The sequence below is a fragment of the Pseudomonas sp. NPDC089534 genome, from assembly GCF_044749305.1.
Lineage (GTDB): Bacteria > Pseudomonadota > Gammaproteobacteria > Pseudomonadales > Pseudomonadaceae > Aquipseudomonas > Aquipseudomonas ekonensis.
The window spans coordinates 1-57671 of the sequence record NZ_JBIVHR010000007.1; the positions used below are offsets into that span (position 1 = coordinate 1).

The following is a 57671-nucleotide window of genomic DNA, read 5'->3' on the forward strand; positions in this document are numbered from 1 at the left end:
CTTGCAGGCAAGCTCCCACAGGTTTTGTGGTGTGCCTGGATCTTGCGGACACCGGTGATACCTGTGGGAGCCAGCCTGCTGGCGATGGGGCCCGGGGGGTCAGCCGGCCAGTTCGGCCTCGCGCACCCGTGCCCAGTCCTCCACCAGCCGGGCCGGGGTGCAGCAGGTCTTGCGCTTGAGCACGAAGTTGCGGCACTTCTCGGCGAACTGGTTGCGGTTGTACAGCATGTCTTCCTGCATCTCTTGCAGCTCGGTCTCGCGGCAGCGGCGGATCAGTTCATGGTCGGTGCGCAGTTTGCGCTCGCGCACGGCCGCATAGGTCGGGTCGGTCAACGCGCCGTGGGCCCGTTGCAGCAGCCACAGGCCGAACTCGTCCGGGCAGCGCGGGCCGATCTCCTGCACCATGCCCAGTTGCTGGGCCTGGACGGCGCTGACCGGCAGGCAGGCCTGGGTCAGTTGCTCGGCCATGGCCGGGCCGACGGCGCGGGGCAGGCTGTAGGTCCAGTATTCCGAGCCGTACAGGCCCATGCTCTTGTAGTGCGGGTTGAGCACGATGTCGGCGCGGGCGAACACGATGTCGGCGGCCAGCGCCAGCATCACGCCGCCGGCGCCGGCATTGCCGGTCACGCCGCTGACCACCAGTTGCCGCGCATCGAGCAGTTCGGCGCAGACATCGTCGATGGCCTGGATGTTCGCCCAGGCTTCGGCACCCGGATCCTGCGCGGCCTGAATCACGTTCAGGTGCACGCCGTTGGAGAAACTGCCGCGCCCGCCCTTGATCAGCAGCACCTGGGTGTCGCGGGACTTGGCCCAGCGCAGCGCCTGAACCATGCGCCCGCACTGTTCGGTGCTCATGGCGCCGTTGTAGAACTCGAACGTCAGCTCGCCGACCTTGCCGGACTCGCGGTAGCGGATCGGCTGGTAGGCCTCGTCGGTGAACGGCGCATCGGCGATCGACCAGTCGAGCACCGGCACCTTCGACAGTTGCCCGGCCAGCACATGCCGGGCCGGCCGCTTGAAGGTTTCCTCGCCCGGCTGCGGCTTGAGCCGCAGCGAGCCGATCCACAGGCTCTGGTCGCCGGTGGCCACCAGCACGGCGTCGTCATGCACCGCGAGGATTTCGCCGGGCCGGCCGGTGCGGCTGTCCAGGTGGGCGTCGTACACGTAGTACTGCCCGCCGGCCAGGCTGGCCAACACGCCGGGCTGGCCGTCCGCGGCATCGATGCAGCGCTTGATGAACCGCGCGCAGTCGTGCCAGCTGAACGTGCGGTCGGCCTGCTTCATGTTCGGTTGCAGGCTGCCGCGCACCTTGGGGTCGTGGTAGTCCAGCGGCACCGGCTCGAACCCGGCGATGAACTTCTCCACGACCTCGCGGATGCAGCGGATCGCCGCATCGCTGACCCGGCCGTTGTACAGCTCGGACTTGCGCAGGCCCGCCGGCAGGTTGAATTCGCAGGTGGCCCAGACGGGACCGGCGTCCATTTCCTCCACCGCTTGCAGGGCGGTGACGCCCCAGGTCGGCAGTTCGTTGGTGATGGCCCAGTCCAGGGCACTGGCGCCGCGGTCGCCGACGATGCCGGGGTGGATGATCACCACGGGGCGTTGCGCATCGCTCCACAGCGACTGCGGCACGCGGTCTTTCAGGAACGGGCAGATCACCAGGTCCGCGCCGCTGTTTTCGATCTGTTCGCACACGGAGGCTTCGTCGGTGAACAGCACCACGCTTGGCGAATGGCCGGCCTGGCGCAGTTCCAGCCAGGCGCGTTGGGTCAGGCCGTTGAACGCCGACGACAGCAGAATGATGTTGAGTGATCGCATGGTTGTTCTTCCTTGAATGGGTCGGCCGCGGGCTCCCGATGAGCCGTCCGTGGCTGTCGATGGAGGCGCAAGGTTAGAGATTGGCGCGGCGGGCGCCAGTGACCGAAGTCAACGTTCTGTGAGGGGAGGTTTCCGTGGCGACGAACTGCCTTATTCTCAAAGGTTTTAGGATGCTGATTTTTTATTACTTCAAATGTCTCCAGCGCTATTGCACAGTCGCTCCCCTGATCACCGCCGGACGATGCCGGCAGAACCAAGGATTTTCGCAGCGGGTGGAGCCCGTTTCAGGGAGCAAGGCATGGGTGGCAGTCTCAACCCGCATCACCAGGCCGTGGGCCGGATGTTCCAACAGGATTACCGCTGGCTGTGCACGGCGGTGGGCCGCACCCTCGGGTGCCCGCACAGTGCGCAGGACATCGCGTCGGAAACCTTCCTGCGGATACTGGCGCTGCCCGACCCGCTGGCCATCCGCGAGCCCCGCGCACTGCTGACCACCATCGCCAGGCGGCTGGTGTACGAAGGCTGGCGCCGGCAGGATCTGGAGCGTGCCTACCTGCAAAGCCTGGCGCTGGCGCCGGAGCCGGTGCACCCGTCGCCGGAGGAGCGGGCACTGGTGATCGAGGCGCTGCTGGCGGTGGACCGCCTGCTCAACGGCCTGTCCGCCAAGGCCAAGGCGGCGTTTCTCTACCATCAGCTCGACGGCCTGACGTACAGCCAGATCGGCGAACGGCTGGGCGTGTCCACCAGCCGCGTGCAGCAGTACATGGTCGAGGCGTTCAAGCGCTGCTATCAGGCGATGCAGGCATGAGGCCCGACGAGACCCTGATCGACGAGGCGGCGCAGTGGATGGCGCTGCTGCAATCTGGCGACGTGAGCCTCAAGGAGCGTGCCGCCTTCGACGCCTGGCGTGCGGCCGACCCGCGGCACGGGCAGATCATCGAACAGATGGGCGGCGGCCTGAACCTGCTGCGCAACCCCAACCTGCGCGGCATGCCCCGCGACAGTCTGCTGCACAGCCTCAATGCGCCGTCCAGCCGCCGACGGTTCGTCAGCGGCAGCCTGAGCGTGCTGGGCGTTGCGCTGCTGGCCGGGCTGCTCGGCCGGCGCTACGGTTGGCTGCCCGAGGCCGGGGAACTGGCGACCGGCACCGGCGAGCGGCGCGGGTTCACCCTCGCCGACGGCAGCGCACTGACCCTCAATGCCCGCAGCCGCGCGGTGCCGCGGTTCGATGCGGCCGAGCGCCTGCTGGCCCTGCGCAGCGGTGAGCTGCTGGTGGATGTGGCCGCCCGCCAGCCCCGGCCCTTTGTGGTCGAGACCGAGCATGGCCGCCTGCGCGCCTTGGGCACGACGTTCATGGTGCAGCGCACCGATGATTCGACGCGGCTGGTGATGCTGCATTCCCAGGTCGAGGTGGTCACCGCCGGCGGCGTCCGGCAAGTGGTGGAGGCGGGCGAGAGCCTGCTGTTCAACGACCGGGAGATCCTCGCCCTAGAACGCAGCAAGGGCTACGAAACCGCCTGGGTGCAAGGCCGGCTGGAGGTGCGCGACCGGCCCTTGGGCGAAGTCATCGACAGCCTGCGCAGCTACCGGCGCGGCGTCCTGAGCCTGAGCCCGGACGTGGCCGGGTTGCGCCTCAGCGGCCTGTATCCGCTGGACGACAGCGACCGCACCCTGCAATTGCTCGAACGGTCCCTGCCGATCCGCGTCACTTGGCACAACCCGTACTGGGTCAGCATCGGCGCGCGGTTATAGCGCCATAACTTCCCGGTCTACCCAGCCCCTATAAAAACCGCCGGCCCGCTGCTCATTCCCTGCAGATGCCTTCAACAGGGAAGCCCTTCGATGTACTCATTCAAACGACAACTGCCTCGACTGACGCTGGCCGCCGCCTTGGCGATGGGGATCGTGCCGTTGCCGGCCGTGTCCGCGGAAGCGGCCGCCCAAGTGTTCACCTTCGACATCGCCGCCGGCCCGCTCGATGAAGTGCTGCTGGACATCTCGCGCCAGTCCGGCGTGCCGATTTCCTTCAGCCAGAACCTGGTGCAGGGCAAGCGCAGCGGCGTCGTGCGCGGTGCGTTCGGCGGCCGTCAGGCGGTGGAGAGGGCGCTGCTGGGCAGCGGACTGCAAGTGGAGCAGAGCGCGCAGGGGCTGACGGTGCGGGAAGCCGACGCGCCGGTCGCCGCACCGGTCAAGGCGGTCTCTGCGGCGCCTGCCGCCAGCGCCGACTACCGCCTGGAGAAGGTCACGGTCACCGGCTCGCGGATCGCCCGGGCGCAGTCCGACGGCGCCACGCCGGTCAACGTCATCACCCACGAAGAGATGGAAGCGCGGGGCTACAAGAACGTCTACGACGCCCTGGCCACCCAGACGCAGAACACCGGCATGACCCAGGGCGAGGACTACGGCAACACCTGGCAACCGGCGGCCAGCGCCCTCAACCTGCGGGGCCTTGGGCCCAACCACACGCTGGTGCTGATCAACGGCCGGCGGGTGGCCGACTACCCGACGCCGTACGACGGCAAGGTCAACTTCACCAACCTTGCGAACATTCCGTCGGCGGTGATCGAACGCATCGAGATCCTCAGCAGCGGCGCTTCGGCGATCTACGGTTCCGATGCGATCGCCGGGGTGGTGAACATCATCCTCAAGGACAAGATCGACGGCGTCGACGTCAACCTCAAGGGCGGCACCAGCGAGCGCGGCGGCGGCGACAACCAGCGCCTGCAGATCAGCGGCGGCGGCAGCTGGGGCGACTACGACGGGCTGTTCGGCCTCGAACTGACGAACCGCGACCCGATCTGGGCCGACGACCGCGGCTTCATGCAGAGCGGCCCGCTGGCGGATGTCGGCTATCGGCGCGACCTGGGCAGCGGCCGTTACCTGGGGCCGGGTTGCGGCGCCTATCAGGGCGTGTTCGACAACAAGCTGCTCAACAACGCCGGCCGCTGCCGCACCGACCAGATGTACAACGATTACTGGACGATCCAGACCCAAAAGGAAAACTACGACGGCTACACCCGCGGCACCTGGCATTTCAGCGACAGCGGTCAGGTGTTCGCCGACCTGATGTACGGCCTCGACCACATCCAGAACAACACCCGGGGCCCGACCTTCACCTCGCCGGACTTCATCAACCAAAACACCGGCAACCTAGAGCGTTGGTATCGGCGTTTCGGCGAAGAGGAAATCGGCGGGCGCACCAGCAACAACAGCAAGTGGCGCGACACGTCCTGGACCGGCACCCTGGGCCTGTCCGACAAGATCGCCGACACCGGCTGGCGCTACGACCTGGCGGCCAACCGTTCCGAATACAAGAGCGTGCGCACCACCCGCTACACGCCACGCGCGTCGATCCAGGACTTCTACCTGGGCCCGCAGTTGGGCACCCAGGGCGGCTACCCGGTGTTCGCGCCGGACGCCTCGCGGCTCGACCGGCCGCTGACGCCCCAGGAATGGGAGCAGTTTCGCGGCAACCTGACCCAGAGCAGCAAGTCGGTGTCGACCAGCTACAACGCTTCGGTCAACGGCGAGCTGTTCGACCTGCCCGCCGGCCCCGTCGGGTTCGCCGGCGTGCTGGAGGCGGGCAAGCAGGAATACCGCATCGACCCGGACGACAGCCTCAACGACGGCAGCTTCTACAACACCACCCCGAGCCAGAGTTCCGGCGGCTCGCGCAAGCGCTATGCGGCGGGCGGCGAGTTCAGCATCCCGGTCACCGACACCGTGCTGGCGACGGCGGCAGGGCGTTGGGACCAATACAAGTTCAGCGGCCGCACCGAGCAGCAGAAGACCTACAACCTGGGCCTGGAATGGCGCCCGGTCACCAGCCTGCTGCTGCGCGGCAGCTACGGCACCAGTTTCCGCGCGCCGGACCTGAACTACATCTACCAGTCCGACAGCAACGGTTACTACCCGGCGCAGATCGACTACTACGGGTGCAGCCAGGGCGTGGAGGGCGCCTGCGACCGCGGGCGGGTCGACTACACCCAGAGCGGCACGGCGGACCTGGCGTCCGAGCGCGGCAAGTCGTGGACCTACGGGTTCGTCTGGTCGCCGTCGCGCAACTTCGATTTCTCCACGGATTTCTGGCGGGTGGAGATCGACGACCTGCTGACCACGGTGGACGAGAACCGCCTGCTGCAGGAAGAGAACGAATGCCGCAACGGCACCCAGGACATCAACTCGGCCAACTGCCAATCGACGCTGGCACGCATCGACCGCAATCCGGGCAATGCGGCCATCGACCCCAACCAGTTGCAGCGGGTGAGGGTGAACGCGATCAACGCCGCCAGCGAGCGGGTCAGCGGCCTGGACTTCAAGAGCAACATCCGCTGGGGCGCGGGGCAGTACGGCGCGTTCAGCTCGGCGCTGGGCTACACCCTGGTGCTGTCGCACTACTACAAGGAATCGGACGAAGCCCCGACCCAGGACTGGCGCACCTCGCGCACCAACTACGACTGGCGCAGCAAGGTCAACGCCAGCCTGACCTGGGACTACCAAAAGGCCACGGCGACGCTGATGGGCATCCGTTACGGCTCGGTCACCAACGGCGCAGGCGACGGCCGTCTCTCACCCTGGACCGTGTTCAACGCCAGCGCCCGCTACCGGCTCAACGACCGGGCGAGCGTGGGGCTGACCGTGAACAACCTGCTCAACCAGGTCAAGCACGACGACTCGGCGGGCTGGCCGTACTACCCCACCGGCAACTATGACCCGTATGGGCGGCAGTGGTGGCTGGATGTGAGTTATCACTTCGGTAGTTGATGGTGATGTCGGCAGTGCCGGCCTCACCGCTCGCAAGCCAGCTCCCACAGGGTTTTGTGGTGTACCTGGATCCTGCAAACACCCGGGATACCTGTGGGAGCCAGCCTGCTGGCGATGGCGGTGGATCAGGCAACAAAGATGTCGGCAGTGCCGGCCTCATCGCTTGCAGGCAAGCTCCTACAGGTTTTGTGGTCGGGCACTGTCCCTGTGGGAGCTGGCTCGCCAGCGATGACGGTATATCAGGCAACAGAGATGTCGGCTGAACTGGCCTCATCGCTTGCAGGCAAGCTCCTACAGGTTTTGCGGCGTGCCTGGATTTTGCGGGCGCCGGGGATCCTCTGTGGGAGCCAGCCTGCTGGCGATTGGCGGCGGGGCAGGCGCCATCGAAACAGGCATAACCTCATCACCCATCGGTCTAACCCGCCCCCTATAAAACCCCGCCCCCCATCACACATCCCTGCATAAACCAAAACGCAGGGATGGCTGTTCATGATCCAGTTTTCACCCGTCAAATCCCCCTTGAGCCTGGCCTTGCTGCTGGCGATCCATACGTTGCCGGCGGTGGCCGCCGACAGCGCGGAATCCGCACCGACTCCGGTGCTTCAACGGGTCGAGGTCACCGGCACGGCGATCCGCCGGGTCGATGCCGAAACCGCCGTGCCGGTCACGGTCCTGCGGGCCGAAACGCTGCGCGAGCAGGGCGTCACCACCACCGAGGAGCTGGTCAACCGCATCTCCGCCAACCAGTCCTCGGTCGGCTCCGGACGTTCGGTGGGCTCCAGCAGCGGCGGAGCGTCCTATGCGGACTTGCGCGGCATCGGCCCGAACAAGACGCTGGTGCTGCTCAACGGCCGGCGCCTGAGCAACAACGCCACCAGTTCGATCAACGGTTCCGGCGTCGACCTCAACACGATCCCGTTCGCCGCCATCGACCGGGTGGAAGTGCTGCGCGACGGCGCCTCGGCGCTGTACGGCACCGACGCCATCGGCGGGGTGATCAACTTCATCACCAAGAGCAGCCTGACCGAAGGCCAGATCAGCACCAGCTACGACACCCCCACCCACGCCGGCGGCGGCGAGAGCCGCAACGTCAGCGGCAGTTGGGGCTTCGGCGACCTGCAGGAAGACCGCTTCAACGTCTTTGGCGTGGTGAGCCACGACAAGCAGGAGCGCCTGGCCGCCAAGGACCGCAGCTACACCTACAACTACCAGCCCGGCCGGGGCCTGGATTACACCTCCGGCACCGCCTCGCCGGCCAACTGGAGCCAGGGCAGCAACGCCACCAACCCGTTGGCCGGCTCCGGCTGCAACGCGCCGGGGCTGCTGGCGCGCAACGGCATCTGCCGCCAGAGCCTGTGGAATTATCTGGATCTGGTGCCGGAGACCGAAAAGACCTCGGCCTTCGCCAAGGCCACCGGCAAGCTGGGGGACGAGCACAACGTCAGCCTCGAATACTTCTGGGCGCGCAACGAGAACCGCACGCAGATCGGCCCCGGCACCCTGATGGGCAATCAGGTCAACCCCGGCACCGCGTTCTACCCGGGCAACGGCATCACGCCGGGGCCCACAGGCTTCGCCCTCGACCCGACCCAGGCGGTGGACGTCAACTGGCGCGAGACCGCCGTCGGCGCGCGCCGGCACGAGGACGACAACACCGGCCAGCGCCTGCTGCTGAGCTTCGACGGCAACCTGGTCGGCTGGGACTACAACCTCGGCGCCTCGTACAACCAGAACAAAGTGGTCAACACCATCCGCAGCGGCTACGTGAACGACCGCGCCGTGAGCCAAGGCATCGCCGACGGCGTGATCAACCCGTTCGGCCCGCAGACCGCCGCCGGTGCCGCGCTGCTGGCGGCCAACGCGGTGGACGGCGACTACGGCACCGCCGTGGGACGGGTGAAGGCCGTCGACGGGCGGGTCAGCCGCGAGATCGGCGACTGGTTCGGCGCCGGCCCCTCGGCGCTGGCGCTGGGCGGCGAGTACCGCAAGGAAGATTTCCACCAGGACTTCGCCCCGTTCGCCGGCGATGTGCAGAGCCTGGGCGTGGACCCGAACGGCAGCGTGGCGGGCGACCGCAGCGTCTCGGCGCAGTACGCCGAGATCAACGTGCCGGTGCTCGACAGCCTGGAACTGTCCGCCGCTGTGCGGCACGACAAGTACAGCGACTTCGGCAGCACCACCAACCCCAAGTATTCGTTCCGCTTCCAGCCGTTCAAGGAACTGGTGGTGCGCGGCGCCTACAGCGAAGGGTTCCGCGCGCCGTCGCTGTATGAGCTGTACAACCCGACCTTCACCTCGTTCACCAACGCCAACTACAACGACCCGCGCCTGTGCGCCGGCGGCACGCCGAGCAACGGCGGGATCGCCAACCGCGACTGCGCCCAGCAGTTTTTCCGCACCTCCGGCGGCAACACCGACCTGAACCCGGAAACCGCGCGCAACGTCACCCTGGGCTTCGTCTACCAGCCGTTCGACCGCCTGACCACGGGGCTGGACTTCTGGTGGATCGACATCGCCAACCAGATCGCCGAATTCCCGGAATCGGCCGTGTTCGAGAACCCGGAACTGTACCCGGACCGCTTGATCCGCAAGCCCGACGGCTCCATCGACCATGTCGTCACGGGCCTGGCCAACCTCGGCAAGATCAAGACCAACGGCGTCGACGTCAGCTTCGACTACCGCCTGCCGAGCACTCCGTTCGGCGAGTTCGGCATCGGTCTGCAAGGCACCTACGTCAGCCGCTACGACTACCAGCAGCAGCTCAAGGGCGACTACATCGACAAGCTCGGCGACTTTCGCGGCGGCGATTTCGCCTCGGCCGGCGCCGTGGCCCGTTGGCGCCACAGCCTGACCGGCACGTGGAACTACGGCCCGTTCGGCGCCAGCCTGACCAACCGCTACACCAGCGGCTACCACGACTCGGACCGCGAGGCCCACGACTACGTCGGCTCGTACAACGTGTGGGATCTGGCCGGCACCTACACCTGGCGCAAGACCCTGGGCGTGACCCTCGGGGTGAAGAACCTGTTCGACCGCGAGCCGCCGTTCAGCAACCAGACCTACACGTTCCAGAGCGGGTACGACCCGAAGTACGGCGATCCGTTCGGGCGCACGCTGTATACGCGGCTCAGCTACAGGTTTTGAGAATGACAGGAGAGGGCGGGTTTTAGTGACGATTCGTTCTAAGGCCAGCCCTATAAAAAGTGCCTGCCTGTTGCACATCACAGGCAGGCGGGATGTGCGGTGACTGTTCGGGCCTCATCGCTTGCAGGCAAGCTCCCACAGGGTTTCGGGGTGGTTCCGGATTTCCTGTGAGGGCGGGCTTGCCCGCGATGCGGCCGGGACAGCCAATCCGCCGACAAGGATCTGCCCCATGCTTTCCAGACACCGCATCCTGGCGCTCGGCCTGCTGCTGAGCCCCGTGACCTGGGCCGCCCCGCAGCACGCCCTCACGGTCTACGGCGAGCCGCCCAAGTACGCCGAAGACTTCAGCCACCTGGCCTACGCCAACCCCGACGCGCCCAAGGGCGGCTCGTTGCGCCGCTCTTCGCTGGAGAGCGGCCCGTTCGACCACCTGGTGCCCTATGTCGACAAGGGCACCGGCGTCGCCGACGTCGACGGCTGGCTGTATGCGCCGCTGGCCTACCGCAGCAAGGACGAGCCCTACAGCGTCTACGGTCTGGTGGCGCAGCGCATGGAGCTGGACGCCGACCGCCGTTGGCTGCGCTTCTACCTGAACCCCAAGGCCCGCTTCGACGACGGCAGTCCGATCACCGCCGAGGACGTGCGCTACACCTACGAGCTGTTCACCACCCAGGGCAGCCTCAAATACCGCCAGCAGTTCCGTGACGTCGCCGAGGTCGTGGTCGAGTCCCCGACCCAGGTGCGGTTCGTGTTCCGCAACAACGAAAGCCGCACCTTGCCGCTGGATCTGGCGACGTCGCCGGTGCTGCCGGAACACTGGTGGCGTACCCGCGACTTCGCCGACGGCGGCGGTTTCGAGATTCCGCCGGGCAGCGGCCCGTACCGGGTCAGCGCGGTGGATGCCGGGCGCAGTGTGACGTTCGAACGGGTCAAGGACTGGTGGGGCCAGGACTTGCCGATCACCCGCGGGCTCTACAATTTCGACCGGCTGAGCGTGGAGTTCTTCGCCGACACCGATGTGTCGCGCCAGGTGCTCAAGGCCGGCGGATTCGATTACAACCGCGAGTTCTCGGCCACCAGTTACACCATCGGCTATGCCGGCGCCGCGCTGGATCAGGGCAGGCTGTTGCGCGAGCACCTGGCGCCGGGCGCCGCCCAAGGGGCCCAGGGTTTTGTGTTCAACCTGCAGAAGCCGGTGTTCCAGGATCGCCGGGTGCGCCAGGCCATCGCCATGCTCTGGGACTTCGAGTGGAGCAACCGGCAGATGATGCGCAGCCTGTACCTGCGCCAGCGCAGTTTCTTTTCCCACAGCGCACTGTCGGCCACGGAACTGCCGGACGCCGAAGAGTTGAAGCTCCTCGAACCCTGGCGCGGCAAGATCCCCGACGAGGTCTTCACCCAGGTGTTCCAGGCCCCGCGCACTGACGGCAGCGGCAACGTCCGCGCCCAGCAGCTGCAGGCCCTGAAACTGCTGGAGGCCGCCGGCTGGACACCCCGTGGCGACCAACTGGTGAACGCCGCCGGCGAGCCGCTGCGCTTCACCTTCCTCAACGGCCAGAAGGGCTTCGAGCGGCTGCTGCTGCCGTTCAAGCGCAACCTGGCGCAGATCGGCATCGGTTTCGACATCCGCCAGGTGGACACCGCGCAATACACCAACCGCGTGCGCAGCCGCGACTACGACATGATCGTCGCCGGCTACCCGGTGAGCCAGGCGCCGGGCCGGGAGATGTTCAACTACTTCGGCTCCGACGGCGCCGACGATCCCGGCTCCAACAACTACATGGTGCTGCGCGACCCGGCGGTGGACGCGCTGCTCGAAGGCGTGGTGCAGGCCGACAGCCGCGCCAGCCTGCTGCGCCACGCCCATGCGCTGGACCGGGTGCTGCAGTGGGGTTTCTACTGGATCCCCAACTATTACCCGCCGGGGATCTCCACGGTGTGGTGGAACCGTTTCGGCCGCCCGGCGGTGGCGCCGCTGTACGACGCCGGCCTCGACACCTGGTGGGAAATCAGCCCGACCGCGCTCACCGCCGCGCAAATGAAGCAACAGCAAAAGGAGTACGCCCATGTGGGGTTATAGCCTGCGGCGCCTGCTGCTGATCGTGCCGACCTTGTTGGCGATCCTGTTGGTCAATTTCGTCATCGTGCAGGCCGCACCCGGCGGCCCGGTGGAGCAGGCCATCGCCCGCTTGCAGGGGATCGGTGCCGGTGGTGCGGTGGGGGGCGGCCATGTGGAGACCGTCGGCGGCGAGTCCCGCGCCACCCGTGGGCTCGACCCGAAACTGGTGGCCGACATCGAGCGCCAGTACGGTTTCGACAAGCCCGCCGGCGAGCGCCTGTGGCTGATGCTCAAAAGCTACGCGCAGCTGGATTTCGGCAAGAGTTTCTTCCGCGGCGCCACGGTCACCGACCTGATCCTGCAGAAGCTGCCGGTGACCCTTTCCCTCGGCCTGTGGGCGACGCTGATCACCTATCTCGTGTCGATCCCGCTGGGCATCCGCAAGGCCGTGCGCAACGGTTCGGCGTTCGACACCTGGAGCAGCGTGGCGATCATCGTCGGCTACGCGATGCCGGGCTTCCTGTTCGCCCTGCTGCTGATCGTGGTGTTCGCCGGCGGCACGGTGCTGGACTGGTTCCCGGTGCGCGGGCTGGTCTCGGACAACTTCGCCGGGCTGACGCCGTGGGGCAAGGTCGCCGACTACTTCTGGCACCTGGTGCTGCCGGTGACGGCACTGGTGATCGGCGGCTTCGCCACATTGACGATCCTGACCAAGAACAGCTTCCTCAACGAGATCGCGCGGCTGTACGTGGTCACCGCACGCGCCAAGGGCCTGAGCGAGCGGCAGGTGCTCTACGGCCATGTGTTTCGCAACGCGATGCTGCTGGTGGTGGCCGGGCTGCCCCAGGCGCTGGTGACGGTGTTCTTCGGCGGTTCGCTGCTGATCGAGGTGATCTTCTCCCTCGACGGGCTCGGGCGCCTGAGCTACGAGGCGGCGGTGTCCAGGGACTATCCGGTGGTGTTCGGTTCGCTGTTCATCTTCACCCTGTTCGGCCTGCTGATAAAACTGGCGGGCGACCTGTGCTACACGCTGGTCGACCCGCGCATCGACTTCAACGCGAGGGCCGCCTGATGCTGACGCTATCTCCCATCGGAAAGCGCCGCTGGGCGCGGTTCAAGGCCCACCGGCGCGGCTGGTGGTCGTTGTGGCTGTTCCTGGCGCTGTTCGGCCTGAGCCTGGGCGGCGAGCTGATCGCCAACGACAAGCCGCTGGCGGTCTCGTTTCAGGGGCGGTGGTTCTTCCCCGCGTTCGAGCGCTACACCGAGCAGGACTTCGGCGGCGAGCTGCCGTTCCAGCCCGACTACCGCAGCGCCCAGGTGCGCGGCCTGATCGAGGGGCAGGGCGGGCGCCTGTGGTTCGCGCCGATCCCGTTCGGCTTCGACACGGTCAACTACGACCTCACCGAACCTGCGCCGAGCCCGCCGACCACGGACAACTGGCTGGGCACCGACGACCAGGCGCGGGACGTGCTGGCCCGGGTGATCTTCGGCACGCGGGTGTCGCTGCTGTTCGCGTTGGCGCTGACGGCGGCCAGTGCGCTGATCGGCATCGCCGCCGGGGCCCTGCAGGGTTACTACGGCGGCTGGACCGATCTGTTCGGGCAGCGTTTGCTGGAGGTCTGGTCGGGGCTGCCGGTGTTGTACCTGCTGATCATCCTGTCGGGGTTCGTCGAACCCGGTTTCTGGTGGCTGTTGGGGATCATGGCGCTGTTCTCCTGGCTCAGCCTGGTGGACGTGGTGCGCGCCGAGTTCCTGCGCAGCCGGGGGCTGGAGTACGTGAAGGCGGCGCGGGCGCTGGGCGTGGGCGACGGACAGGTGATGCTGCGGCACATCCTGCCCAACGCCATGGGCGCGACCCTGACCTACCTGCCGTTCATCCTCACCGGGGCCATCGCGACCTTGTCCGCGCTGGACTTCCTCGGCTTCGGCATGCCGGCCGGCAGCGCGTCGCTGGGCGAGCTGATCGGGCAGGGCAAAAACAACTTGCAGGCGCCCTGGCTGGGGCTGACGGCGTTCTTCGCGTTGGCCCTGATCCTGTCGCTGCTGGTGTTCATCGGCGAGGCCTGCCGCGACGCGTTTGACCCGCGATCATGAATCAAGGAGCTGACATGGGTGACAACCTGATTGAAATGCGCGGCCTGCGGGTGGCGTTCAACGACCGGGAGGTGGTGCACGGCATCGACCTCGACATCCGTTCGGGGGAGTGCCTGGCGCTGGTGGGCGAATCCGGCTCCGGCAAGTCGGTGACCGCCCACAGCATCCTGCAATTGCTGGACCCTTCGACCACGCAGGTGCGCGGCAGCATCCGCTATCAAGGCGAAGAGTTGCTTGGCGTTCATGAGCGCTACCTGCGCCAGTTGCGCGGCAACCGCATCGCCATGATCTTCCAGGAGCCGATGAGCTCGCTCAATCCGCTGCACACCGTCGAGCGGCAACTGGGCGAGAGCCTGGCGCTGCACAAGGGGCTGGCGGGGGCGGCGGCGCGCCGACGGATCGTGGAGTTGCTGGAGCTGGTGGGCATCCAGCACCCGCGCGAGCGCTTGAAGGCCTATCCGCACCAACTGTCCGGCGGGCAGCGGCAGCGGGTGATGATCGCCATGGCGCTGGCCTGCGAGCCGCAGCTGCTGATCGCCGACGAGCCGACCACCGCGCTGGATGTCACCGTGCAGCGCAAGATCCTCTTGTTGCTCAAGGAACTTCAGCAACGGTTGGGCATGGCGCTGCTGATCATCAGCCACGACCTGAATCTGGTGCGTTCCCTTGCCCAGCGGGTGGCGGTGATGCGCAGCGGCGCGATCGTCGAGCAGGCCGCGTGCGAGCAGTTGTTCCGCGCGCCGCAGCATCCCTACAGCGTCGAACTGCTCAACGCCGAACCCGGTGGTGCGGCGTTGTGCCGGGACTCGACGGAGGACCTGCTGCAAGTGCGTGGCCTGAACGTGCGTTTCAGGCTCGGGGGCGGGTGGCTGCAGCCCAAATCGTACCTGCACGCGGTCAACGGCATCAGCCTGAACCTGCAACGGGGCAAGACCCTGGGCATCGTCGGCGAGTCCGGCTCGGGCAAGTCCACCCTCGGCCAGGCGATCCTGCGGCTGATCGACGCCGAGGGCAGCATCCGTTTCGAGGGCGAGGCCTTGGAGGCCCTGAGCGGCAAACGGCTGCGGCCCTTGCGCAAGCGCCTGCAAGCGGTGTTTCAGGATCCGTTCGGCAGCCTCAGCCCGCGCCTGTGCGTCGAGCAGATCATCGCCGAGGGCCTGCTGGTGCACACCACCTTGAACGTGCGCGAGCGCGAGCGGGCGGTGATCGACGTGCTGCGGGAGGTCGGCCTGGATCCGGCCGTGCGCCACCGCTATCCCCACGAGTTCTCCGGCGGGCAGCGCCAGCGCATCGCGATCGCAAGGGCGCTGGTGCTCAAGCCGGATCTGATCCTGCTGGACGAACCGACTTCGGCGCTGGACCGCACGGTGCAGAAGCAGATCGTCGCGCTGCTGCGCCGCTTGCAGGAGGAGCATGGGCTGACCTACCTGTTCATCAGCCACGACCTGGCGGTGGTGCGGGCGCTGGCCCATGACCTGATCGTGATGAAGGACGGCGAGGTGGTGGAGCGGGGGGAGACCGCCGAGCTGTTTCGCTCGGCGCGGCATCCGTATACGCGGGAGTTGCTGGTAGCCTCCCGCATTGATCCATGACTGTCGCTCAGGTGGGCATGGCTCAGTAGTAACCGATATGCGGCTTCAGATACCTTTCGATGTTCGACCGTATGCGGTTTCTCTCGAACACAGAGGCGGATTTTGCTGTGCGTTCAAGATGCAGCGTGAGTTTTTTCAACCATTCCTTTTCACCACTGAGCTCTGCACTGTAGTTGGTAAAGGTATAGCGCGATGAAAGGGCGTTCAGCACCGGGCGCTGTTTTGCAGGGTGCAGCTCAAGGAGCCTCTTCGAAAATGCCTCGGGATCCATCTCCAGGAGTATTTCAGCGTTTATGTGAGAGGGGGTGTCGAAGCTTTTTCGGGAGATTCGATGACAGAACGTTTCTGGTGCATCAGTCATTTCGGCCATCATCGATTCTACGATCGAAGGATAAAGATCCTGGCGTGCTTTTTCGTTCAGTGAAAGAAAGGTATCCAGAAAATGTTTGGGCTCGAGGGGTCGTGACTTGAATGAAAAGTCAAAGTACTTGCCGTTGAATTCGGCGTAGTCTCTTCCCTCAAATCTGTCTCTTTCGACAATCGGGAACTGTCCGGTCTCGTAGAGGTGTTCAAGGTACTGGTCACCTTGCTCAGAGACCTTTTCCAGCGAGACATTCAGAAGCTTGTTTTCAGACAGCCAGCGACGCCTGGAGAAGGAGAGGAATATGTCTTCTGGTGTCCTGAATTCATGATTCTGGTATTCGCTTTCAAATTGCGCACGGACTTGTTTGAACTCGGTTTCGTCGAGATCGTATACGTACATGAGCTTGTCCAGTGCACGCTCGTCCTGTGCCTCTCGGAAGAAATGGCTTTGGGTTACCGATTTCTGAATATGCTCAGCATTTACGATGCCGTGAAAGATGATGTCCGCAAGCGTGTCGTTGGACAGTATCGGGTCGCGTAAATCGATATCGGTGTAAGACGACTCGATCTTGCAGAAGTCTTTCTCTTGCTCGTTCTTCTCTCCGAACTTCTTGAACAGCTCGGTCATCTGCTGCGGTCGGGCCTCGAGTATGGCCGGTGTCATGCGACGGGATCTGACCTCCAAGGAGAATGTGAATATGAGCTTTGCCAGGAAAAGCACACCCTCTATGTTTTCAAATTGTTCCCGATTTAAAGCGTTCAGGGGACGCTCAATGTCACGAAGTGCCTGTTGAAGCACTCTCAGGTTTTTCGATTCGGACTGTCTGAACAAGCTGGAAAAAGTTTCCGGGTTGTCCTGAATCAGCTTCATCGCCGGTGAGTTGTTTAATTGTTTTAGAAAGTTCTCGACGGCTTCTTCAATGGGGGGTTCTATGCGAAACGTCTTGCCGACCAGCTTCTCTTGAGTCGTTGTGAAATCTTTCGTGTCGGGAATTTCATCGGTGTTGGCGACAAGGATGACGTTCCGTTCTCCGTGCTCAATGAACTGATTGATGTAGCCTAGCAGTTGTTTAATTGGTATTTCACAACGTTCGATATCATCGAATATGTAAGTTTTTTTGTGGAATTTCGAAATGAAATCGCGGGCTGAAAGGTCAGGGATCAGCTTTGCATATTGCAGAGTGCTCAGAAACGGCTTGATGATGCCGCCGAGGATCTTGCTGGATTTCAGACCGAGTCCGGGAATAGCCGACGCGATGATTCGTGCGCTGATGTCTTCATCTGATTTGAGGCCGTACAGGCTTATATAGATATAGTTGCTTGCTGACCTTTCCTGCGCCTTGTCGTTAAAGTAACGATTCATCCCGGGTGTGATCAGGTACTTGAGGATCCTCTTTGCAATTGACCTTGATCTGGACGGGGGTGAACTGAAATGGTTGTCCAGAAAGGACTGGATCAGGTGGGTCTTTCCCGAACCCCACGGGCCGTTGAGCAGAACCGCGTAACGAGGCGCTTCCAGTTCAACGTAGTACTTCAAGTAATCGATAATTTGTCCGTTGGGTTGTGTTTCGTTACGTTGAACCATTGACGCAGAATCCATTGCCGACCTGATGGGGCGTCAGATTAACGGTTCTCATGGATGAAATCATGCTTACCGGTTCTTTCGTCTTTGACGCAGATACACGAATCCCGCCACAGGGGCGGGATTCGAGGGTAATCCGTCAGGTTCCGCGCTTGCGGAACCAGAGTCTTACGCCGGGAACAGCTCGGACAGTTTCATCGACAGCATCATGTCGCCTTCAACGCGCAGCTTGCCGCCCATGAAGGCCTGCATGCCGTCGGTTTCGCCCGAAACGATGCCTTTGAGGGTGTCGCTGTCCAGCACCAGGGTGCAGTTGGCGTCGGCGTTTTCGCCTTCCTGGATTTCGCAGGTGCCATCCTTGACGATCAGCGCGTAGTGCTTGTCTTCGTCAGTGATGTTGAAACCGAAGACCAGATCCAGACCGGCGGCAGCGGCTGGGTTGAACTTGGCTTTCATTGCTTCGACAGCTTTTGCTACATCGCTCATGGTGTGTTCCTTGATCAAGTGATTTCAGTGACCGCTCAGGTCACGACGATCCGGTGCTCATCGGAAGGTGATGAGTTCCGGAGTCTTCAACAGTTGCAGGTGCGCATGGTTGTTGAAGGAAGCCAACGCCACCTCTCGACCGCGGAACTTCAGCTGGTTGAGCGAGGTGTTGACGATTTGCCAGTTCAACTCAAAGGCCTGCTTGGCAGGCATTTGCGTAATGAGATGGAGCAGGGCCGTGATGGTGCCGCCGGAGGTGAACACGGCGATCTTCTGCTTGCTGTCCGCCTGCTCCAGGATCCGCTGCAGGCCGGCCTGGACCCTGTCGACGAACGCGAGCCAGCTTTCCAGGCCCGGCGTGTCGTAGGTGCCGGTCAGCCAGCGTTCGATGATCAGGGCGAAGATGCGCTGGAACTCGCCGCGGTTCTGCGCGGCGTTGCGCAGGATGTCCAGGGCCTCGGGCTCCTCCGGCAGCATGGCCGGGAGCAGGGCGCGGATCACCGCGTCGGCGTCGAATTCGTTGAAGGCGGGGTCGATTTCCAGCGTCGGCACCGGCAGGCCGGCGGAGGCGAACTGCTCCAGCGCGCTGCTGGCCGTGTGCTGTTGGCGGCGCAGGTCGCCGGACAGGCAGCGGTCGAAGCTGACGCCCAGCCCGGCGAGGTGCCGGCCGAGGATTTCTGCCTGGCGCACGCCGGTCGGCGAGAGGACGTCGTAGTCGTCTGCACCGAAGGAGGCCTGGCCATGTCGTATCAGGTAGATGCTGCCCACGTCCGCTGTCATCCCGGCACGTTGAAGGTTGTGGCGAGGTTATGAGGATGATCGGGTGCTGTCAATGAAAAAACATACGCTTGTTTGAAATGCCCGTTACAGGCCTGTTGCCGGAGGTTTCACGGCTGGCCGTAGGAGCGGTGCATGGGTATGCTGGAGCCATCCCGCGCGCGTCGTTTGAAGCCGCGCCTTGTTTTAAGGAGCCTCCGTGGAGTTTTTCACCGAATACGCCAGCTTCCTGGCCAAGACCGTGACCCTGGTGGTCGCCATTCTGGTGGTGCTGGCCAGTTTCGCCGCATTGCGCAGCAAAGGGCGGCGCAAGTCGGCCGGTCAGTTGCAGGTCAACAAGCTCAATGACTTCTACAAAGGCCTGCGCGAGCGCCTGGAGCAGAGCCTGCTCGACAAGGATCAGCTCAAGGCCCTCCGCAAGGGCCAGGCCAAGACCGAGAAGAAGCAGAAGAAACAGCACGAGACCAAGCCACGGGTGTTCGTGCTGGATTTCGACGGTGACATCAAGGCGTCGGCCACCGAGAGCCTGCGTCACGAAATCACCGCGTTGCTGACCCTGGCCACGCCCAAGGACGAAGTGGTGCTGCGCCTGGAGAGCGGCGGTGGCATGGTGCACAGCTACGGACTGGCGTCGTCGCAGCTGGCGCGCATCCGCGAGGCCGGCATTCCGCTGACCGTGTGCATCGACAAGGTCGCCGCCAGCGGCGGCTACATGATGGCGTGCATCGGCCAGAAGGTGATCAGCGCGCCGTTCGCGATCCTCGGCTCCATCGGTGTGGTCGCGCAGTTGCCGAACGTCAACCGCCTGCTGAAGAAGCACGACATCGACTACGAGGTGCTCACCGCCGGCGAGTACAAGCGCACCCTGACGGTGTTCGGCGAAAACACCGAGAAGGGCCGGGAGAAGTTCCAGCAGGACCTGGACATCACCCATCAACTGTTCAAGAACTTCGTGGCCCGCTACCGTCCGCAGTTGGCCATCGACGAAGTGGCCACCGGCGAGATCTGGCTGGGCATGGCCGCGCTGGACAAGCAACTGGTGGACGAGCTCAAGACCAGCGACGAGTACCTGGCCGAGCGGGCCAAGCAATCCGAGCTGTATCACCTGCACTATGCCGAACGCAAAAGCCTGCAGGAACGCATCGGCATGGCGGCCAGCGGTTCGGTTGACCGTGTGTTGCTGAGCTGGTGGAGCCGGCTGACCCAGCAGCGGTTCTGGTAAGTCCGTCGGGCGTCCTGTCTGCATTGCTGCAAGCAGGGCGCCCGGCACATTCAAGTCTTGAATGTGCGGTGCATATCTACTTTAAAGTTTCATATTGTTGTTGCCTGACTCGGTTTAACGATCAGGTATTTACGCTTTTTCCATGAAAACTTAAACCTTAGGCTGTTTGTTCAAAATGGCATGAAAGGTTGTTCTACATGGAAGTTGAAGAGACCCCTACCACCCCTCCGCAAATGACCCCTGCCCAGCAGGGCGTATTCTTTGACCTGCTGAAGAAACAGGTACCGGCCTGGATACTGGATTCATCGCAAGACTCCAGGACAGCGCTGTATGAAAGCCTGAAATCCAGCTTTCGCTCCAGGGCCGCAGTGCTTGAGGACCTGAGCGCCTTCAAGTCGCCGGAACAGTTCTGTGCGCCATTGCTGGCCGCTGCATTGTCGGCAAAGCTGGCCGAGCCCGTTCAGGTCGAAGGCGTGGTTTTTCAGCATGTTCGCTCCACCTCAAGCCTGCTTGGGCTGAGAAGGAAGCTGGTGCTGCCGATCGACCGTGATCTGCTGGGCGCCGCCTGCGAAAACTTCGAACTCAGCGAGACGCGTGCAGACAATTATCACGAGAGATCGTTGATCTATATTCCGAATCGCATCACTGGACACACCCATAAGATTCTCCCGATCCAGCCCCACGAGTTTGCGCAACTGTGCCGTGTGCTGGATCTGGGCAAGAGCTATCAGGCCCATGTGTCTGAGTTCTTTGGAGACAAAACGCAACTTGGCAGCCTGCGAAAGAACGCTGTTACTTGCCTGAAAGACCGGTTCGACGTTGAACGGCATCTTGCTTATATGCAAAGGCATATAGGAAAGGATGTGTATGAAATGTTGAAGTCCGTCGTCGAGCGCAAGCCGTCGATCACCTTGGGCAAGAATGCCTTGGGGTATCAGCAACTGAAGATGCTCGACACGAAACTCAATGGCCCGATGTTCATCGGCCCCGTCAGTGAACATGCGGATGATGACTACCGCTGTGTCGTGTACGTGCCGGGAGATCCATTGCACCCGTTGAAGGAATATGCTTCGTTCTCCCAGTTCGAGGCGGAACTGAGCCGTCGCTTGAGGTCACCCGCCTATCGCCAGTTCTTCATGCGCTTCATCAAGCTGGGAGACCGAGCCGAATTTCTTTCAAGCCTGGATAAGAGCCTTTCGGTCAAAGTGACCTTCTGGAGCACGAACTACGTGCAGGTCGATGGATTCGACCTGGACGCCGAGAGCAACAACGACCTGTTTCTGGCGATCTATCGACAGCATGCCGAACAAGTGTTGGCCGACGCCCGTCTGCTCGTTGTTCCGACCGACGACGAGGACGAGAAGAGCCGTCTGGCGAGGCTCGAAACGTACAAGGCCATCGGCCTCAATGCACTGCTGTTCATGGGAGCACTCGTTCCGATGGTGGGCGAGGCCTTGTTCGCCGTCGCCGGCATCCAATTGCTGGCGACGGTTTATGAGGGCGTTGCCGCTTGGGCCGCCGGTGAGCAAGAACTGGCGGCGGACTACCTGTTCGACACCATTGAGAACCTGATCGTGATGGCGGCGTTGGGGGCGGTCGGCATGGTGGGAAGCGGCATCTTCAAAACCGTGGGCGGGAGCGATTTCGTCTCGCGTTTGCGCAAGGTGCCGATCTCGCCCCAGGGCATGCGCCTATGGAAGGCGGACCTTGCGGCCTACCGCGCGCAGCAAAGTCTTCCGCAAGGGCTTGAGGTGAGCGGGCAAGGGCTGGTCACGCTTGACCGCAACCAATACTTGAACATCGGTTCGGACTACTTTGCGGTTGAGCCGAAGCAGAACACGAATGTTTGGCAGGTGCGCCCGCCGCAGTCCGGACGCTATCTGCCGGTGCTCGAAACCAACGGCGCCGGGGCATGGCGGCACGATTCCGAGCTGCTCCAGGAATGGAGCCTGCTGACCCTGTTTCGGCGTCTCGGCTACCGCGCAGATCGTGTGCCGGATGCGCAGGCCTCGCAGATTCTGGCTTCCGTCGGCGCGGATGAATTTCAGCTGCGCCGCTTGTTCACCGAGCGCCGCCGGCCGATGGCGACACTGGCCGACACGGTCAGGCGATTTCGCGCGGATGCCGCCGTCAACCGGTTCATGCAGCAGATGGGCAGACCGGCCTCCGCCGCGGCTGCCGATGCCGACCTGCAACTGTTCCTGCTGACATCCTCCGACAACTGGCCAAACGACACGGTCGTGAGCGTGGTCGACTCCCTTGGCAACGAACTCAAGCGCTACGGTCCGGCGACCGCGGTGCAGCAACTGAAACTCGCTCAAGAGCTGTTGCAGAAGGGCACGTTCTACCCATCGCTGTTGGCGGGCCTCAAGAACCCGCAACGAATGCTGTTGCTGGGCACTCCCACCCAAGACCCGGTCAGCCAGATTGCCGCTCTCGTGGAATTGCTCGCCAGTCGTGCCGAAGGTTCGCGGTCGGCGTTGTTTGAACGATTGGATTCGCGTACCGACATTGCCGGTGAACCGCTGGCGGCTCCGGTGATCGCGGCGTTTCCCGGATTGCCGGGTGCGGTCGCCGATGAGTTGGCGCTCTACGCCGATGCCAGCGAGTGGGAGCAGCTCAAGGCCGGCAAGCTGCCGTTGCGCATCGGGGAAGAGGCGCGGCGCTATCAGCAGGTGGTGAGCCTTAACCGCGCGTATGAGGGGCTCTACCTGGATGCTCCGCGTGACTTGAACACTGACCTGATCGTGCTCGACACGTTGGCCAGGCTGCCGGGCTGGCCGGAGGATGTGTTCATCGAAATCACGGAGCAGAACGCGGCTTCCGGGGACAGGGCCCAGACAGGCCCGGCCGATGCCCGGCACAAAGTATCGCTCAAGGCGCTTGCGGCGCGTTACCGGGCGGTCGATGCCAATGGGCGGTTGCTGGCAGAGTCCGCTTCGAACACCCGCGCGCATTATTTCCAGACCTTGTGGCTGAGCCTGCCTGTCCATGCGAGAAAGGCGCTGGGCGTCGAGGCGGATGTTTCGGGGGTGACGTTGCGCCAGAAAATCACCGCATCGGCGCTGCAGCGGCGCGATGAGATCGCCCGATTGGTGGCCAGGCAGTCGTGGCGCTCAGGTTATCGCTCGCCGATGGGATTGGCTGACCCTCGCGGTGAGCCTGTGGTGGAGTTCAAGCAGTTGGCCCCCGTTCTCCCGATCGCCAAGGCGGCGGCACTGCGGCAACGGGCCCGAGAACTGTACCCCTTGCATTCGCTCGCGCGGATCGAGAGTTTTCTGATGACGTTGGGCGATGACGAGGTTCTGGCGATTCGCTCCCTCGAAGAGCTCAGGCAGCAATACCTGACGATGCGCAACACCCTTGAACAATGGATAAACAGCCAGACCCATTACCAGAAGCCGGACGGCACCCGCCTCACGGTCCCCCGACGCAGCAAGTCTCTGGCCGCGCAGGCGATTTTGCGGGCATGGCGCAAAGAGTCGGAAACCGTCGGACACCCCTCTGAAATACTCGACAGTCTGACCTTCGATGCGCAGCCGCTGGGGTTGCTGCCGACGATCATCGGAGATTTCAGGCACATCGGCGCACTGGAAATGAACGGTGTCGGGGACAGTGCGGGGCTGAATGCGTTTCTGAAAAACTTTCCGAACCTGCACGTGTTGAACCTGACCGGCAACGGCCTGACCCGAGTGCCTGCGGCGATCAATGAAATGCCGCGCCTGACCCACCTGGATCTGAGCGACAACCAGATCTCCCTGACGGCAGAGGCCACGTCCACCTTGGCAGCCAAGGATCATCTGCAATCGTTGAACCTCAGCTTCAACCCCGGCCTTGGGCAACTGCCGTCATTTGCCGCGATGCGCAACCTGCAGCATCTTGCCGTTCGCGGCAGCGGAGTCGGCGAATGGCCGGCCGGCCTTGATGCGCACCCGGCGTTACGCACCGTTGACCTGCGGGACAACCAGATCAAGGTGCTGGCGGACGCCATCTTCAAGGCCCGCGTGGAGCTGAACCGCGGCACCAACGTCGACGGCAACCCGCTTTCGGCCAAGACGCTGGAGGATATTGCCCGCTACCAGCAAACCACAGGTGTCAATCTTGGCGTGACCACCGCGGAGTACGTCCATCCGCCCGTTGGTGCGTTGCCTGACAGCGCTCCTGGAGCCCATTGGTTGAACGGACTGGAGCAGGAGGACGTGCCGCGGATGCAGGCGGCGTGGACGTCGTTATCGGCCTACCCGTATTCCCGGGATTTCTTCCTGGTGCTCGATCAGATGCGCAGTTCGGCCGATGACTCGCGTCAGCACGCGCAACTGGCTGCGCGCGTCTGGAACCTGCTGCAGGCGGCGGCGGAGGATGACGGCTTGCGCAGCGAACTGTTTCGCATGGCGCGAATCGGGCGGGTCAGTGCGAACGGGCCGGAGGGGTTGTTCAGCGATCTGGAGATCCGGGTGCTGTGCTATCGGGCCATGAGGGCGGCGCGCACCGGCGAACGGTCGCTGGAAGGCGAACTGGTGCGCCTGCTGCGAGGCCTGTTTCGCCTGCAGGAACTGCAGAAGCAGGCCCTTATCGATATCGGCAACCGCCTGCGCAACAACTCGATCAGCCGCCAGCAGGCGTTGGAGCTGGGCCTGGTCTACCGGGTCAGGCTGGCGAATCGCCTGGAGCTGCCGGCCCAGCCGACGGCGGTCAACGCAGGGTTCGACGTCGAAGTGACCGGGCCGCAGTTGAACAAGGCTTACGCGGAAGTGGTGAAGGCGGAAAACTCATCCGCGCTGCTCGATATGATCAATGTCCAGTCATTCTGGACGCAGTATCTGCGTACAACCTATCAAGGGCTGTTCCTCGGCGTGCAGGAGCGCACGGCCCGAGCGTTTGCCGAGCTGGAAACGCAAAACGGTCTGTCGCGTGCAGCGGCGACGCAGAAGATGATGGCGATCATGGACAACTACAGAAACGAAACCCGGGATCTGTACCGGAACCTGACGCAGCAGGCGTTGGCTCGCCATCCGGGCTTGGCAATGCCTGAGTTGGCGACGGCCGGGCGTTGAGAAACGTTCCGGCCATCGCTGAAGCCTGTAGAGGCCGTGGCCCTGCCACGGCTTTTTTCTGCCCGGCGTTTACCGGCTACAGATGAGAAAAGTCCGTTCGGCGCCGCTGACCGTTCCTACTTCCAAATGAAGTCCGTCGGGTTACGTTGCGGTATCTCCCGCACCGCAAAGGATTGCATTGCGATCATGACCGACAGAAAAGACGAACCCCGTTCCCTGAATCCTTCCGACCCGGACATGCGCTCGGCGCTGGACGCCACGGTGGCGTCAGCGCTTCCCCTGACGCCGCAAGCCTACGGCATTGCCCGGATCCGCTCTCGGTGGGGCGCAGACATCGACCCGCAGACCACCCGCATGGTCACGCTCGACTACGACCGTGACACGGACGTAGGCAAGAACGGCGTGCATCACGGCAAGGTGACGCGCTCGCGCACGCTGATCCGGGCCTTGCTGGACAATTACCAGACGGTGGCGGACGGCGCGTTCGGCGAAGATCTGTTCGGCCTGTACACGCCGCCGGACATCGGCCCGACCATCGTTGTCCAGGACTCAGGCGCAGGTGATACCGCGAACGAGCCGGGTTACCTGCGCAACTATGAAGGCATTTACCGCCAGACGTCGCCTCAGGTCTACGGCCCCTCCACGCAATTGGCGATCCGTGCGGCGGATTTCAAGCGATGGGTCTGGAACCTGGAGCTGCGTTCGCTGTACCGGGCCTATCTGGATGACTTTTGGCCTGCGGACGAGACCCTGCTGTCCGACGCCCCTTATCCCTTGAGAACGGCCGTGAAAGCCGCCTTCATCATGAGTGCGTATCTGCAGCGCGGGGAGCGCAGCCTGACCCCCGAGGGGTTGGCGCTGGCGTTGCGGAGTGCAGGCCTGCCGGCGGATCTGCAATGGAAGGATCTGACCTTTGCCCAATTGCAGGCCGCCACCCGAATGCCGGAGGGCATCGAGTTCGGCCGCTTGGCCATCTACCGTTACACGGCCAAGGACATCGGGTACTTCCTTGACCGGGTCAGCCACCGGGTGCTTCTGCACATTCCCGGCAATTCATCGCCGCTGCACGAATTCAAGGACACCGGCCAGATGGCGCAATGGTTCGCGGCCCAGGGCCGGGCCGAAGGGAGCCGGCGAGCGCTGGCGGCGCACTTCGCCGCGCAGGACATCGAGGACGGCCTGTTCCACGCCGGCGTCCTGACCGCACTGGACGGCATGGGGCTGTATCCGAAGGAACACTGGCTGGGCCGGACGGCCGGGTTCTTCAACAACGATGGCTACTGGAATCCCGACGACTATGTCGAACTGCGGCCGGCCGAGCGGTGCGATCCGTTCGCCCAAGGGGTGCTGACGATGAAACAGGCGGCGCTCGCCGGTGTCGACGGTATCCGCGACGATGCCCAGGTCAATCGCGATGAGCTCAGCGCCGTGGTCGAACCGGTCGTGCAATGGATCAACCGCTACGCGCCGCTGGCCCTGTTTGTGCCCGGCGGCGAGGGCGTGCTGGCGCTGGCGGGGCTGATCGATGCGGGCTATGGCCTCGATGCCGCGGTCAACGGCAGCGACGCGCAGACTCAGTCCGAAGGGCTGACGCGTACCGTGTTCGGTCTGCTCAACGCGTTGCCGATGGCCGGGGAACTCACGGCGCTGAAGAACGAAGCCCGGGCCTTGCGGGCCTCGGAGGAGGGGGCGCCGGCCCTGCTGCCGGCCGGCAAGGTGTCCGGCGGTACGCGGGAGGCGGCAACCGTGCGCCCGGCCGCGCTGCGCGCACTGGGTGAATCCGTCGCGTCCTTCACCGATGAGGCGCTGAGGCAGATTGAGCGGGTCGTCACCTGGGGCAATGAAGAGCGGCAATTGACCGGCGACGGTCGGACGCCGTTTCCTTTGCTGGCGGACGCCATCAACCGGTTCAGGCTTGAGCAGGCGATTGATCCGGCGCTGGATCCCGCCGTTCGCGCGGAGCAGTTCAGCAGACGCTACCTGGCGCTTCAGCGCTCGGAGAACGGATGGGTGCGGTTGTTTCAGGAGCAGTATCCGGGGTTGCCCAAAGAGGCCATCGAACAGCTGTTCGAACGCGCGGACATCGATGCCGGACGTGCTTTCGACCCGAAGCAGGCCCGGCGTGCGCTCAGGACGCTGGACGGCAAGGCCCGTCATTACCAGGCCCATGCCCGTCTGGATCAGGCCTATGCGGGGCTCTACCTGCGCGCCATGAACAATCCGGACACGGACAGGCTCGTGCTGCATACCCTGAGGCACTTGCCGGGCTGGCCGTCGGGGGTGGCCGTCCAGGTGCTGGACAGCTCGATCAGCGGTCGTGTGCTGGAGCGTGCCGGGGCGCCGGGCGCCCAAGACATCCGCCGGTTGATCAAGGTGGGCAGCCGTTATCGGGCCAGCGGCGGGGCGCCGGACGAGGCCGTTGATCTGTTCCGGGCCTTGCCTGCCGCGCTGACGGAGCAGGAGCGGTCGTCGTTGGGCCTGGCATCGTCGGATCCCGCCGGCGCTTTGCGTCTGAAGGTGGGCGAGCATGCGTTGCCCCGCGGCGAACTGCAGCAGGGGCTGCAGCGAACGGACGCGGGCCTGGCGTTCGAGTCCTGGAGCCGGCTGGCGGGGGGCGGGTTTCCCCCAACCCTGGGCGGGCAGGGCTTGACGGTCGAGATGGATCGCCTGCAGGTCAAGGAGCTCTATCCGGAGTTCGACAATGCCCAGGCGGATGCCTGGCTGCACCGGGCCGGCCTGCAGGCGCAGTCGACGCTGGCGGCGTTGCGCCTGGAGCTGGATCAGCTGAACCTCGACCTGAACGGTTGGATCGGACTGTCCGCGACCGATATCGACGAAATGGACATCGACTTCCTGGAGCCGGACGACGCCGAGGCGGCGCAGATGACGCCGGCGCAGTTGGCCGGGCACAACCGCAACCTGCTGGAGGAGGCCATCGCCCAGGAGCGTGCGATGCGCACTGAGCTTGCCCATGAACTGATGGCCATCTGGCAGAAGCGGCCTCCCAGGATCAATCGTGTCGTGGCCGGTGAACAGAGGGAGGTGTATCGCCTCGATCTGGCCTTCGAGGACTATTTCCGCCTGCCGGTCACCCGGATCCGTTTCGAAGACGTGTTCGAACTGTCGATGCGCGGGGTGCACGTGGTCGAGCGGGAGAGCCTGGACGGATTCCTTGAGAGCTTCCCGAACCTGCTCACCTTGAATCTGGAAAGCGCGGACCTGCGTCGCCTGAACGGCAACGGCGCATTGGAGGGGGCGTTGCCGCCTTCGATCCTGAGGATGCGTCATCTGACCCGGCTGAACCTGCGCTCGACCTTCCTGGAACTCGAGGAGTCCACGGCATCGCAGTTCCGGGAGCTGACCCACCTGCAAGAGCTCGACCTGAGCGACAACCCGCTGTCGGAGGCGCCGGTGGTGCTGGGCATGGGTGAACTGCGCGTCCTTAACCTGAGGAACACCGGAATCACCCGCTGCCCCATCGGGATCCCGGAGCAACCCTGCATGACGCTGCTGAACCTGGCCGGCAACCGGATCGAACGGGTGCCCCCGGCGGTGTTCAGCCAGGCCATTTCGCGCGAGCGCGTACTGCTGTGGGGCAACCCCTTGTCTGATGAAGGCACGCTGGAAAGGGTGGTCTCGCATCGCCGGCACACCGGCATCAACCTGTGGCTCAACCCATCGCAGTCGGATGTCAGTGTCCAGTCGTGGTTGCGTGAGGGCGGTGAGGCCTTGAAACAGGCGCGAAGGTCGGCATGGACGCGGGTGGCGGCGAAACCGTCGGGCGGCGCATTGCTGCGAATGGTGAGTGGCTTGAGCCTGACCGCAGATTTTTTGGTGGGTTATGTGGATCTGCAGGCACGCGTATGGACGCTGCTGTTGCAGGCCGATGCCATCGACGAACTGTGGGGGTTCCTGAGCCGATGGCTGGAAGGCGCGTTCGGCGACGCCGAAAACCCGTTTGTGGCGTTCGGTGAGCTGGAGAACCGGGTGCGGTTCTACAGGGACTGGGTGGCGTTGGGGCGGCCGGTGCCGATGAACGGCTGAGCCTTGGGTGTGTCGCTGTCCTGCCCGCCTTGATCAAAGCGGGCAGGACACTGACAGTCAGCGGCGACGGAACAGCGGCAGCGGTTCGTCGGTGGCGGCCTGGTAGGTCACCGAGAAGTCCTTGAGGCTTTCCAGGGCTTCGTACGGATCCTTGTCGGCGCGCAGGGCGTAGGCATCGAATCCGCAGCGGTGCATGTAGAACAGCTGGTCGCGCAACACGTCGCCGATCGCCCGCAGCTCGCCCTTGAAGCCGTAGCGGTCACGCAGCAGGCGGGCATTGGAGTAGTTGCGGCCGTCGGTGAAGGCCGGGAAGTTCAGGGCAATGACCTGGAACTGGTCCACGTCGTCGCCGATCTCCTCGGCTTCTTCGTCGGCGTCCAGCCAGACGCCCAGGCCGCCGTCGCGGGCCTTGAGCGCATGGCCGTGGTCGCGCCACAGGGCCAGCGGCACGATCAGGTCGTCGCAGTTGGAGATGCCGTCGAGGGTCGAATCCTTGGGCAGCAGGTGCCAGGTTTCGTCGATGACCTCGTTGTTCTTAATGATTCGCTGCATAGACGCGTTCCTTGAAGAGGTCGATGCCGATACGCTGGTAGGTGTCGATGAAGCGCTCGTCTTCGGTGCGCTGCTCCACGTAGACGTCGATCAGCTTGGAGATCACGTCGGGCATGTCTTCCTGGGCGAAGGACGGGCCGAGGATCTTGCCCAGGCTGGCGTCGCGGCTGGCGCTGCCGCCGAGGGACACCTGATAGAACTCCTCGCCTTTCTTGTCCACCCCGAGGATGCCGATGTGGCCGACGTGGTGGTGGCCGCAGGCGTTCATGCAGCCGGAGATGTTCAGGTCCAGCTCGCCGATGTCGAACAGGTAGTCCAAGTCGTCGAAGCGGCGTTGGATCGATTCGGCGATCGGGATCGACTTGGCGTTGGCCAGGGAGCAGAAGTCGCCGCCCGGGCAGCAGATGATGTCGGTCAGCAGGCCGATGTTCGGCGTGGCGAACCCTTGCTCGCGCAGCTCGCCCCACAGGGTGAACAGCTGGCTTTGCTCGACGTCGGCCAGAATGATGTTCTGCTCGTGGGAGGTGCGCAGTTGGCCGTAGCTGTAGCGCTCGGCCAGGTCGGCGACGGCGTCGAGTTGCTTGTCGGTGATGTCGCCCGGCGCGACGCCGGTCGGTTTCAGCGACAGGGTGACGGCCACATAGCCCGGCTTCTTGTGGGCCAGGGTGTTGCGGGTGCGCCAGCGGGCGAAGCCCGGGTGTTCCTTGTCGAGCGCGGCCAGTTCGGCGGCCTGGTTGTCCAGGGCCTTGTAGTCCGGATCGACGAAGTGTTTGGCGACGCGGTGCACTTCGGCTTCGGTCAGGGTGGTCTGGCCGCCGCGCAGGTGCTGCATTTCGGCGTCGACCTTCTCGGCGAAGACCTCAGGGGTCAGCGCCTTGACGAGGATCTTGATCCGCGCCTTGTATTTGTTGTCGCGACGGCCGTAGCGGTTGTAGACCCGCAGGATGGCGTCGAGGTAGCTCAGCAGGTCCTGCCACGGCAGGAACTCGTTGATGAACGCCCCGACCACCGGGGTGCGGCCCAGGCCGCCGCCCACCAGCACGCGGAAGCCCAGCTCGCCGGCGGCGTTGTGCACCGGCTCAAGGCCGATGTCGTGGACTTCGATGGCGGCGCGGTCGGAGGTCGAACCGTTGACGGCGATCTTGAACTTGCGCGGCAGGTAGGCGAATTCCGGGTGGAACGTGGTCCACTGACGGACGATCTCGCACCACGGGCGCGGGTCGATCAGTTCGTCGAACGCGACGCCGGCGAACTGGTCGGTGGTGACGTTGCGCAGGCAGTTGCCGCTGGTCTGGATCGCGTGCATCTGCACGGTGGCCAGCTCGGCGAGGATGTCCGGGATGTCTTCCACCGCCGGCCAGTTGAACTGCACGTTCTGCCGGGTGCTGATGTGGGCGTAGCCCTTGTCGTAGTCGCGGGCGATCTTGGCCATCATGCGCACCTGACGCGAGGTCAGCTGGCCGTAGGGCACCGCCACCCGCAGCATCGGGGCGAAACGCTGGATGTACAGGCCGTTCTGCAGGCGCAGCGGCCGGAATTCCTCTTCGCTCAGCTCACCTGCCAGATAGCGTCGGGTCTGATCACGGAACTGCTTGACGCGGTCCTCGATGATCCGCTGATCGTATTCGTCGTATACGTACATATAAGTCCTGTTCTCAGGCTTGGGCCACTCGGAAAACGCTGCTTTTTTCGCTTGCTGGAGACCGAGGGATGCTCTGCAATTCTGCGCGCACGGCCGCGCACTCCCAACGGAGCCGGGGCAATATACCCGTTTGCGTTTATGCGCAAAAGTGATGTTTGAGTATATGTAAAGAACCAAATCGCCTAATGAGAACGGGTATCCGCTAACCCACATTTGTCGTGCGGACAATCATCGTCTTAACTGTGGTCGAGTCTTTCTGCAATCACCGACAAAACCGACAAGAGGCGATGCAATGAGCAACCCAACCAAAGCAAGGAAGAGCGACAGCACCGTCGATGCCTGGGCCATTCTGTTCCTGATCATTCTGGTCGTGGGCACGGCGGTGTTCTGGGTCAGTCATCAATAAACGACCTGTCCGGGCCCGGTTCCGACGATTGTCGGACAAAATGCAGGATCACGCGCCTGTGGCCGGTTGAACGAAGGCTATAATGCGCGGCCATTTTTCCTTGGGCCCGGATGTTTCATGTTGAAGTTTCTCCACCTCAGCCTGCTGCTGTTCGGCGCGCTCTTCGGATCCTGCGCGCGGGCGGAGTCGGTGCTTTTCCTCAATCCGGGCACGGAGCAGGAAGCGTTCTGGGTCAGCTATTCGCAGTTCATGCAGGCCGCCGCCCGGGACCTGGGCATCGACCTTGAGATCGTCTATTCCCAACGCCGTCCCGAAGTGACCCTGGCCCAGGCCCGGCAGGCGCTGCAAGGCCCCGGCCGGCCGGACTACCTGGTGTTCGCCAATGAGCAGTACGTGGCGCCGCAGATTCTGCGCATGGCCTACAACAGCGGCGTGAAACTGTTCATGGTCAATGCCGCGCTGACCCCCAATCAGCAGAGCCTGGTGGGCGAGCGCGCCGACCGGATCGGCAGCCTGGTGCCCAATGACGAGGAGGGCGGCTACCTGATGATGAAGGAGCTGATCCGCCTGCACCCGCCGGCGGCGCCCGGCGAGGACATCGAGCTGCTGGCGTTCTCGGGCCTCAAGATCACGCCGTCGGCGCAGTTGCGTGAGAAGGGCATGCAGCGGGCGCTGGCCGAGCATCCCCAGGTGCGCCTGCGCCAGCTGGTCTACAGCGGCTGGACACGGCAGCGCGCCTACGAACAGGCCAAGCAGCTGCAGGCGCGCTACCCGAAGGTCTCGCTGGTGTGGTCAGCCAACGACGAGATGGCGTTCGGGGCGATGCAGGCCTTTTCCGAAGCGGGCAAGGTGCCGGGCAAGGATGTGCTGTTCAGTGCGGTCAACACGTCGCCGGCGGCCTTGCAGGCGCTGGTCGACGGGCGCTTGAGCGCGTTGCTCGGCGGGCACTTCACCTTGGGCGGCTGGGCGCTGGTGGAACTGCACGATCATGCGCAGGGCGTCGATCTGGATCGGTACGGTGGCCGCGACCGGCAGATTCAATTGATGCAACTGATCGACAAGGGGCATGCCCGGCAGATGCTGGCCATGGGCAATTTCCCTGACTACGGTGTGCAGTTCCGCAAGCTGTCGGCCAAGGGGCGGCCGGCTTCCTACCGTTACCCGTTCAGCCTGCAGACGCTGATGCACTGACGCGAATCAGACACCCGCCAGATGCACCACCAGCTTGACGATGGCGAACAGCGTCAGGGCGAACAGCGCCGTGAACGCAATGCCCAGGATCACGAAATGGCTGGGCTTGCCATGGGTGAAGTCCCTGGCGCGGTTCTTTCCGCTCTGCACCCCGAACGCAGCGGCCATGACGCTGTGCACCATCTGCCAGAAGGTCGGCGGCTTGTTGTCGACTGGATCGTCCATAAATCCCCCGTCTGAATGTTTGCCCATTGAGCATAGCCAATCCTGCCCCCGTTGCCCGGCGCCGCGCGCTGAAAAGCCTTCTAACGTATTCCTCGGCCGTCCGATAACCGGCTACCGCAACGCGGCCGTTGCCGGGTGATGTGCTTGTGCTCCCGTTTTCCGGAGCCGAACCATGTCCAGCCGATCCCCGTCCGACCCGCAGTCCCCCCCGCACCTGCACGTCACTCGCAGCATTCACGCGCCGTTGCTGGAACAGTCCGTGCCCGATTGGCTCATGCAGGCCACCCCGCAGCAGTTTGCGGCGTTGAGGGCCGCCGATGCGCCGCTGCCGACCTGGTACGGCAAGGCCACGAAGCGGGAGCGCCAGGCTTTCGATGACAGCCTGGCCGCCCATTGGCGGGCGCAGAGCCGGCTCGGCAAGGCCATGGCCGGCCTGCTGGACATTCACGATTTCGCCAGGCCGCTGTTGACCAGGCACCTGAAGGACCGGTTCAACGTGGAACTGGATGTCGACAAGACTTTCCTGCGGCTGACCTTGGCGGTCGAGACCGCAGTGCTTTCTGTGGAAAAGGGCTTCTTTGAGGCGTCATGCAGGACATTGCTGCAGGCCGCGTTGCACAACTTCGAGGAGGCCGAGTGCGAACCGGACGCCTTTCACCGGTCGTCGGGCTTCTTTGTCATGCGTCGCAAGGGCCGACGGCGCCGGGTGAAGACGCACCTGACCGTCCGACAGTTCGTTCAGGCGTGTCGAACGCTGGACATCGGCACGCGGTATCGGCAGCACCTCAAGCGCTTTCTGTACCCGGCTCGCCCCGCGGCGCAGCATGCGCTTCGCCAGCAGTTCGCCGCGGCACAGAAAGCCGCGTTGCGCGCAGCGGCCGAGCGGGCCAGGTTGCAGCACGATATCGGGCCCGAGGATCACGCTTTGCTCCTGTGGTTGACCCACGCCGGACCACGCCCCCCGTTGGGCGACAAGAAGGTCTGGCTGTTCGATCTGACCCTGATGAGGCTGCGGTTGGCCGGGTGCATGGTCTTCGCGGTCGGCGAACCGGACGAGCCGATCGATGAGTTGTTGGTTTACATCCCCGACGACCCCCGGCATCCCTTGAAGCGGCTCAATTTCTGGGAGATGGGCGGCGCGCTGAAACAACGCTTCACCGAGCATGCGCCGGCCGATGGATCCCCTTCGGCCTATCAGGCGTTTTTCAGCCGGTTCGTGCCGTATGCCGAACGTGCGCATTACTTCAGCCAGTTCAGGAAGGATGCGCCGGACACGGGAGCCGGAAACCTGTGGGCCGCGATCGGCGACTTCACCGACTCGTCCTTGCGCAGTCTGCTGTTCACGCGTGTGCCGCCTGCGCCGGCCGTGGCGCAAGTGCCTGAAGACGACCCCTTTCTCGCGGTGAACATCCGTCATCCGGAGCAACCGACTTCGCAGAGCGGCGGATTCTGGGGTTACCTGTTCGAGCGCCACCGCAGGCAAGCGATCGAAGACGCACGCAGCTATGCGGTGCCGACGGCCGATGTTGACGCCAGGGCGCGGGAGGAGCGCTTCGCCGGACTGTTCGGCATCGGCATGCTGGCGCTCAACGCGGTCTCGATGTTCGTGCCGGTGCTGGGCGAGGTGATGATGGGGGTGATGGCTTGCCAACTGCTGGAGGCGTCCATCGAAGGCGTCGTTGAATGGGGCGAAGGCGACCGTAAGGCGGCCAAGGCACACTTGCTGGATGTCGGGCAGAACCTGTTGCTGGCCGGGGCCTTCGCCGTTGCCGGCAAAGCGCTGTCCGGGCTGGCGAGGGTGGCGCCGGAACCGGTGATCGAAAACCTGCACCCGGTCACGCTGCCCAATGGCGACCGGCGCCTGATCAGGGCCGGCCTCGATGGCTACGAGGCCCCTGTCGAGATCCGGGGCACGCCCGATGACCAAGGGCGCTACGCGCTCGACGGCAAGGCATATGTCCGCATCGACGGCAAAGCCTACGAACAGTTCTACGATCGCGCCATCAGGCGCTGGCGGATCAGGCATCCCCGCGAGCCGCAGGCCTGGCAGCCGGTGCTGACCCACAACGGCGCCGGTGCCTGGCGTCATGCATTGGAAAACCCGCTGGCCTGGGATCGGCGCACGCTGTTGCGGCGTGTGGGGCACATCGGCGATGCCTATTCGGATGAGCAGTTGCTCAGGATCGCCGACATCGGCGGCGTCAGCGACGACGCCTTGCGCAAGATGCACTTGGACAAACTGCCGCCGGTGGCGGAACTGGCCGACGCGATACGCCTGTTTGACGTCGACCGTGAGGTGACGCAGGTGATCGATCAGGTACACAACGGGCACAGCATCGATGAACGTTACCTGCATGCGTTGAGTCTGCTGACCCGGTCGCCGCACTGGCCCGCCGGCAGAAAGCTCGAGGTGTTCGCCGACCCGCGCCGGACAGGCATTCCCGTCGTCTACGGCGGTGAGCGTGCACCGTCTGCCGAGCCGGCGAAGGGGCCGATCCGGGTGAGCCTCCAGAACATCCTGGCCGGTGAATTGCCCATGCGCATCCTTGCGGAGCTGGATGAGGCCGAGATCGCCGGACTGTTGGGGGACGAAGCCGCGCAGAAACGGGTCTGGCGTCCCCAGACGTTGCGCGACGGGTTGGCCGCCCATCTCCGGGCCCGTCGGGTCGAACTGTTCGAGCGCATTGACCGCAGCGGCGCCTCGGCGGATCCCGAGGTCGAGGCGTTGCGGCGGGCCTGGCCGAGGCTCCGTGATGCCGCTGCGCAGGAAGTGCTCGCGGACGCCGACAGCGATGCCTTCGCCGGCTTCAGGGCGACCGGCCAGGTGCGGGGCAAGATGCTGGCGCAAACGCGTTGGCATGCGCGGCGTGGGCGCCTGACCAGGGCGCTGTCCGGGCTGCACATGGACAATATGATGACCACGGATGCCCGGCGGCTGGCCTTGCACGCGTTGGCGCGGTTGCCGGGTTGGCCCGTTGACCTGCGGCTGGAGATCCATGAAGGGCAGTTCGCAGGACGGCTGGTCGATGGCCTCGGCAGCGAATCGGCCGTCCTGCGCAGCCATGTGGTGAAAAGAGGCCCGGTGTACCTGGCGCTCGATGGGCAAGGCCGAAGCCTGTCTCAACCCTTCGATTCGTCCGGCGATTTTTTCGCGGCTGTCGCGCAGGCCTTGCCGGTGCAGGTTCGCCAGGCCCTGGGCCTGTCCGTTGCGCAGCAGGGCGCGGAACTGCGGCGCGCCATCGGCAACTACGCCGTCGGGCACATCGATGAGTGCGTGCAGGTGTTGGCGACGCGTGGCGCGACACGCCGCCGGTTCAGGCCGGCGCAGAGAGTCGGTCGGTATCGTGTGGGTTATCCCGCCAGCGGCGAAGGGGCGCTCGGCAATGCCGGCCTGAACGCCAGGTTGCTCGGGCAACTGCTTTGCCTTTATCCGGACATGACGATCGCAGAGGCCAATGGCGCCCTGCTCGAAAGGCTCAGGGCAGGGCTGGACGACGCCCGGATTCAGCGTTGGCTTGAAGGCCTTTGGGAGGAATGGACCGGGCTGGAAAGGGATCTGGAGGCGTGGGCCGGCCTGCGCGAGGACCACCCGATACGTCATCGCATGGCCAAGGACCTGGAGCGAAGCTGGCGCTCGACGCCTTTTGTCAAAGAGAGCCCGGCCTTTGGCCGGCTCGATCTGCTCAGTGACGGAACGCTGCCGGCATTGTCGACCGCGTTCACTCATGTGACCGAGCTGCGGTTGCGCGCCGTTACGGCCGCCGACCCCGCCATTCAACGGTTCCTGCGCCAGTTCCCGGCGCTGGAAAGCCTGGAATTGCCTGGGGCCCAGCTGCTTCGCCTGGATGTCTCCGCCATGCCGCGCCTGCGGCGCCTGATGCTCAACGGCTCGCGCCTGCTCCAGGCTTGGCCGCAGGGGGCCGAGGGGCTGCGCCATCTGAGTTGGGTAGACCTGCGCGATACCGCCATCGGCGAGCTGCCTGCGCAAGTGCTGGCGCGCGATGACCTGCTGCTCAACACCAACCTGAGCGGAGCGGCGCTGTCCGCGCAGGGACGGATGCAACTGCAAGGGGCGCACGAACGCTGCGAACTCGCACTCGGCCTGCCCCGCGGCGTGCTCAAGAGGTTCTTTCTGGAACCCGTTCCCGAACCGGATGCGCGCCCCTTCGAAAACGGCACGTTGCTCGCCGGCAGGCTGCTGCCGTGGCCGGCTCCGTTGCCGGCCGGCGAGGGTGAACCGTCCTTTGTCGCACGCCTGCGCAGGATCGACGCCGCCTTGAGCGAGGATGAGGCGGCGGTGCGGGTACAGGGACTGCGTGCCGGCGCTACGGACGAACAGGTCGGTCTGGTTCTCAATGAATGGGAGCTGCACTTCGAATCGCTGACGCGTGAACTCAACGGCTGGATCTTTTCCCGGCGCACCGGCAGTGCGTTGCAGCACGGGCGATGGACCTCGTCGCAGGGGCGCGCAGAGGCCGCCAAGGCGATCATCGCGTGCTGGACGGAGGGACTGGCCGGCGTCGGGGCTGAGGGAGGCCCACGTCTGGATCTCTCACCTTTTCGCGGGCTGGGGGTGCTGCCCCGGCTGCCTGCCGGTTTCGCCCACGTCCGGAGCCTGCATTTGCGCGAGCTCGGCCTGAACGAAGCGGATCTGCAAGGGTTCCTTGCGCCGTTCAGCGGACTGCGCTCGCTGGAGCTGGGCCTCAATGAGCTGCGGCGCTTGCCGACGGCCGTCGCCGCAATGACGGCGCTGGAGTCGCTGGGGTTGTCCGGCAATCGTCTCGACGATCTCCAGGGCGTCATCCAGGATCTGGGGGCTGCGCACCGGCTGACCACGCTCACATTGAGCTATAACCGACTCCGGTCCGTCGACGGCGACGTCCTGCAGGCTTTGCGGAGGCTGGAACAACTGGACCTGAGCTACAACCAGCTGAGGCGTTTCGACGGCTCGCTTCCTGAGTCGCTGAGCAGCTTGCGGCTCAACGGCAACGACCTGCGGCAATGGCCCGACAGCGTTTTGGCTGCACCGCGTCTGGAGGCGTTGAGTCTGGTCGGAAACCCCATCAGGGAGATTCCCGCCAAGGCATTCGACGGCAGCCATGACCGCTTGCTGGCAGGGACACGAATCTACGGAGCCGTGCGCACGCTGTCGACCGAGAGCCTGCTGCGCATTCGGGCTTACATGGAAAGGACCGGTGCCTCCAGCGCGCTCGGGATGTCCCGTGAGCGGCTGGAAGACTGGATCGAGGATCAGGAGGGAACGTCAGACGAGTCGTCCGGCGACAGTTCCGGCCTGGAGGAATGAAGGCGGGCGGGGCGGAACCGGGCAGGGCGGCCCTTGTGCCGTGTGCGGGCACAAGGGCCGACGCGGGCCTCAGTCGTCGTAGCCCAGGTTCGGCGCCAGCCAGCGTTCGGTGACGCTCAGTTCCTGGCCCTTGCGCGAGGTGTAGCTCTGCACCTGGTCCTTGTCGACCTTGCCCACGGCGAAGTACTGCGCCTGCGGGTGGGCGAAGTACCAGCCGCTGACCGCCGCCGCCGGGAACATCGCGTAGTGCTCGGTGAGGAACACGCCGCTGCGGCCGGCACGCATCTCGCTGGACTCGGGGTCGAGCAGGGCGAACAGCGTGGCTTTCTCGGTGTGGTCCGGGCAGGCCGGGTAGCCCGGCGCCGGACGGATGCCGGAGTACTGCTCCTTGATCAGCGCTTCGTTGTCCAGGGCTTCGTCCTTGGCGTAGCCCCAGTGCTCCTTGCGCACCTGTTCGTGGAGCCACTCGGCGCAGGCCTCGGCCAGGCGGTCGGCCAGGGCCTTGACCATGATCGAGTTGTAGTCGTCGCCGGCGTCCTGGTAGGCCTTGGCCACTTCCTCGGCGCCGATGCCGGCGGTGGTGATGAAGCCGCCCACGTAGTCGGTGACTTCGCTGTCCTTCGGCGCGACGAAGTCGGCCAGGGAGAAGTTCGGCTTGCCGTCGGTCTTGATGGTCTGCTGACGCAGGTGGTGCAGGCGGGCCAGCGGCTTGCCGTCGTCGCCGTACAGTTCGATGTCGTCGTCATGCACCTGGTTGGCCGGCCAGAAGCCGAACACCGCGCGGGCGCTGATCAGCTTCTCGTCGATCAGTTTGCTCAGCATCTCCCGGGCGTCCTTGTACAGCACGGTGGCGGCTTCGCCGACCACTTCGTCCTCGAGGATGCGCGGGAACTTGCCGGCCAGGTCCCAGGAGATGAAGAACGGCGTCCAGTCGATGTACTCGGCCAGCACGTTCAGGTCGATGTCGTCCAGCACCCGGGTGCCGGTGAAGGTCGGCTTGACCGGCGCGTAGGCGGCCCAGTCGAACTGCGGCTTCTTGGCGATGGCCGCCGCGTAGCTCAGGCGTTCGGTGCGGGCGCTGCGGTTGGCGGTGCGCTCGCGCACGTCGACGTATTCGGCGCGGGTCTTCTCGACGAAACCGGCCTTCAGCTCCTTGGACAGCAGTTGGGTCGCGACGCCCACCGCGCGGGAGGCGTCGGTGACGTAGACCACCGCATCGTTGCTGTACTTGGGCTCGATCTTCACGGCGGTGTGCGCCTTGGACGTGGTCGCGCCACCGATCATCAGCGGCAGGTGGAAGTCCTGGCGCTGCATCTCGCGGGCCACGTGCACCATTTCGTCCAGCGACGGGGTGATCAGGCCGGACAGGCCGATGATGTCGCACTTCTCGTCGCGGGCCACCTGGAGGATCTTCTCCGCCGGCACCATCACGCCCAGGTCGACGATGTCGTAACCGTTGCAGCCCAGCACCACGCCGACGATGTTCTTGCCGATGTCATGGACGTCGCCTTTCACGGTGGCCATCAGGATCTTGCCCTTGGCCTCCGGCTTGTCGCCTTTTTCCAGTTCGATGAACGGGATCAGGTGGGCCACGGCCTGTTTCATCACGCGGGCGGACTTCACCACCTGCGGCAGGAACATTTTGCCGGCGCCGAACAGGTCGCCGACGATGTTCATGCCCGCCATCAACGGGCCTTCGATGACTTCGATCGGGCGGGCGAACGACAGGCGCGACTCTTCGGTGTCTTCGACGATGTGGGTGGTGATGCCCTTGACCAGCGCATGCTCCAGACGCTTGTTGACGTCCCAGCTGCGCCACTCTTCGGTTTCGGCTTCCTTGACGCTGCCGTCGCCCTTGAACTTGTCGGCGATGGCGAGGAGGGCGTCGGTGGCGTCCCCGTTGCGGTTGAGGATCACGTCCTCGACGGCGTCGCGCAGCTCCTGCGGGATCTGGTCGTAGATCTCCAGCTGGCCGGCGTTGACGATGCCCATGGTGAGGCCGGCGCGGATCGCGTACAGCAGGAACACCGAGTGGATGGCTTCGCGCACCGGGTTGTTGCCGCGGAACGAGAACGACACGTTGGACACGCCGCCGGAGCTCAGGGCGTACGGCAGCTCATCGCGGATGTAGGCGCAGGCGTTGATGAAATCGACGGCGTAGTTGTTGTGCTCTTCGATGCCGGTGGCGACGGCGAAGATGTTCGGGTCGAAGATGATGTCTTCCGGCGGGAAGCCGACTTCGTTGACCAGGATGTCGTAGGAGCGCTTGCAGATTTCCTTCTTGCGCGCCTCGGTGTCCGCCTGGCCGACCTCGTCGAACGCCATCACCACCACGGCGGCGCCGTAGCGCTTGCACAGCTTGGCGTGGTGGATGAACTGCTCGACGCCTTCTTTCATGCTGATCGAGTTGACGATGCCCTTGCCCTGGATGCACTTGAGGCCGGCTTCGATCACGTCCCACTTGGAGGAGTCGATCATGATCGGGACGCGGGAGATGTCCGGCTCGCCGGCGATCAGATTGAGGAAGGTCACCATGGCCTTCTTCGAATCGAGCATGCCCTCGTCCATGTTGATGTCGATCACCTGGGCGCCGGCCTCGACCTGCTGCAGGGCGACTTCCAGGGCCTCGGTGTAGTTGTCCTCGCGGATCAGGCGGGCGAACTTGGCGGAGCCGGTGATGTTGGTGCGCTCGCCCACGTTGACGAACAGCGAGCTGCGGTCGATGGTGAACGGCTCCAGGCCCGACAGGCGGCAGGCCTTGGGGATGTCCGGGATCTGCCGCGGCGCGTAGCCGGCCACGGCCTTGGCGATGGCTTCGATGTGCCCCGGCGTGGTGCCGCAGCAGCCGCCGACGATGTTGAGGAAGCCGCTCTGGGCGAATTCTTCGATGACTTTGGCGGTGTCCGCCGGCAGCTCGTCGTACTCGCCGAATTCGTTCGGCAGGCCGGCGTTCGGGTGCGCCGAGACGTGGGTGCTGGCCTTGTCCGACAGCTCTTCCAGGTACGGGCGCAGCTCGCGGGCGCCGAGGGCGCAGTTCAGGCCGACGGAAATCGGCTTGGCGTGGGCCACGGAGTTCCAGAACGCTTCGGTGGTCTGGCCCGACAGGGTGCGGCCGGAGGCGTCGGTGATGGTGCCGGAGATCATGATCGGCAATTCGAGGTTCAGCTCCTCGAACACCCCTTGCACGGCGAAGATCGCGGCCTTGGCGTTGAGGGTGTCGAAGATGGTCTCGATCAGGATCAGGTCGGCGCCGCCCTCGATCAGGCCTTTGGTGGCCTCGGTGTAGTTCTCCACCAGCTCGTCGAAGGTGACGTTGCGGTAGCCGGGGTTGTTCACGTCGGGCGACAGCGAGCAGGTGCGGCTGGTCGGGCCGAGGACGCCGGCGACGAAGCGCGGCTTGTCCGGGTTCTCCAGGGTTTTCGCGTCGGCCACCTTGCGGGCCAGGCGGGCGCCTTCTACGTTGAGTTCGTAGACCAGCTCTTCCATGCCGTAGTCGGCCATGGAGATCCGGGTGGCGTTGAAGGTGTTGGTCTCCAGGATGTCGGCGCCGGCGTCCAGGTAGGCCTTTTCGATGCCGCCGATCACGTCCGGACGGGTCAGCACCAGCAGGTCGTTGTTGCCCTTGACGTCGCTCGGCCAGTCGGCGAAGCGCTTGCCGCGGTAATCCTGCTCCTCGAGCTTGTAGCTCTGGATCATCGTGCCCATGCCGCCGTCAAGTATCAGGATGCGCTCTTTGAGTGCTTGCTTGAGGGCCTGGAGGCGGACGCTGCGATCGGACATTGGGACTACTCGAAAAGACCATGACGAAGGGCCGGAATCATAACAAACCTGCGCGGATTTAGAGCATGCGGCGCATTTGCATGAATATCGCTCATGTTGGAGCGGGCGTGCCGGCGGTAGAATCGCGCGGTTTTCTACAGGATCGGGATCAGGGACATGTCGTACCGCGTCATCAGCATCGTGTTGCTGTTTTTGAGCTTTGGCGCGGCGGCGCAGGGGACGGCCATTTCCTACACCCGCGACATCCAGCCGATCTTCACCGAGAAGTGCGTGGCCTGCCACGCCTGCTACGACTCCGCCTGCCAGCTGAACCTGGGCAGCGGCGAGGGCGCGGCCCGCGGCGCCAGCAAGATGCCGGTCTACGACGGCGAACGCACCCAGGCCGCGCCGACCACACGGCTGTTCTATGACGCCTTCGGCAAACGGCAATGGCAGGAGAAGGGCTTCTATTCGGTGCTCGACGCCCAGGGCAGCCAGGCCGCGCTGATGGCGCGCATGCTGGAGCTGGGCCACAGGACGCCCCTGCAACCCAACGCCAAACTCCCTGAAGACATCGTGCTCGGCCTGCAGCGCGAGAACCTATGCGCCATGCCGGCCGAGTTCGACGGCTATGCCGCCAGCCATCCGAAGGAAGGCATGCCGCTGGCCGTGACCGGCCTGACCCAGCAGCAGTACCAGACCCTGCAGCGCTGGCTGGCGTCCGGCGCGCCCATCGACGAGCAAGGGCTGGCGCCGAGCGCCAAGGAGGCGATGCAGATCGTGCAGTGGGAAAACCTGCTCAACACCCCCGGCGCCCGGCAGAGCCTGGTGGGACGCTGGTTGTTCGAACACTGGTTCCTGGCGCACATCTACTTCAAGGACGGCGAGCCGGGGCATTTCTTCCAGTGGGTGCGTTCGCGCACGCCGACCGGCCAGCCGATCGACCTGATCAACACCCGCCGCCCCAACGACGATCCGGGCACCCAGGTGTACTACCGCCTGTGGCCGGTGCAGGGGGTGATCGTGCACAAGACCCACATCACCTATCCGCTGAGCGCGGCCAAGCTGGCCCGGGTCAAGAGCCTGTTCTACAACGGCAAGTGGCAGGTGCACGCCTTGCCGGGCTACGGGCCCCAGAGCCGGGCCAACCCGTTCGCCACCTTCGAGGCGATCCCGGCCCAGGCGCGCTACCAGTTCATGCTCGACAACGCCGAATACTTCGTGCGCACCTTCATCCGCGGGCCGGTGTGCCGCGGGCAGATCGCGACCGACGTGATCCGCGACAACTTCTGGGCGCTGTTCCAGGCCCCGGAGCACGACCTGTACATCACCGACCCGAACTACCGCGGCCAGGCCACGCCGCTACTGGCGATGCCGGGGCAGAACGACGACGTCGGCAGCGTGCTGAGCCTGTGGCACGACTACCGCAACAAGCGCAACCAGTACGAAGCCCTGCGCCGCGACAGCTACGCCGAGCTGCCCGCACCGAGCTGGTCGACGCTGTGGGCCGGCAACGACAACGCGCTGCTGAGCATTTTCCGCCACTTCGACAGCGCCTCGGTCACCAAGGGCCTGATCGGCGAGGTGCCGCAGACGATGTGGCTGTTCGACTTCCCGCTGCTGGAGCGCACCTATTACCAGTTGGCGGTCAACTTCGATGTGTTCGGCAACGTCTCCCACCAGGCGCAGACGCGCCTGTACTTCGATTTGATCCGCAACGGCGCCGAGCAGAACTTCCTGCGCCTGATGCCCGCCGACTCCCGTGAAGGCTATCTGGACGATTGGTATCAGAGCAGCGGCCAGTTCAAGATGTGGCTCGACTACGAGGCCATCGACGACGACAAGCCGACCGCGCTGAAGCTCGACGCCAAGGACCCGAAACGCGATTTCGCCCGGCAGTTGCTGGCCCGCTACGGCGAACTGAATGCGCGGCCCGACCCGATCAACCGTTGCGAGGACGCCTATTGCTCGCGGCCGAACATCGACCCGGCCCTGCAGAACGCCGAGCAGGCCCTGAGCCGCCTGGCGTCGCGCCCGGCCGCCGGGCTCAAGGTGATCGACCAGTTGCCGGAGGCGACCCTGCTGCGCGTCGAGACCGCCAGCGGCAAGCGCGAGGTCTACAGCCTGCTGCGCAACCGCGCCCACAGCAACGTGGCGTTCCTGCTCGGCGAGTCGCTGCGCTACCAGCCGGGGCTCGACACGCTGACGATCTATCCGGGCGTGCTCACCAGCTATCCGAACTTCATGTTCAATCTTCCGGCGGATCAGGTGTCGGCGTTCGTCGATGCGATGGAAAACGCGAAGGATCAGGAACAGTTCGAGAACATCGTTGAACGCTGGGGCATCCGCCGCAGCCATCCGCAATTCTGGTTCTATTTCCACGACCTGAGCCGTTACATCCACGACACCGATCCGGTGGAAGAGGGCGTGCTGGACATGAACCGCTACGAGAACCTCTGAACCGGCTGTGCCGCAACCCGAACGGTGGGGGCCAGCCTGCTGGCGATGACGCCGGTGGCGGCTCCTGCAGGGTGAGGGCGGCCCCCCGGCGATTTGCGAACTATTCCTACGTAAATACTAGGACTTTGTCCCGGGCTCCGATTGGCGTAAACTCCGCCCAAGCCTGCGAGGAGTTTCCATGACCGCTATCACCATCACCGACGCCGCCCACGATTATCTGGCTGATCTGCTTTCCAAGCAGAACACCCCGGGCATCGGCATCCGCATCTTCATCACCCAGCCTGGCACCCAGTACGCCGAAACCTGCATTGCCTACTGCAAGCCGGGCGAAGAGAAACCCGAAGACAAGGCGCTGGGGCTCAAGAGCTTCACCGCCTACATCGATTCGTTCAGCGAAGCGTTCCTCGACGATGCCGTCGTCGACTACGCGACCGACCGCATGGGCGGCCAGCTGACCATCAAGGCACCGAACGCCAAGGTGCCGATGGTCAACGAAGACAGCCCGATCAACGAACGCATCAACTACTACCTGCAAACCGAGATCAATCCGGGTCTGGCCAGCCACGGCGGCCAGGTCAGCCTGATCGACGTGGTCGACGACGGCATCGCCGTGCTGCAGTTCGGCGGCGGCTGCCAGGGCTGCGGCCAGGCGGACGTGACCTTGAAGGAAGGCATCGAGCGCACCCTGCTCGAGCGCATTCCGGAGCTCAAGGGCGTTCGCGACGTGACCGACCACACGCAGAAAGAAAACGCCTACTACTGAGTCAGGCTACGCCCCCTGTGGCGAGGGAGCTTGCTCCCGCTCGGCTGCGAAGCAGCCGCAACCCGGCCAGCGCATTTTACCGTGATGAATGCGCTGGCCGGTGTTGGGATCGCTGTGCGATCCAGCGGGAGCAAGCTCCCTCGCCACAGTCGTTTCAGGGTCTGTAGAGGTGCGCATGCCCTGCACGGTACAGCGACGATTCGCTGAAGTGGTCGCTGCCCAGCACCCGCCCCACGATGATCAGCGCCGTGCGCCGAAAGCCCTTGGCGGCCACTTTGACGGCGATGTCCTCCAGCGTCCCCACCACCCAGTCCTGATCCGGCCAGCTCGCCCGGTGAACCACGGCGATCGGGCAGTCCTTGCCGTAATGCGGCAGCAGTTCGCCGACGATCTTTTCCAGATGGTTGACCCCCAGATGGATGGCCATGGTCGCGCCGTGCTGCGCCAGGCTGCCCAGTTCCTCTCCGGCCGGCATTGCGGTCTTGTCCGCGTAGCGGGTCAGGATCACGCTCTGCGACACGTCCGGCAGGGTCAACTCGGCCTCCAGCAGTGCGGCGCACGCCGCGGTGGCGGTCACGCCGGGCACGATCTCGAACGGAATGTTCAGCTCGCGCAGCCAGCGGATCTGTTCGCCGATGGCGCCGTACAGGCTCGGGTCGCCGGAATGCACCCGGGCGACGTCCTGGCCGTTGGCGTGGGCGGTCTTGATCAGGTCGATGATCTGTTCCAGGTGCAGTTCGGCGCTGTTGACCACGCTGTCGGCCCGATGCCCCTCCAGCACCGCCGCCGGCACGAGCGAGCCTGCGTAGATGATCACCGGGCAGCTGCGGATCAGCCGTTGGCCCTTGACGGTGATCAGTTCCGGATCGCCGGGGCCGGCGCCGATGAAGTAGACGGTCATTGTTCCATCCTGAAAAAAGGAGCGGTGCGGGGCGTCACGAGCGTCCCGCATGAACGGCGCTCATGATCGAAAGCGGGGATTATCGGGAATTCAGGCCGCGCCGGCCAATGCCAGTGTGGCCTGGGCGTACTTCTGCCGCGGAATCAGCAGTTTCGCCGGTGCCTGGTTCAACTGTTCGGCCAGCGCCAGCGCTGCGCTTTCCGCCACGCCGTAGCAGCCGGTGCGCTCGAAGGCGATCTGCGAGTGATGGCTCAGGCGCGGCCGGTAGCCGGCCAGTTCCTCGCTGCTGAAGTACAGCAAGGGCAGCGCCAGTTGCGTGGCCAGTTCCCGCAGGCCGGGTTCGTCGCGCTTGAGGTCGATGCTGGCCAGCGCCTTGACCGCCGCCAGCTCGATGCGATGGGCCTGCAAGGCCTGTTCGAGCAGCGCGAGCAGCGTCTCGGCCGGGCAGCCGCGCTGGCAGCCCAGGCCGACCACGAGGGTCGGCGCTGCGCCGTCGGCGGTCATGCGTGGTACTGGCCTTCGCTCTTGCGGCGGAACAACCAGGCGCTGATCAGGCCCAGGGCCAGCCAGAACGCGACGTTGGTCAGCTGCGAAGCGATCTTGAATTGCGCCTCAAGCGCCTCGGGGGCGAGCATCGAGTGCACCTCCGGTTGCGGTGCGCCGATCACATGGGGCACGGCCAGGATGGCGGCGCCGAGGATCTTCATCAGCCAGTGGCGGCTGAAGGCGATCAGGGCCAGGCCGACGGCGGTGGAGGCTGCGGTGCCGATCCACCACATCTGCCGCGAGGCCAGGTCCGCGGCGGCGGTGCCGGGCAGTTCGGGCGGCAGGCCCAGGGTCGGCGCCAGCACGAAGGTGGCGTAGCCGGCCAGGCCCCAGAGCAGACCCTGGGAGGTCTTGGTCGGTGTGCGCAGGGTGTAGAGGCCGGCCAGCATCAGGGCGAAGCCCACGGCCACCACCAGGTTGCCGCCGGTGGTCGACAGCACGCGCTGCCAGCCGTCTTCCGGCTCCCAGGCTTCGGCGTCATGGGTGTGGGCCGGGGTGCCGGCGGCGTGTTCGTGGACTTCGGCGACCGGTTCGGCCTTCTCGTAGGTCTCGGCCTGCAGAATCAGCGGGGAGACCCAAAAGCTTTGCAGCAGGGTGAGCAGCAGGGCGGCCAGCAGGCCGGTGAACCCGGCGGTCCGGGCAATGCGCTTGATCATGTCGGCAGGTCTCAGTGGCACGGGAACGCGGCGCTGTGGCGGGTATCGTGGGCGGCGTTGTGCACCGCTTCGATGTGCGAGAACCCGGCGAAGTAGACGAGGCAGGCCCCCAGGATCGACGCGCAGACGGCGGCGGTCAGGCGTTGGCTCAGGGTGGTGGTGCCGGCGGGGCTCTTGTCAGTGCTGCCGGTGCTGGTGATGATCGACATGGCGCTTCCCTCTGTGGTGTCAGCGGGTGAATAGAGCGCATGGAAACCCTGCGGGACGGGCACGCAGGGTTCGAACAGCGCCCGCCCACCGCGGGTTTGTTATGTTCAGCGGCGCAGGTGCGCGCTGTGCGTTGCGGGCCGGTCTCCGGGCTCGCGAGGGGTTGGCGTCGGCCGACCTGCAAGCGTCACCTTCCCATGCCGCAGGCACAGTGGATCTGACGCTTCGCTCGCTTACCGTTGCGGGGGCAGCACCGGACTGACATGGCCTTAGAGTAAAGCACATGATTCACCGGTTTCCCGTTTCACCCTGTGAAGGGCACCCGTAACAAGTTGTGTAGGAGAGCATGGGCGCACGATCCGAGTCAATCGACGGCTAACGCAGGGCCAGCAGAACGTAGGCGCCCAGCGCGATCAGAAAGGCGTAGTAGGACTTCATGCGCGTCAGGCCCAGCAGCCAGGCCAGCGCCACGGGCCCGATCCACAGGTGCGCCGACGGCTGCTGGCCGGCCAACGGCTGCAGCGAGCCGGCCAGCAGGCTGATCAGCATCGCGACGGAGGTGTATTTGCCCAACCGGTCGATGAACGCCCGGGCTCCGCCGGACAAACGTTCGACCTCCACCGCCAGCGGCAACAGCCGGCAGGCGGCCGACACCAGCGCGCAAATCAGCACGTACAGCCAGAAAACACTAGGTTCGGTCATAGGCGTAACTCGTCAGGACAGTGACCGCGAGCACCGCCATCAGGCTGATGTCGCCCAGCCACAGCAGGCTGGCCGCGGCGGCGAGCCCGGCGATCCATTGCGCGTGCAGGCTGTGCCGGTCGCGGGCCATCTTGCCCAGCGAAGCGCTGATGAAAATGGCGATCACCACGCTGACATGCTCCATCAGCCCGTTGTCGGCCAGGCTGGCGAAGCCGTAGCCGGCGGCGGTGCCGAGCAGGGCGGCGGCGTACAGCGCAAAGCACACGGTATTGGCGTAGGGGCGGCTGACCGGCCCTTGTTCCTTGCGGATCGACATCAGGGTGAAGGCCGCGTTGGCCATCACCGCCAAGGCAGGGACAAAGGACCTGACGGAGCCTTTGAGGCTGGATTTGAGGCTCAGGGTGAAGACCAGAAAGCGCAGGTTGATGCTCAGCGCCGAGACCAGCACCCCGAATGCGTTCAGCAGGTGCGCCGGCGTCTCCAGCAACGTCAGTTGCAACGGCGAGGCCATCACCGTGCCGCTGAACACCACCATCGACGGCAGGTCCAGGCCGTGGCGCCGGCCGAGCATGCCGATCAGGGTGAAGGTCAGCAGCAGCGAGAACACGAACGGCAACGCATCGCGCAGGCCGGTCGTGATCTCGCTGTGGGCTGCCGGTTCCGCCAGCGCGGACTCAGCGGGCATGGGCGCTCCGCCGTGCGCCCGCCAGCAGGTCCTCGACGCCGTCCTTGTAGGCCAGCGCCTTCTCCAGGTAGTACTCGGTGGAGAAGCGCGGGATGAACTCCTCGACCACTGCCACGCCGCGGTAACCGTTGACGGCAAAGCGGTTGAGCACATCGCTCAGGCGCAGGTTGCCTTCACCGATGGGCAGGTGCTGGTGGTGGGTGTCGTTGAGGTCGGCGATGTGCAGGTGGCGGGTCACCGGGGCCAGCTCGGCGATGGCCTGGAACAGGCTTTCGCCGTAGGGCATCAGCGAGCACAGGTGCGTCACGTCGATGGTCACGAAGCAGCCGGTCTCGCGATTGAAGCGCAAGTGCTCGCCGACGCTGAACACCGGGAACTTCGGCCGCTGGCCGCCCATGTTCTCCAGGCACAGGTCGATGCCGCGGGTGTCGACGCGCTGTTTGACTTCGTTGATCGCCACGATCAGGTTGTCCAGCAGTTCGGTGTTCTCCAACTGGTCCTTGTAGCCCGGATGGAACGTCACGCTGGTGGCGCCGGCCAGGCGCGAGAAGTCCACGGCGGCGCTCAGGCAGTCCACCGCCTGGCCCCGTTCGACCGGATCGGGCGAGCACAGGTTGTACTGGCGGCCCCACCAGCCGGCATGCACCGTCAGGGTGATGCCGTTCTGCTCGGTGAAGGCGCGAACCTGCCGTGCCAGTTCGTTGCGCGCCTGAACGCTCAGCGACCAGAACACGGTTTCGGCGTCCTCGCCGATCTCGAACTCCACGGCCCTGAAATGCCTGGACAGATCGGTGATCGACCCGAGGATGTCCGCCGGGTTGTCGTACACGTTGGTGGAGAAGGAGATCAGCGGGAAGTTCGGGCTGATCGGGCCGTCGATGTGGAACAGGGTCTCTTGGGTGCTCATTGCGCCAGTCCTTGGGTGGTGAAACGAGGGTGGGAGATCGCGGCGCCGAAGACGTTCGGGTCGTCCTCGGCGGCGCAGGCCAGCAGCACGTAGCCGTGCCGGTCGGCGGAGCGGCGGATGGGCCGGCCGAACTTGCCCTGGTCGAGCGTTGCGCGCAGGGCGAAGGGGTGGCGCAGCAGTTGATCGCGCAGGCGTTCGGGGTCGGTCGTGCCGTCGGTTTCGATGTAGCGGATCGCCATTTGCACGAACGCCTGCTCCGGGGCCGGCAGGTCGGTGCCGGTCATCGCCGCGAGGGTGCTGGCCGCCAGGTGCACGCCGGTGGTCTTCCAGACCATCTCCCAGATCTGGTCGCCGCCGAAGCGGGTCTGGGTTTCGATGAAGTGCAGGCGCGTGCCGTCGAGCTTGACCTCGGTGTGCGCCGGCCCCCAGCGGTTGCCCATGCGTTCGAGCAGCCACAGCACCGCGTCTTCGATCAGCGTGCGGCTGGCCTCGTCCAGCGCGGCAGGAAAGTCATGGCCGGTCTCGACATAACCCGGTGCGCCGCTGGTGTGCTTGCGGGTGATGCCGAGGATCCGGTGGCGGCCGTCGAGGCTCAGGGATTCCACGCTGTATTCGTCGCCGCCGGCGAACGCTTCGATCAGGTTGTGCCCTTGCAGCGGCAGGTCGTCGACGTCTTCGGGCCGGCTGACCGCGTAGACCCCCTGGCTGCCCGAGCCGCTGACCGGTTTGACGATCGACGCGCCGTGGCGCTCGACGAAGGCGCGCACGTCCTCGCGGCTGTCCGCCGCTGCGCAGTGCAGTTCGTACGGGCTGCCTTGCAGGAGCCTTCGGAACAGCAGCTTGTCGCGGCTGACCTCGACGCTGCGCACGCTGTTGTGCGGGATGCCCAGCCGTTCGCCCAGCAGCGAGGCCGGCAGCAGGCCCAGTTCGGAGAACGACACCACGGCGTCGAACGGCCGTTGACGGTGCAGGCGCTCGACCGTGTCGCCGTAGCCGGCCAGGTCCGCGATGTTGGGCGTCAGCACCAGCGCCGCATGCTCGCGCTGATAGTCCGACAACTGGTCGGGTTGCTGCACCAGGGTGAAATGGAAGCGGTGCGCGGTGTCCCAGTCCAGTCCCGAATCCCGCCCGCCGATCAGCAGGACACGTTTGGCAGGCTCCAGGTCGGCGCGCTCGCCATAGACATCGATGTCGGTGACCGCCAGCAGCGATTCGCGCAGCCGGGCCGTGTCGGGCTGGCGGAACTCGACGTACAGGTAGTTCTGGAACCCGTTGCTGGCCGGGCCGATGGCGTCGCCCGGCGCGGCGTAGGCGTACCAGCGCTGGAAGCCCGGCAGGCTACGCAGGCGCTGGGCGTGATGGAGGCCGTCGTAGGTGCGGATCGTCCGGGCGAAGGGCGTGGCGATTCCGAACGGTTGCGGGACGTCGCTGGGCTGAGGCAGTGCTTCGCCGGACAGGGCACGGTGATAGCAGACATCCAGCGGCAGTTGCCACGCCTGGCGGATCACGTGGATCCGGCTGCCGCCGGGCCGCGCGCCGACCTCCAGGATCCTCGGTCCGCGTGCGGTGAGGATGAACTCGACATGGGCGAACGTGCCCTTGAGGCCGAGGGCCTGCACGGCGTCGTGGGCCAAGCGGTGGCATCGCGCTTTGAGCGACGCATCCGGTTCGAGGGTCGAGGGCGTGTAGCGGGCGAAGTGGTGGAAGTCGTCCCGGCCGATGTCGACCCCGGCGATCACATCAACGATGGGAAAGCTGCTGATGTTGCCGTCGGGACCGATGGCGCAATCGATCGAATGGTTGGAGCCGTGCAGGTATTCCTCCAGCAGCAGTTGGTCGGTTTCCCGCTGCTTGCCGGCGACGTAGCGTTGCAGCGCCGGCCATTCGCGGCGGCTGTAGTCCAGCAACTCCTGGCGGTCGCGGATGCAGCGCACGAACAGGCTGCTGTACAGGTTCGCAGGCTTCAGGACGAACGGGTAGGGCAGCGCATCCGGTGCGGCGAGCAGTTCGTCGATGCCCGTTTCGCGGGAGATCACGTGCAGGTCGGGATTGGCGGACGCCTGGAAACGCTCGCGCTGCAGCACCTTGTCCAGCGTGTGCTCGACGTTGCGGTGCAGATGGGCCAGGGCCGGCACCGCCGCGCACAGGCGGCCCGTGACGGCGACATAGCCTTCACGGAAGTTCAGCACGCTGGTGAACCCGTGCTCATCCAGCAGTCGCTGGGTCAGGTCGATCAGTTCCGGGGTCAGGCCCTTGGAAAAGTCGTAACGGGCCACCGGCGGCACCCTGGCCGCGTCGGCGATCTTGCTGGTGGCGCGGCTGTCGGCGATCAGCAGCGGCGTGATGCCTTCGGCGATCAAGCCTTCGTATTCGCCGTCGCGGATGTTGCCGACAATCAGGCAAGCGGCTGCGCTCATCGGCAGGACTCCTCGTCGAAACTGTAGTGAACCCGGTTCAACCGGTGACAGATGTGGGCCAGGCGGATCCGGTCGGCGGCGTTGACGCTGTCCGTCAGCACGTTGCGGATGATGTGGGCGAGGGCGTCCAGGTCTTCGCCGGTGATCCCCAGGCGGGTGATTTCCTGCACACCGAAACGCAGGCAGTCGCGCCCGTCGATGCGTTTGTTGTTGACCCGTATCCCCAGCTCGTTGAGCTGTTGCGCCGCGTGCTGGCTGAAGGTGCCTTCGAGCAGCAACATATGGGTGTCGGTGGCGTGCGCCGTCCAGCCCGGCAGCCCGGTCAGCGCATCGTGCAACTGGCGGGCGTTGGCGCACATGCGTTCGGCATAGGCCTGGCCGTAGCGTTCCATCTCCATCAGGGTGACGAACAGTTGCAGCAGGCCGGGCAGGTTGGGGGAGGACACCAGCGCGCCCCCGACGTTGTGCTCGATCTGCCGGGCCAGGTCGGCGCGTCGGCAGACGATCAGCGCCCGGTGCGGGCCCGGCAGGGATTTGTGGGTGTTGCCCTGGAGGATGTCCGCGCCTTCGTCGAGCGGGTTGGGATAGGCCTGGCCGGCGATCAGCCCCAGCGTGTGGGAGGCGTCGCAGATGATCAGCGTGCGGTCGAGGCCGCGCCGGTTGAGCAGCTTGCGCAGTGGCCTGACGGCGATCGCCCGGGTGGTCAGGCCATGGTCGAGCAGCACGGCGGCCGGCGGTTGCCCGAGCGTCTGAAGGTGCGCATCGAAGGCGTCGAGATCGATCTGGCCGTCCGTGCCGAGCCCGAAAAACACGCTCTGCCGGCCGATCTTCTGCACCAGCGGTCCGGTGGCGAAATGGCCGCCGCTTTCGGGCGCCAGGGACATCACGATGTCCGCCGGGACGGTCAGCGCCGCCAGCACGCTCAAGGTGCAGTGGACGCCGGACAGCACGCGGTACTCGACGAACTCGGCGTTGAACATCGTCTGGGCGGCGCGGGTCGCGAGCGCCTTCAGCGTTTCGACCTCGGGGAAGTGTTCGACCTGCATCCCGCCGAACTCGGCGGCGTAGCGATGGCCCGCAATCGGCCGGACGTTGAACAGGTAACGGTCGTAATGGCGGTTTTGCCCCAATGCCCGGGCCGTGTCGGACAACACATTTTCATTGGCGGTCAGGGACACTGTCGAAGTTCGGCGCGTCAGGGCCTCTTCGAACTGTTCGATAATGAAACTGTGCGCGCTGGGCGCAACGGAGGGCACTGCATAAGTTGAATGGTTCATTAGTAATCCGCCAGGTCGAAGTCGATGATCAACATGTCGCGAGTGCTGCGATTAGAACTAATGCCTAACTTCTGCAGAGGGGAAACTTCGTGCAGAAGTATTCGGTCATTCAATACGACGGTTTCCAGGTAGTTCGTCAAAGTTGCGCTGAAAACATTGTCGCCGTTTTCGTTGAATATCCGGCTTTCGCCGCCGATCACATGCTGGCGCTGGATCAGGTGCTGAAAGACGAAATCGTGGCCGTCGCGGTGACGGCCTTCGGGGGTGGCCTGGCCTTCGCGGGTTTCGTCGCACAGGATGCGGAACTGATGGCAGGTCACCAGCCAGTCGCGGTGGCCGACCGCCAGGTCCATCAGCGCCAGGTCCGCCGCCAGCAGGCTGCGCAGCACGGGCGATCCGGTGAAGGCCGGCTCGCTGTGCGCATAGGTGCGCTGGACGCCGCCCAGCAGCGGGTTGTGGGACTGGGCCTGGAAGAAATGGCAGTCGTCGAGGGCCGTCCAGTGGCGTTCCCGCTGGCGGTACTCGAACTTGCAGATGCGCCGCTCGCGGCGGCCGTTCTCTGCGTTCAGGTAGGTGTCCGGCGGCAGGTTGTCCCAGGTGCGGTCGAAGGCGCGGCAGGCTTCGCGGCCCAATGACGCCACCTGAGCGGCCGGAAAATCGGTGCTGTCGGCGTAGTGGTCGTTGCGCAGCCGCTCAGACAGTTCGAACAGCACGGCACTGCCCGGCTGCCCGATGGCGCTACCGGCACTCATGGCGCAGGCACGCAGGCGGGTTTCAGAGGAATAGACAGGCGCGGACACTGACGATAATCAGGCATGCAAGAATTCCTTTCTTATGAAATACATATTCCTTATGTGGCTTTATGGTTCATTTCCTGTTTTGAATTATCAATTCTGTTTTTGTAAAGATATGTAATTCTGCTGTTCGGGCGCTCTAGTCCGAGGGAAAGCGGAGCGTAGGAAAAGTTTCTGTTTTGTGAACTTGTAGGAAATAACTTACGTTGAACTTTTTAAATGAGAAAGGGTCGCGGCCAATATATGAATAAATAAAGTCTATATAGCGATAATGCACCAGACATTGACCCGCCTGCCGACCATGCGTAGCCTTGCGCTTTCGAGGTTCTTCGGCGGCTGCCGAAGCTAAGAAGGGAACGCGGTCCAAGCCGCGGCTGCCCCCGCAACTGTGAACGGCGATGTTCGCTGCCATGCCACTGCAAGCCTGCTACAACAGGGCCGCGGGAAGGCGCAGCGGATGCCAGGCCCAAAGGCCGGCACGCCGTCAGCCAGGAGACCTGCCTCGACACAGATTCTCACTACAACCGGGCGGGGTGATCCGGTGGCGAACGCTCCCGGCACGCAAGTGCGTCGCCGGCTCTCGTCCCGCATGCCCGCCACCTCGCCAAAGGGCATCCGATGAAAACACTGGCCAAACTCCCCGTCACCATCGTCACCGGCTTCCTCGGCTCGGGCAAGACCACCCTGCTGCGGCACATGCTCGACAACGCCCAGGGCCGCCGCATCGCGGTGATCGTCAACGAGTTCGGCGAGCTGGGCATCGACGGCGAAATCCTCAAGCAATGCACCATCGGCTGCACCGAAGAAGAAGCCACCGGCCGCGTCTACGAACTGGCCAACGGCTGCCTGTGCTGCACGGTGCAGGAAGAGTTCTTCCCGGTGATGCGCGAGCTGGTGGCCCGTCGCGGCGACCTCGACCACATCCTGATCGAAACCTCCGGCCTGGCGCTGCCCAAACCGCTGGTGCAGGCCTTCCAGTGGCCGGAAATCCGCAACGCCTGCACCGTCGACGCGGTGATCACCGTGGTCGACAGCCCGGCCGTGGCCGCCGGCACGTTCGCCGCGTTCCCGGACCAGGTCGACGCCCAGCGCAAGCTCGACCCGAACCTGGACCACGAATCGCCTCTGCATGAGCTGTTCGCCGATCAACTGGCCAGCGCCGACCTCGTCATCCTCAACAAGGCCGACCAGGCCAGCGCCGAGGATCTGGCCCGCGTGCGCCTGGAAGTCGCCGAAGAGCTGCCGCCGGCGGTCAAGATCGTCGAAGCCAGCAACGGCCGCCTGCCGCTGGACGTGCTGATCGGCCTGGGCGCCGGTTCCGAGGAGCACATCGACGGACGCCACAGCCATCACGACCATCACCACGACGGCGATGACCACGACGACCACGATCACGACGCCTTCGATTCGATTTCCATCGAACTGCCGCAAGCCGACGAAAGCCTGCTGCTCGACGCCTTGACCCAACTGGTGGTTCAGCACGGCATCCTGCGGGTCAAGGGCTTCGCGGCGATCCCGAACAAGCCGATGCGTCTGCTGATCCAGGGCGTGGGCACCCGGTTCGACAAGCACTTCGACCGCCAGTGGGGCGCAGAAGAGGCGCGCATCACCCGTCTGGTGCTGATCGGCCAGAAACTGGACGCCGCCCAGCTCGAAGCGCAACTGCGCGCCGCGCTCAGCGTGTAAGCCATGCACCTGCTCAGGACCCAGCCCGGCGGTTTCGTGTCGGATGACAACATTGCCGACCTTGGACAGACCCCCGCCGAACTGGTGATCCTGTGCAGCGGCGACTCCAGCCTGGCGCTGCTCGCCGAAGCGGCGCAGCAGCTGCCCGACGACTATCCGAGCCTGCGCCTGGCCAACCCGATGCAGGTGCAGAACCACGCGTCGGTCGACCTGTACGTCGACGAAGTGCTGCGCCATGCCAAGGTCATTCTGATTTCCCTGCACGGCGGCATCGCCTATTGGCGTTACGGCGTCGAGCGTCTGGTGGAACTGGCCGGGCGCGGGGTGCAGGTGATCCTGGTGCCGGGCGACGACCGGCCCGACCCGGAGCTGAGCGGCCTGAGCACCGTCGGCGCCGAGGACCGCGACCGGCTCTGGCAATTCCTGCGCCAGGGCGGCCTGGGCAACGCGCTGGACTTCTTCCGTTGCCTGGCCAACCGCTGGCTGGATCGCCCCTACGCCTGGGGCGAACCGCAGGCCTTGCCGCGCACCGCGATCTATCACCCGCACAAAAGCACCGCCGCCCTGGGCGACTGGCAGGCCGATTGGCAAGCCGGCCGTCCGGTGGCGGCGGTGCTGTTCTACCGCTCGCACTTGCAGGCGGCCAACACGGCGTTCATCGATGTGTTCTGCCAGCGTTTGCAGGCGGCGGGGCTCAACCCGCTGCCCATCGCGGTGGCGAGCCTGAAGGAGCCGGGCTGCCTGGCGGTGGTCGAGGACTGGCTGGACGAAACCGAAACCGGCGTGATCCTCAACACCACCGGGTTCGCCCAGTCGAGCCCGGAAGCGCCGCACCTGCGGCCGTTCCGCCGCGACATCCCGGTGATCCAGGCCATCTGCGCCCAGGACAACGAACCCGGCTGGCGCGCCAGCGAGCAGGGCCTGGGCCCGCGGGACCTGGCGATGCACATCGCCTTGCCGGAGCTGGACGGGCGGATCATCAGCCGGCCGATCAGCTTCAAGGACCTGGCCTGGCGCAGCGAGCGCAGCCAGTCGGACGTCGTCTGCTACCGGGCGCAACCGGAACGCATGGATTTCGTCGCCGAACTGGCGCGGCGCTGGGCTGACCTGGCCCGTGTGCCGAACCGCGAAAAGCGCGTGGCGCTGATCCTGGCCAACTACCCGACCCGGGACGGGCGCATCGGCAACGGCGTCGGTCTGGATACGCCGGCGGCGGCGCTGAACATACTCCGGGCGCTTCATCAGAACGGCTATCCGCTGCCCGCCGAACTCCCGGCCAGCGGCACCGACTTGATCCGCCAGTTGCTCGGCGGCGTCAGCAACGACCTGGACACCCTCGACCAACGCCCCTGCCAGCAAAGCCTGGGCATGGACGAGTACCTGGCGATGTTCGACGCCTTGCCCGACGCCAACCGCGCGGCGGTGCTGGAGCGCTGGGGCACGCCGCAGCAAGACCCGATGTGCCGCGACAACCGCATGATGGTCGCCGGCCTGCGCTTCGGCCTGACCTTCGTCGGCATCCAGCCGGCACGGGGTTATCAGGTCGATCCGAGCGCGGTGTACCACGACCCGGACCTGGTGCCGCCCCACG

35 protein-coding genes and 2 riboswitches (1 of these 37 running past the window's edge) are annotated in these 57671 nt (G+C 64.9%); of the genes, 17 read left to right on the plus strand and 18 right to left on the minus strand.

The annotated features are described in order from the left end of the window. Positions 1-99: 99 nt before the first annotated feature. A complete protein-coding gene (locus ACIP0B_RS03390; protein WP_400829789.1) occupies positions 100-1818 on the minus strand; it encodes a hydrogenase maturation protein in 1719 nt (572 codons plus the stop codon). 298 nt (positions 1819-2116) lie between these two features. On the opposite strand from ACIP0B_RS03390, the gene ACIP0B_RS03395 reads away from it, so the two are divergent. From ACIP0B_RS03395 to ACIP0B_RS03430, 8 genes are all read left to right on the plus strand, one after another. After that, the gene (locus ACIP0B_RS03395) at positions 2117-2626 is read left to right on the plus strand and encodes a sigma-70 family RNA polymerase sigma factor (RefSeq protein ID WP_400829791.1); all 510 of its coding nucleotides are present in this window, start codon (positions 2117-2119) and stop codon (positions 2624-2626) included. Beyond that, positions 2623-3570, plus strand: a complete 948-nt coding sequence (locus ACIP0B_RS03400) for a FecR domain-containing protein (protein WP_400829792.1) — start codon at positions 2623-2625, stop codon at positions 3568-3570. The genes ACIP0B_RS03395 and ACIP0B_RS03400 overlap by 4 nt, the downstream gene beginning before the upstream one ends. Positions 3571-3660: 90 nt before the next feature. Continuing rightward, complete coding sequence (locus tag ACIP0B_RS03405) at positions 3661-6582, plus strand: TonB-dependent receptor domain-containing protein (RefSeq protein WP_400829793.1); 2922 nt, start codon at positions 3661-3663, stop codon at positions 6580-6582. Between the two features lie 489 nt (positions 6583-7071). Continuing rightward, a complete protein-coding gene (locus ACIP0B_RS03410) occupies positions 7072-9726 on the plus strand; it encodes a TonB-dependent receptor (RefSeq protein ID WP_400829794.1) in 2655 nt (884 codons plus the stop codon). Positions 9727-9955: 229 nt separating this feature from the next. Continuing rightward, positions 9956-11806 carry an extracellular solute-binding protein gene (locus ACIP0B_RS03415; protein ID WP_400829795.1) on the plus strand — a complete coding sequence of 617 codons (1851 nt, stop codon included), beginning with the start codon at positions 9956-9958 and terminating at the stop codon, positions 11804-11806. After that, positions 11793-12857 (plus strand): microcin C ABC transporter permease YejB, encoded by a 1065-nt coding sequence (locus ACIP0B_RS03420; protein ID WP_400829796.1) that lies wholly within the window; start codon positions 11793-11795, stop codon positions 12855-12857. The genes ACIP0B_RS03415 and ACIP0B_RS03420 overlap by 14 nt, the downstream gene beginning before the upstream one ends. Continuing rightward, positions 12857-13879 carry an ABC transporter permease gene (locus tag ACIP0B_RS03425; RefSeq protein ID WP_400829798.1) on the plus strand — a complete coding sequence of 341 codons (1023 nt, stop codon included), beginning with the start codon at positions 12857-12859 and terminating at the stop codon, positions 13877-13879. The genes ACIP0B_RS03420 and ACIP0B_RS03425 overlap by 1 nt, the downstream gene beginning before the upstream one ends. 14 nt (positions 13880-13893) lie before the next feature. Beyond that, entirely contained in the window at positions 13894-15471 is a 1578-nt protein-coding gene (locus ACIP0B_RS03430) for an ABC transporter ATP-binding protein (protein ID WP_400829799.1), read from the plus strand. A gap of 22 nt (positions 15472-15493) precedes the next feature. Here the strand turns inward: ACIP0B_RS03430 and ACIP0B_RS03435 are convergent, their stop codons facing one another. From ACIP0B_RS03435 to ACIP0B_RS03445, 3 genes are all read right to left on the minus strand, one after another. Further along, complete coding sequence (locus ACIP0B_RS03435; protein WP_400829801.1) at positions 15494-17419, minus strand: P-loop NTPase fold protein; 1926 nt, start codon at positions 17417-17419, stop codon at positions 15494-15496. 165 nt (positions 17420-17584) lie between these two features. Then, on the minus strand, positions 17585-17902 hold the full coding sequence (locus tag ACIP0B_RS03440; protein WP_045198572.1) for an SCP2 sterol-binding domain-containing protein: 318 nt from the start codon (positions 17900-17902) through the stop codon (positions 17585-17587). 57 nt (positions 17903-17959) lie between these two features. Beyond that, complete coding sequence (locus tag ACIP0B_RS03445; protein WP_400829886.1) at positions 17960-18670, minus strand: histidine phosphatase family protein; 711 nt, start codon at positions 18668-18670, stop codon at positions 17960-17962. A 208-nt stretch (positions 18671-18878) separates the two neighbouring features. On the opposite strand from ACIP0B_RS03445, the gene sohB reads away from it, so the two are divergent. From sohB to ACIP0B_RS03460, 3 genes are all read left to right on the plus strand, one after another. Beyond that, the gene (gene sohB, locus ACIP0B_RS03450; RefSeq protein ID WP_400829803.1) at positions 18879-19901 is read left to right on the plus strand and encodes a protease SohB; all 1023 of its coding nucleotides are present in this window, start codon (positions 18879-18881) and stop codon (positions 19899-19901) included. A gap of 197 nt (positions 19902-20098) precedes the next feature. Further along, a complete protein-coding gene (locus ACIP0B_RS03455) occupies positions 20099-24955 on the plus strand; it encodes a dermonecrotic toxin domain-containing protein (protein WP_400829805.1) in 4857 nt (1618 codons plus the stop codon). 186 nt (positions 24956-25141) lie between these two features. Beyond that, on the plus strand, positions 25142-28999 hold the full coding sequence (locus ACIP0B_RS03460; RefSeq protein WP_400829806.1) for a dermonecrotic toxin domain-containing protein: 3858 nt from the start codon (positions 25142-25144) through the stop codon (positions 28997-28999). A gap of 57 nt (positions 29000-29056) precedes the next feature. Here ACIP0B_RS03460 and ACIP0B_RS03465 read toward each other — a convergent pair whose 3' ends face one another. Further along, the gene (locus ACIP0B_RS03465) at positions 29057-29551 is read right to left on the minus strand and encodes a DUF934 domain-containing protein (protein ID WP_400829808.1); all 495 of its coding nucleotides are present in this window, start codon (positions 29549-29551) and stop codon (positions 29057-29059) included. Further along, the gene (locus ACIP0B_RS03470; RefSeq protein ID WP_400829809.1) at positions 29535-31193 is read right to left on the minus strand and encodes a nitrite/sulfite reductase; all 1659 of its coding nucleotides are present in this window, start codon (positions 31191-31193) and stop codon (positions 29535-29537) included. Before ACIP0B_RS03470 ends, ACIP0B_RS03465 begins: the two co-directional genes overlap by 17 nt. Before the next feature lie 523 nt (positions 31194-31716). On the opposite strand from ACIP0B_RS03470, the gene ACIP0B_RS03475 reads away from it, so the two are divergent. Further along, positions 31717-32790 (plus strand): ABC transporter substrate-binding protein, encoded by a 1074-nt coding sequence (locus ACIP0B_RS03475; protein ID WP_400829811.1) that lies wholly within the window; start codon positions 31717-31719, stop codon positions 32788-32790. Positions 32791-32796: 6 nt separating this feature from the next. Here ACIP0B_RS03475 and ACIP0B_RS03480 read toward each other — a convergent pair whose 3' ends face one another. Further along, the gene (locus ACIP0B_RS03480; protein ID WP_085586170.1) at positions 32797-33015 is read right to left on the minus strand and encodes a DUF2970 domain-containing protein; all 219 of its coding nucleotides are present in this window, start codon (positions 33013-33015) and stop codon (positions 32797-32799) included. Positions 33016-33187: 172 nt separating this feature from the next. Here ACIP0B_RS03480 and ACIP0B_RS03485 point away from each other — a divergent pair, with 172 nt between their 5' ends. Then, a complete protein-coding gene (locus ACIP0B_RS03485) occupies positions 33188-38320 on the plus strand; it encodes a dermonecrotic toxin domain-containing protein (protein ID WP_400829813.1) in 5133 nt (1710 codons plus the stop codon). 69 nt (positions 38321-38389) lie between these two features. Here the strand turns inward: ACIP0B_RS03485 and metH are convergent, their stop codons facing one another. Then, the gene (metH, locus tag ACIP0B_RS03490; RefSeq protein WP_400829815.1) at positions 38390-42100 is read right to left on the minus strand and encodes a methionine synthase; all 3711 of its coding nucleotides are present in this window, start codon (positions 42098-42100) and stop codon (positions 38390-38392) included. 156 nt (positions 42101-42256) lie between these two features. On the opposite strand from metH, the gene ACIP0B_RS03495 reads away from it, so the two are divergent. Both ACIP0B_RS03495 and nfuA read left to right on the plus strand, forming a co-directional pair. Then, on the plus strand, positions 42257-44539 hold the full coding sequence (locus tag ACIP0B_RS03495) for a fatty acid cis/trans isomerase (protein WP_400829817.1): 2283 nt from the start codon (positions 42257-42259) through the stop codon (positions 44537-44539). Positions 44540-44717: 178 nt separating this feature from the next. Beyond that, complete coding sequence (nfuA, locus tag ACIP0B_RS03500; RefSeq protein WP_085586164.1) at positions 44718-45302, plus strand: Fe-S biogenesis protein NfuA; 585 nt, start codon at positions 44718-44720, stop codon at positions 45300-45302. Positions 45303-45456: 154 nt separating this feature from the next. On the opposite strand, the gene cobM is transcribed toward nfuA, so the two are convergent. The 10 genes from cobM to ACIP0B_RS03550 form a co-directional block, all read right to left on the minus strand. Beyond that, positions 45457-46203: a precorrin-4 C(11)-methyltransferase gene (gene cobM / locus ACIP0B_RS03505; RefSeq protein WP_400829819.1), complete on the minus strand. Its 747-nt coding sequence runs from the start codon at positions 46201-46203 to the stop codon at positions 45457-45459. A 90-nt stretch (positions 46204-46293) separates the two neighbouring features. Continuing rightward, on the minus strand, positions 46294-46707 hold the full coding sequence (locus tag ACIP0B_RS03510) for a cobalamin biosynthesis protein (RefSeq protein ID WP_400829820.1): 414 nt from the start codon (positions 46705-46707) through the stop codon (positions 46294-46296). Beyond that, on the minus strand, positions 46704-47405 hold the full coding sequence (locus ACIP0B_RS03515) for a CbtA family protein (protein ID WP_400829822.1): 702 nt from the start codon (positions 47403-47405) through the stop codon (positions 46704-46706). Before ACIP0B_RS03515 ends, ACIP0B_RS03510 begins: the two co-directional genes overlap by 4 nt. 11 nt (positions 47406-47416) lie before the next feature. Then, on the minus strand, positions 47417-47614 hold the full coding sequence (locus ACIP0B_RS03520; protein ID WP_400829823.1) for a CbtB domain-containing protein: 198 nt from the start codon (positions 47612-47614) through the stop codon (positions 47417-47419). A gap of 118 nt (positions 47615-47732) precedes the next feature. Continuing rightward, positions 47733-47953, minus strand: a riboswitch (cobalamin riboswitch). A gap of 34 nt (positions 47954-47987) precedes the next feature. Beyond that, a complete protein-coding gene (locus ACIP0B_RS03525) occupies positions 47988-48314 on the minus strand; it encodes an AzlD domain-containing protein (protein ID WP_400829825.1) in 327 nt (108 codons plus the stop codon). Then, entirely contained in the window at positions 48301-48999 is a 699-nt protein-coding gene (locus ACIP0B_RS03530; RefSeq protein ID WP_400829827.1) for an AzlC family ABC transporter permease, read from the minus strand. The genes ACIP0B_RS03525 and ACIP0B_RS03530 overlap by 14 nt, the downstream gene beginning before the upstream one ends. Next, positions 48989-49906, minus strand: a complete 918-nt coding sequence (locus ACIP0B_RS03535; RefSeq protein ID WP_400829828.1) for a sugar phosphate isomerase/epimerase family protein — start codon at positions 49904-49906, stop codon at positions 48989-48991. The genes ACIP0B_RS03530 and ACIP0B_RS03535 overlap by 11 nt, the downstream gene beginning before the upstream one ends. Next, positions 49903-52323: an acetyl-CoA carboxylase biotin carboxylase subunit family protein gene (locus ACIP0B_RS03540; protein ID WP_400829830.1), complete on the minus strand. Its 2421-nt coding sequence runs from the start codon at positions 52321-52323 to the stop codon at positions 49903-49905. Before ACIP0B_RS03540 ends, ACIP0B_RS03535 begins: the two co-directional genes overlap by 4 nt. Then, complete coding sequence (locus tag ACIP0B_RS03545; protein ID WP_400829832.1) at positions 52320-53600, minus strand: hypothetical protein; 1281 nt, start codon at positions 53598-53600, stop codon at positions 52320-52322. Before ACIP0B_RS03545 ends, ACIP0B_RS03540 begins: the two co-directional genes overlap by 4 nt. After that, positions 53600-54352, minus strand: coding sequence for a 2OG-Fe dioxygenase family protein (locus ACIP0B_RS03550; protein WP_400829834.1), 753 nt, complete (start codon positions 54350-54352; stop codon positions 53600-53602). The genes ACIP0B_RS03545 and ACIP0B_RS03550 overlap by 1 nt, the downstream gene beginning before the upstream one ends. Positions 54353-54699: 347 nt before the next feature. Next, positions 54700-54914, plus strand: a riboswitch (cobalamin riboswitch). 98 nt (positions 54915-55012) lie between these two features. On the opposite strand from ACIP0B_RS03550, the gene cobW reads away from it, so the two are divergent. Continuing rightward, positions 55013-56080: a cobalamin biosynthesis protein CobW gene (cobW, locus tag ACIP0B_RS03555; protein ID WP_400829835.1), complete on the plus strand. Its 1068-nt coding sequence runs from the start codon at positions 55013-55015 to the stop codon at positions 56078-56080. Positions 56081-56083: 3 nt separating this feature from the next. Continuing rightward, a protein-coding gene (gene cobN, locus ACIP0B_RS03560; protein WP_400829837.1) for a cobaltochelatase subunit CobN crosses the window boundary here: on the plus strand, positions 56084-57671 show its beginning. Its footprint extends 2231 nt past the window's final position; the window shows 1588 of its 3819 coding nt (coding positions 1-1588); the start codon lies at positions 56084-56086; its stop codon lies off the right edge, out of view.

Excerpts from the sequence above, each read along its gene's own strand:
- ACIP0B_RS03395 (WP_400829791.1), top strand. The coding sequence starts at position 2,117 with ATGGGTGGCAGTCTCAACCCGCATCACCAGGCCGTGGGCCGGATGTTC.
- ACIP0B_RS03440 (WP_045198572.1), bottom strand. The coding sequence starts at position 17,902 with ATGAGCGATGTAGCAAAAGCTGTCGAAGCAATGAAAGCCAAGTTCAAC.
- ACIP0B_RS03510 (WP_400829820.1), bottom strand. The coding sequence starts at position 46,707 with ATGACCGCCGACGGCGCAGCGCCGACCCTCGTGGTCGGCCTGGGCTGC.
- ACIP0B_RS03415 (WP_400829795.1), top strand. The coding sequence starts at position 9,956 with ATGCTTTCCAGACACCGCATCCTGGCGCTCGGCCTGCTGCTGAGCCCC.
- ACIP0B_RS03495 (WP_400829817.1), top strand. The coding sequence starts at position 42,257 with ATGTCGTACCGCGTCATCAGCATCGTGTTGCTGTTTTTGAGCTTTGGC.
- cobW (WP_400829835.1), top strand. The coding sequence starts at position 55,013 with ATGAAAACACTGGCCAAACTCCCCGTCACCATCGTCACCGGCTTCCTC.
- ACIP0B_RS03470 (WP_400829809.1), bottom strand. The coding sequence starts at position 31,193 with ATGTACGTATACGACGAATACGATCAGCGGATCATCGAGGACCGCGTC.
- ACIP0B_RS03405 (WP_400829793.1), top strand. The coding sequence starts at position 3,661 with ATGTACTCATTCAAACGACAACTGCCTCGACTGACGCTGGCCGCCGCC.
- ACIP0B_RS03425 (WP_400829798.1), top strand. The coding sequence starts at position 12,857 with ATGCTGACGCTATCTCCCATCGGAAAGCGCCGCTGGGCGCGGTTCAAG.
- ACIP0B_RS03475 (WP_400829811.1), top strand. The coding sequence starts at position 31,717 with ATGTTGAAGTTTCTCCACCTCAGCCTGCTGCTGTTCGGCGCGCTCTTC.
- ACIP0B_RS03520 (WP_400829823.1), bottom strand. The coding sequence starts at position 47,614 with ATGTCGATCATCACCAGCACCGGCAGCACTGACAAGAGCCCCGCCGGC.
- ACIP0B_RS03390 (WP_400829789.1), bottom strand. The coding sequence starts at position 1,818 with ATGCGATCACTCAACATCATTCTGCTGTCGTCGGCGTTCAACGGCCTG.
- ACIP0B_RS03530 (WP_400829827.1), bottom strand. The coding sequence starts at position 48,999 with ATGCCCGCTGAGTCCGCGCTGGCGGAACCGGCAGCCCACAGCGAGATC.
- ACIP0B_RS03480 (WP_085586170.1), bottom strand. The coding sequence starts at position 33,015 with ATGGACGATCCAGTCGACAACAAGCCGCCGACCTTCTGGCAGATGGTG.
- ACIP0B_RS03545 (WP_400829832.1), bottom strand. The coding sequence starts at position 53,600 with ATGAACCATTCAACTTATGCAGTGCCCTCCGTTGCGCCCAGCGCGCAC.
- metH (WP_400829815.1), bottom strand. The coding sequence starts at position 42,100 with ATGTCCGATCGCAGCGTCCGCCTCCAGGCCCTCAAGCAAGCACTCAAA.
- ACIP0B_RS03460 (WP_400829806.1), top strand. The coding sequence starts at position 25,142 with ATGACCGACAGAAAAGACGAACCCCGTTCCCTGAATCCTTCCGACCCG.
- ACIP0B_RS03525 (WP_400829825.1), bottom strand. The coding sequence starts at position 48,314 with ATGACCGAACCTAGTGTTTTCTGGCTGTACGTGCTGATTTGCGCGCTG.
- ACIP0B_RS03430 (WP_400829799.1), top strand. The coding sequence starts at position 13,894 with ATGGGTGACAACCTGATTGAAATGCGCGGCCTGCGGGTGGCGTTCAAC.
- ACIP0B_RS03515 (WP_400829822.1), bottom strand. The coding sequence starts at position 47,405 with ATGATCAAGCGCATTGCCCGGACCGCCGGGTTCACCGGCCTGCTGGCC.
- ACIP0B_RS03455 (WP_400829805.1), top strand. The coding sequence starts at position 20,099 with ATGGAAGTTGAAGAGACCCCTACCACCCCTCCGCAAATGACCCCTGCC.
- ACIP0B_RS03400 (WP_400829792.1), top strand. The coding sequence starts at position 2,623 with ATGAGGCCCGACGAGACCCTGATCGACGAGGCGGCGCAGTGGATGGCG.
- ACIP0B_RS03465 (WP_400829808.1), bottom strand. The coding sequence starts at position 29,551 with ATGCAGCGAATCATTAAGAACAACGAGGTCATCGACGAAACCTGGCAC.
- ACIP0B_RS03485 (WP_400829813.1), top strand. The coding sequence starts at position 33,188 with ATGTCCAGCCGATCCCCGTCCGACCCGCAGTCCCCCCCGCACCTGCAC.
- ACIP0B_RS03540 (WP_400829830.1), bottom strand. The coding sequence starts at position 52,323 with ATGAGCGCAGCCGCTTGCCTGATTGTCGGCAACATCCGCGACGGCGAA.
- cobM (WP_400829819.1), bottom strand. The coding sequence starts at position 46,203 with ATGACCGTCTACTTCATCGGCGCCGGCCCCGGCGATCCGGAACTGATC.
- ACIP0B_RS03410 (WP_400829794.1), top strand. The coding sequence starts at position 7,072 with ATGATCCAGTTTTCACCCGTCAAATCCCCCTTGAGCCTGGCCTTGCTG.
- ACIP0B_RS03550 (WP_400829834.1), bottom strand. The coding sequence starts at position 54,352 with ATGAGTGCCGGTAGCGCCATCGGGCAGCCGGGCAGTGCCGTGCTGTTC.
- nfuA (WP_085586164.1), top strand. The coding sequence starts at position 44,718 with ATGACCGCTATCACCATCACCGACGCCGCCCACGATTATCTGGCTGAT.
- ACIP0B_RS03535 (WP_400829828.1), bottom strand. The coding sequence starts at position 49,906 with ATGAGCACCCAAGAGACCCTGTTCCACATCGACGGCCCGATCAGCCCG.
- ACIP0B_RS03435 (WP_400829801.1), bottom strand. The coding sequence starts at position 17,419 with ATGGTTCAACGTAACGAAACACAACCCAACGGACAAATTATCGATTAC.
- ACIP0B_RS03420 (WP_400829796.1), top strand. The coding sequence starts at position 11,793 with ATGTGGGGTTATAGCCTGCGGCGCCTGCTGCTGATCGTGCCGACCTTG.